Below are 57,671 nucleotides of genomic sequence, written 5' to 3' on the forward strand. Positions count from 1 at the left end.
GATGTGCGCGCCGATCTCGGAACCCTTCTCGAGCACGCACACACCGATCTCGGTGCCTTTCTCGGCGGCCAGCTGCTTGAGCCGGATCGCCGCAGACAGCCCGGCGGGGCCGCCGCCGACGATCACGACGTCGTATTCCATCGATTCGCGCGGGCCGTATTGCTCGATGAGGCTTGCGGGGGTCATTGGCGTTCCTCTAACCGTTAGAATGCTTTTATTCGGGACCGTATTGTCTGCGAAACGAAACGCTTGCCGCAACAGCATGCGAATAGATTAGCACGATCGTTCTATTTTTTATGCTAGGGTTATGCTGCACGGGACAGGGCGTCCGTCGTGGCGAAATGACATCGAAAGGGGATGTGCAATGGGTCGATCGATCAATCTGGAAGGCAAGGTCGCGCTGGTCACGGGTGCATCGAGCGGCCTCGGGCAACGCTTCGCACAGGTGCTGTCGCAGGCCGGCGCAAAGGTCGTGCTCGCGAGCCGCCGTGTCGAGCGTCTGAAGGAACTGCGTGCGGAGATCGAGGCGGCGGGCGGCGCCGCGCATGTCGTGTCGCTCGACGTCACCGACGTGCAGAGCATCAAGGCGGCCGTCGCGCATGCGGAGACGGAAGCCGGCACGATCGACATCCTCGTGAACAATTCGGGCGTGTCGACGATGCAGAAGCTCGTCGACGTGACGCCGGCCGATTTCGAGTTCGTGTTCGATACGAACACGCGCGGCGCATTCTTCGTCGCGCAGGAAGTCGCGAAGCGGATGATCATGCGCTCGAACGGCACCGGCAAGCCGCCGTACCGGATCATCAACATCGCGTCGGTGGCCGGCCTGCGCGCGTTTCCGCAGATCGGGCTGTATGCGATGAGCAAGGCCGCGGTGGTGCAGATGACGCGCGCGATGGCACTCGAATGGGGCCGCCACGGGATCAACGTCAACGCGATCTGCCCGGGTTATATCGATACCGAAATCAATCACTACCTGTGGGAAACCGAGCAGGGCCAGAAGCTGCAGTCGATGCTGCCGCGCCGGCGCGTCGGCAAGCCGCAGGATCTCGACGGGCTGTTGTTGCTGCTCGCGGCCGACGAGTCGCAGTTCATCAATGGCTCGATTATCTCCGCCGACGACGGCTTCGGCGTCGCGTGAGCGGATGACATTCAGCAACAAAGAAGGCAGCAATGAGCGATTACTCCCCCGTTTTTGAAATGTCGATGCCGATTCGCTGGGGCGACATGGACGCGTTCGGCCACGTGAACAACACGGTCTATTTTCGCTACATGGAGCAGGCCCGGATCTCGTGGTTCGAGGAGCTCGGCATCGCGGGCGGCAACGGCGAGGGGCAGGGGCCTGTCATCGTCACCGCGTCGATGGAGTTCCTGAAGCAACTGCATTATCCGGGCAACGTGATCGCGAGGATGTCGGCCGCGAAGCCCGGCCGCAGCAGCTTCGACACGGGTTTCGAGCTCACGCGTGCGGACAATCCGCACCACGTCTATGCGCGCGGGAACGCGCGCTGCGTGTGGGTCGACTACGCGCTCGGCAAGTCGGTACCGCTGCCGCAACTGCTGCGCGACACGATCGAGCGCGCGCTGGCGACGAAGGTCGACTGAGCGCGGCAGCGATGCACCCGGTGCCGGCGTGCCGGTGTGTCGTCATGTCTGGATGATCCCCGAATCGGCCGCGTCATGCGGCCGATTGTCATTGCGGCCGCGCTTTCATTGGCCGAGCAGGCGCTGCAGCAGTTCCGGCGTATTGTTCGTTCCGTATTTGCGCATCAGCCGCGCGCGGTAGATGTCGACGGTGCGCGAGCTGATATCGAGCACGCGGCCGATCTGCTTGCTCGTCTTGCCGGTGGCGAGCTGCGCGGCGATCTCGCGTTCGCGCGGCGTCAGTTCGACGGCGACCCGGCGCGTCGCGCTCAGATCCTCGAAGGTCCACACGCCGGCCGCGAGCGGCGCGGTGCGGTCGAGCGCGCGGCCCGTCACGTGGCACCAGAACAGCTCGCCGTCCGCCCGTTTCATGATTCTGTCATCGGAGTAGATGCCGTTCGCGATCATCACGCGCGAGATGCGCTCGCCGATCCGCTGGAATTCGTCCGGCGACGGATAGAGCACTTCGTAGGATTTTCCGATCAGATCGGCCCGCGCGCAGCGGAAGATCGACGCGAGCGCGTCGTTGCAGTCCTCGATCACGCGGTCGCGCGACAGCACGAGGCCGAGCGGCGCGAGGTGGAAGGCAGTCTGGTAATCGAGAGCGGGCATGGCGCAGGCAAGCGGAGGCAAACGCTTATGTATTTTTGCGTATTGTGCCGCATCCGCGCCGCATCGTACCCTTTCAGGCGTCTCGCGGCGGTTTGCCGCGATATAAAAACAGCGCGCTTCGACGCACGCATCGCGACGCATGCATAGAATGATGCGGCAGGCTTGCGGGCCGTGTAGGCGCGCGAACCGGTTTTGCTGGTTTCCATAGAGGAAGGGACATACAGATGAACAAAGTCTATCCCAGCGCGGCTGCCGCGCTGGAAGGGATCGTCCGCGACGGACAGACCTTCGCGGTGGGCGGCTTCGGCCTGTGCGGGATTCCCGAGGCGCTGATCGCCGCGCTGCGCGATTCCGCCGTCAAGGGCATCACCTGCATCAGCAACAATGCGGGTGTCGACGGCTTCGGTCTCGGCCTGTTGCTGGAAACGCGCCAGATCAAGAAGATGATCTCGTCGTACGTCGGCGAGAACAAGGAGTTCGAACGCCAGTACCTGGCCGGCGAACTCGAGCTCGAATTCACGCCGCAGGGCACGCTCGCCGAGAAGCTGCGCGCCGGCGGCGCGGGCATCCCGGCGTTCTTCACGAACACGGGCTACGGCACCGTGATCGCGGAAGGCAAGGAAACGCGCCAGTTCGGCGATCGCCACTACGTGCTCGAGCCGTCGCTGACGGCCGACGTCGCGCTTGTGAAGGCATGGAAGGCCGACAAGTCCGGCAACCTGATCTATCGCCGTACCGCGCGCAACTTCAACCCGATGTGCGCGATGGCGGGCAAGATCACCGTGGTTGAAGTCGAGGAGATCGTCGAGAACGGCGCACTCGATCCGGACCAGGTCCATACGCCGGGGATCTTCGTGCAGCGCATCGTGCTGAACGCGACGCCTGAAAAACGCATCGAACAACGCGTCGTACGCGCGAAAGGAGACTGACATGGCCTGGAATCGTGACCATATGGCCGCGCGCGCGGCGAAGGAACTGCAGGACGGCTTCTACGTGAATCTCGGCATCGGCTTGCCGACGCTCGTCGCGAACCACGTGCCGGAAGGCGTCGAGGTGTGGCTGCAGTCGGAAAACGGCCTGCTCGGCATCGGCCCGTCGCCGACCGAAGACGAAGTCGACGCCGACCTGATCAATGCCGGCAAGCAGACCGTCACGACGCTGCCGGGCTCGTCGATCTTCTCGTCGGCCGATTCGTTCGCGATGATCCGCGGCGGCCACATCAACCTCGCGATCCTCGGTGCGATGCAGGTCAGCAAGAGCGGCGACCTCGCGAACTGGATGATCCCGGGCAAGATGATCAAGGGGATGGGCGGGGCGATGGACCTCGTTGCGGGCGTGAAGCGCGTCGTGGTGCTGATGGAGCATGTCGCGAAGGGCGACCAGCACAAGATTCTCGACGAATGCAACCTGCCGCTGACGGGCGTCGGCGTGGTCGACCTGATCATCACCGATCTCGGCGTGATCGAAGTGACGCCGAACGGCCTGAAGGTGCTGGAACTCGCCGACGGCGTGAGCGCCGAAGAGATTCAGACGAAGACGGGCGCGCCGCTCGACGTGAGCGCGGTCGCATAAGTTCGCCGCGCGCGAGCGCGGTCGCGACGCCCCGCATGCCGGACGACGGCATGCGGGGCGTTTGTCTTTGGCGGCGTGCGCATGCCGATGCTTCCCGCGCGTGCCGACCCGCGCAGGCGAAGCGGTTTACAATCGTCTGCATCGGGCAATGCGTGCGTTGCCCGCCGCGCCGCCCACGTTCGACAGGATGCCAACGATGCCAACGACCTCAGCGAATCCTCCGGTTCCCCGTCTGCGACGCGTGCAGTGTGCAAGCGCCGCCGGCCTTCATCATGTCGCCTATACGGAATGGGGCGACCCCGCCAATCCGCGCGTGCTGCTGTGCGTACACGGCCTGACCCGCTCGGGGCGCGATTTCGACCGGCTTGCCGCGGCGTTGTCCGACACGTATCGCGTCGTCTGTCCCGACGTCGTCGGGCGCGGCCGGTCCGACTGGCTTGCCGACCCGCGGCTTTACGCGATTCCGCAATATGCGGCCGACATGGTGACGCTGATCGCGCGGCTCGATGTCGAATCGGTCGACTGGTTCGGCACGTCGATGGGCGGGCTGATCGGCATGGCGCTCGCGGGGCTGCCCGGCTCACCGCTGCACCGGATGATCGTCAACGACGTCGGTCCGCGCATCGAGCCCGACTCGCTCGCGCGCATCGGCGAATACCTCGGCGTGCAGCCGAGCTTTTCGACCGAGCAGGAAGGCGTCGACTACCTGACGTCGCTGTCGCTGCCGTTCGGCGCGCTGAGCGGCGACGAGTGGCGCGAAATCAACGGGCCGTTGCTGCGCGAGCTGCCCGACGGCCGCTGGACGATGCGCTACGATCCGCGTATCGCCGAACCGTTCAAGGCGACGACGCCGGAGCTGGCCGCGCTCGGCGAAGCCGCGTTGTGGCGTGCGATCGAGACGACCGACGCATCGCTGCTGGTCGTGCGAGGCGAAAGCTCCGACCTGCTGTCGCGCGAGACGGCGGCCGAGATGGTGCGTCGCGGCCGGCATGTGAAGCAGGTCGAGATTGCGGGTGCCGGCCATGCGCCTGCGTTCATCAGCGCCGACCAGATTGCGCTTGCGCGCCGGTTTTTCGTCGAAGGCGACGCATAATCGCGTCATAATATGCGGTTCGGCGGCACGCGGGCCGCGTTGTCGCCGATTCTTCTTCACTCATTCAGACCGGAACATTCCATGGCAGTCATTCGTCACCACGTCGGGGCCCGTCTCTCCGAAACCGCGATCCACAACGGTACCGTGTATCTGGCCGGCCAGATCGCCGAAGACACCACGCAGGACATCCGGGGCCAGACACGCGAAGTGCTCGGCCACATCGATCGCCTGCTCGCGGAAGCGAACAGCGACAAGGCGCATCTGCTGTCGGTGCAGATCTACATTTCCGATCTCGCGAACTTCGAAGGCATGAACGCGGAGTGGGACGCGTGGGTCGCGCAGGGCAACACGCCGCCGCGAGCCACCGTCGAAGCGAAGCTCGCGGATCCCGCGCTGCTCGTCGAGATCGTCGTCGTCGCCGCGCAACGGAGCTGAGCGAAACACCGACGATGACCGCATTGCGCCAAGCCGTACGATGACCGAGTCTGCTTCCGTTTCTTCCGTCGCGACGCCGTCGTTCGACGACGTGCTCGCGTTCGTGCGCGAGCGGGCCGGCGACGCGCGTCTGTCGTCGGGCGAATTGCTTGCCGATCACTCGGCGGGCACGGCGTCGATCATGCGCACGCTGAACGTCGATCCGCACGCGATGCAGGCGGCGGCGTTGTTCGTGCTGACGCCGCATCTGAGCGATCCTGAGCGCGAGCTGACCGAACGCTTTGGCGAAGAGGTCGCGCGGCTCGTGGCCGATGTGCGCAAGCTGCTGCGGCTCGGCACCGTCAGCCTGCGCGCCGCGCAGAACGCGATGCCCGACACAGGGCGCGACGCGGCGGAAGAGCGGCGCACGCAGATCGAAGCGCTGCGCAAGATGCTGCTCGCGTTTGCGCAGGACATTCGCGTGGTGTTGATCCGGCTCGCGTCGCGCTTGCAGTCGCTGCGCTACTACGCGGCTGCGAAGATCGACCCGCCACCCGACGTCGCGCGCGAGACGCTCGAGATCTATGCGCCGCTCGCGAACCGTCTCGGCATCTGGCAGTTGAAGTGGGAGCTCGAGGATCTCGCGTTCCGCTTCGAGGATCCGGTCACCTACAAGCGTATCGCCAAGCTGCTCGACGAGAAGCGCATCGAGCGCGAAGCGTACGTCGCGCAGGCGATCGAGCGGCTGCAGCACGAACTGGCGGAAGCGCATATCCCGGCCGACGTGAGCGGGCGGCCCAAGCACATCTACAGCATCTGGCGCAAGATGCGCGGCAAGGAGCTCGATTTCTCCGAGCTGTACGACGTGCGCGCATTCCGCGTGATCGTGCCGGACATCAAGGATTGCTACGCGGTGCTCGGCATCGTGCATCACCTGTGGCAGCCGGTTCCGAAGGAATTCGACGACTATATCTCGCGGCCGAAGCCGAACGGCTACAAGTCGCTGCATACGGTCGTGATCGGCGACGATGGCCGCGCATTCGAAGTGCAGATCCGCACGCAGGACATGCACCGCTTCGCCGAGTACGGCGTCGCCGCGCACTGGCGCTACAAGGAAGCCGGCGCGCGCGGCTACGGCGGCCAGTTCTCCGCGAGCGACAAGTACGACGAGAAGATCGCGTGGCTGCGTCAGTTGCTCGCATGGAAGGACGACGTCGAGGACGGCGCCGAGGTGTCGGGCGACAAGGCGTGGGCGCAACTGCGCGAGACGTCGCTCGACGACGACCACATCTACGTGCTCACGCCGCAGGCGCGCGTGATCGCGCTGCCGCAGGGCGCGACGCCGGTCGATTTCGCGTATCACCTGCACAGCGAGCTGGGTCATCGCTGCCGCGGCGCACGCGTCGACGGCGTGATGGTGCCGCTGAATACGTCGCTTGCGAACGGCCAGACGGTCGAGATCGTCGCGGTGAAGGAGGGTGGCCCGTCGCGCGACTGGCTGAACCCGCAGCTCGGCTACCTGAAGAGCCCGCGCGCGCGCCAGAAGGTGCGTGCATGGTTCAACTCGATCGAGCAGGAAGAGAACATCGCGCACGGCCGCGCGCTCGTCGAAAAGACGCTGCAGCGCGAGGGCAAGACGTCGGTCAATCTCGACAATCTTGCCGCGAAGCTGGGCTTCAAGTCGCCCGACGAGTTGTTCTCGGTGGTCGGTAAGGAAGAGTTCAGCCTGCGCAACGTCGAGCAGGCGCTGTCCGATGCGCCGCCGCCGGAGCATGCTCCCGAGGCGCCCGCCGATTTCGAGAAGCGCAGCAGCGGGGCGAGCGTTGCGCATGGCGCGTCGACCGGCGTGCTGGTGGTCGGCGTCGATGCGCTACTGACCCAGCTTGCGCGCTGCTGTCGTCCGGCGCCGCCCGATCCGATCAGCGGTTTCGTGACGCGCGGCAAGGGGATGTCGATCCACCGCAGCGACTGCCCGACTTTCCAGCGGATGGCCGACCGCGCGCCGGAGCGCGTGCTCCAGACCACCTGGTCGGCCGACGTGCTCGGCGGGCGGGGCGCGTCCGTCTATCCGGTCGACCTGATGATCGAGGCGAGCGATCGCCAGGGATTGCTGCGCGATATTTCCGAAGTGTTCGCACGCGAGAAGATGAACGTCGTCGGCGTGAAGACGCAGAGTCGCCGCAATGCGGCATTCATGCAGTTCACGGTCGAGGTGTCGAACTCGGCGCAGGTGCAGCGCGCCTGTACGCTGCTCGGCGAAGTGCCGGGCGTCGTGCGGGCGGGGCGGAAGGCGTGACGGCCCTGTAATGGGGTTGGAACATCGTTGTTTTGCTGCGACCGCATAAAACACTTGCCAAGTTAGCGGGTGCTCCATATAATCTTAGCTTCACTAGGCTCGTAGCTCAGCTGGTTAGAGCACCACCTTGACATGGTGGGGGTCGTTGGTTCGAGTCCAATCGAGCCTACCAACGAATTGAGAATGCCCGGCTTCCGGGTGTTCGATGCAGTAATAACTCAACGCGAACAAGGCGAATACGGTTATGACACCGCGAACGTTGACCGAAACCTTTTCGGAGCGACGCTAGTCGAGGAACGTTTTCGCCCTTTCAGTCTGAGTGAAGTATCGAATGCGGCCCCTCGAAAGCGGGGCCGCATTTTTTTTGTCGCGAAATTTTGCGCGTGACTTTTATATCGCGTGCCTGGTTTGCCGCCCACTGTTGGTATCACGGAGATTGCTATGGTTTCGATACGCTTGCCTGACGGCTCAGTTCGACAATACGAGCATCCGGTGACAGTTGCCGAGGTTGCTGCCTCGATCGGTCCCGGCCTTGCGAAAGCTGCGCTTGGCGGCAAGCTCGACGGCGAGCTCGTCGACACGTCCACGGTCATCGATCGCGACGCATCGCTCGCGATCGTCACGGACAAGGATGCCGACGGTCTCGACATCATCCGTCACTCGACCGCGCACTTGCTCGCGTATGCCGTGAAGGAGCTGTATCCGGACGCGCAGGTGACGATCGGCCCGGTGATCGACAACGGTTTCTACTACGACTTCTCGTACAACCGCCCGTTTACGCCCGAAGATCTGGAAAAGATCGAAAAGCGCATGCAGGAGCTCGTGAAGAAGGACGAGCCGGTCACGCGTCGTGTCGTGTCGCGTGACGAGGCGGCCGGCTATTTCCGCAGCATCGGCGAGAAGTACAAGGCAGAGATCATCGAGTCGATTCCGCAAAGCGACGAAATCAAGCTGTACTCGCACGGCGGCTTCACCGACCTGTGTCGCGGCCCGCACGTTCCGTCGACCGGCAAGCTGAAGGTCTTCAAGCTGATGAAGGTCGCGGGCGCGTACTGGCGCGGCGACTCGAAGAACGAGCAGCTGCAGCGCATCTACGGGACGGCCTGGACCAGGAAGGAAGACCAGGATCAATACCTGCACATGCTCGAGGAAGCGGAGAAGCGCGACCACCGCAAGCTCGGCAAGCAGCTCGACCTGTTCCACATGCAGGAAGAGTCGCCGGGCATGGTGTTCTGGCATCCGAAGGGCTGGGCGCTGTGGCAGCAGGTCGAGCAGTACATGCGCCGCCGCGTGAACGATGCCGGCTACCTCGAGATCAAGACGCCGATGATCATGGATCGCTCGCTGTGGGAGGCGTCGGGCCACTGGCAGAACTACCGCGAGAACATGTTCACGACGGAGTCGGAGAAGCGCGACTACGCGATCAAGCCGATGAACTGCCCGGGTCACGTCCAGGTGTTCAAGCACGGCCTGCGCTCGTACCGTGACCTGCCGCTGCGTTACGCGGAATTCGGTTCGTGCCATCGCAACGAGGCATCGGGCGCGCTGCACGGCCTGATGCGCGTGCGCGGTTTCGTGCAGGACGATGCGCACATCTTCTGTACGGAAGAGCAGTTCATTGCCGAGTCGATCGCGTTCAATACGCTGGCGATGAGCGTGTACAAGGATTTCGGCTTCGAGCATATCGACATCAAGCTGTCGCTGCGCCCTGAGCAGCGTGCGGGCACGGACGAAACCTGGGATCGCGCCGAGCAGGGCTTGCGCGACGCGCTGACGGCGTGCGGCCTGTTGTGGGAAGAGCTGCCGGGCGAGGGTGCGTTTTACGGCCCGAAGATCGAATACCACATCAAGGATGCGCTCGGTCGCTCGTGGCAGTGCGGTACGCTGCAGCTTGACATGGTGCTGCCGGAGCGCCTCGGCGCCGAGTACGTCGCGGAAGACAACAGCCGTCGCCGGCCCGTGATGCTGCACCGTGCGATCGTCGGTTCGATGGAACGATTCCTCGGCATTCTGATCGAGCACCATGCTGGTGCGATGCCGGTCTGGCTCGCGCCGTTCCAGGCAGTTGTGCTCAATATCGCCGAAAGTCAGGCGGAATATGCACAATCTCTGGCCCAAACGTTGCAAAAACAAGGGGTTAGAGTGGCGGCCGATTTGCGCAACGAGAAGATTAGCTATAAAATACGCGAGCACACGCTGGAAAAGGTGCCTTATCTCCTCGTCGTGGGCGATAAGGAGCGTGATGCGCAAACGGTAGCCGTGCGTGCCCGTGGCGGCGTCGATCTTGGCGTTATGCCGATCGAAGCCTTCGTTGAGCGTCTGCAGGAAGACCTGCGTTCGTTCAAGTAACCGCCCTGGCAGCGCGGCTCGTTTTTTTAATTTTTAGAGGAAACGTAACATCGCTACTGATAAGTCGTCGCATCGCATCAACGGTGAAATCACTGCGCCGGAAGTGCGTCTGGTCGGGCTCGAGAACGAACCGCTCGGTATCGTAAAACTCGCTGATGCTTTCCGTAAATCGGAAGAGCTGGATGTCGATCTGGTGGAAATCGCGCCGCAAGCGGTTCCGCCGGTCTGCCGTCTGATGGACTACGGCAAGTTCAAGTATCAGGAGTCCAAGAAGCAGCACGAAGCGAAGCTGAAGCAGAAGGTCATCCAGGTGAAGGAAGTCAAATTCCGCCCGGGTACCGATGACGGGGATTACAACGTCAAGCTCCGCAATCTCGTGCGCTTCCTCGAAGAGGGCGACAAGACGAAGATCACGTTGCGTTTCCGCGGCCGTGAAATGGCTCACCAGGAGATCGGTATGCGGATGCTTGAGCGTCTGCGCACGGATCTTGAGGAAGTCGGCCAGGTTGAGCAGATGCCGAAGATGGAAGGGCGCCAGATGATCATGGTGCTCTCGCCGAAGAAAAAGAAGTAACGGGCCCGCGCGCGACGCGCGCAGGTTCGAAAGTGGTTCGGTGCGTGGCCCGGTCAGGGCGGCGCGCCAGCAATGACGGCGGCTGCGCAAGCGGTTCGCCGTACACAAGTGGACTGGGTTTCGAAGGGCGGGTCAAGGGCGCAAGCCAACCGCACACCCATCGCCATCTAATAAACTGGAGTTGTTCGTCATGCCTAAGATGAAGACCAAGAAGAGTGCTGCAAAGCGCTTCGTGGTGCGTCCGGGCGGTACCGTCAAGCGCGGTCAAGCCTTCAAGCGTCACATCCTGACCAAGAAAACCACGAAGAACAAGCGTCACCTGCGCGGCGCAACGGCAGTTCATGATTCCGATCTGAACTCCGTCCGCGCGATGCTGCCGTTCGCGTAACCCCTCAACTGATACTCTAAGGAGAGAAACATGCCTCGAGTCAAACGTGGGGTAACCGCACGGGCCCGCCACAAGAAGATCATCAACCTGGCCAAGGGTTATCGCGGCCGTCGCAATAACGTCTATCGCATCGCCAAGCAAGCGGTGATGCGCGCTGGTCAGTACGCGTACCGCGATCGCCGCAACAAGAAGCGTGTGTTCCGCGCACTGTGGATCACGCGTATCAACGCGGCAGTTCGCCAGCACGACATGACCTACAGCGTGTTCATCAACGGCCTGAAGAAGGCGTCGATCGAACTCGACCGTAAGGTCCTGGCCGACATGGCGGTGTTCGACAAGGCTGCTTTTGCTGCGATCGTCAAGCAGGTGAAAGCCGCCGTTGCAGCCTAATTGAGAAATTAGCACTGCGTGGTTAGTTGCAGCGATGTTCCGGTAGTCTCGGCCGCTGCAGCGAAAACGGGGCTCTTCCGAGCCCCTTTTTTGTTTGGCGGGGCGATTTCGCACGCCAAGATCGAATGACGTTGGAAATGATGGGATCTATGGATCTGGACCAGATTGTCGCCGACGCGCAGCAGTCCTTCGAACAGGCTGCCGACATCACCACGCTCGAAAACGAGAAAGCACGATTCCTCGGCAAGTCGGGTGCGCTGACCGAGTTGCTCAAGGGCCTCGGCAAGCTCGATCCCGAAGCACGCAAGACCGAAGGCGCACGCATCAACGTCGCGAAGCAGCAGGTTGAAGCCGCGCTGACCGCACGTCGCCAGGCGCTCGCCGACGCACTCCTGAACCAGCGCCTCGCCGCCGAGGCGATCGACGTCACGTTGCCGGGTCGCGGCGCCGGTGCAGGCAGCCTGCACCCCGTGATGCGCACGTGGGAACGCGTCGAACAGATTTTCCGCTCGATCGGCTTCGATGTGGCCGACGGTCCCGAAATCGAGACTGACTGGTACAACTTCACGTCGCTGAACAGCCCGGAGAACCATCCGGCGCGTTCGATGCAGGACACCTTCTACGTCGAAGGCAAGGATGCCGACGGCCGCCAGCTGCTGCTGCGCACGCACACGAGCCCGATGCAGGTGCGTTACGCGCGCATGAACCGTCCGCCGATCAAGGTCATCGCGCCGGGCCGCACGTATCGCGTCGACAGCGATGCGACCCACTCGCCGATGTTCAATCAGGTCGAAGGGCTGTGGATCGACGAGAACATCAGCTTCGCCGACCTCAAGGGCGTCTATACCGATTTCCTGAAGAAATTCTTCGAGCGCGACGACATCCTCGTGCGCTTCCGGCCGTCCTATTTCCCGTTCACGGAACCGTCGGCCGAGATCGACATGATGTTCGAGCACGGCAAGAATGCCGGCAAGTGGCTCGAGATCTCCGGCTCGGGGCAGGTGCATCCGACCGTGATCCGCAATATGGGCCTCGATCCCGAGCGCTACATCGGCTTCGCGTTCGGCAGCGGCCTCGAGCGCCTGACGATGCTGCGCTACGGCGTCCAGGATCTCCGGCTGTTCTTCGAGAACGACCTGCGTTTCCTGCGCCAGTTCGCATAACGCACGCGCCGTGCCGACATGTGCCCGTGCATGCCCCGCCGGACGTTTCCGCAGGGCCCGGGCGTCGATCTAACCTGTTTCGAACGTAGACATCCATGCAATTCCCTGAATCCTGGTTGAGAACCTTTGTCGACCCGCAGCTGACGACCGACGAGCTGTCGCACGCGCTGACGATGGCGGGGCTCGAAGTCGAATCGCTGAGCAAGGCTGCGCCGCCGACGTCGAAGATCGTCGTCGGCCGCGTGCTCGAAGTCGTCAAGCATCCGGATGCGGACAAGCTCAATGTCTGCCAGGTCGACGCCGGCACCGGCGCGACGCTGAACATCGTCTGCGGTGCGCCGAACGTGGCGCCCGGCATCAAGGTGCCGGTCGCGCTGGTCGGTGCGGAACTGCCGCCGGCAGAAGAGGGCGGCAAGCCGTTCGCGATCAAGCTGTCGAAGCTGCGCGGCGTGGAGAGCCAGGGGATGCTGTGCTCGGCACGCGAGCTGAAACTGTCCGAAGACCACAGCGGCCTGCTGATCCTGCCGGAAGACACGCCGGTCGGCCAGGATATCCGCGATACGCTCAATCTCGACGACACGGTCTTCGAAATCAAGCTGACGCCGAACAAGGCCGATTGCCTGTCGGTATTCGGCATCGCACGCGAGACGGCCGCGATCACGGGCGCTCCGCTGACGCCGGTCGACATCCGCCCGGTGCGCGCCGAACTCGACGAGACGCTGCCGGTGCGTATTGCCGCGCCTGATCTGTGCGGCCGTTTCTCGGGTCGCGTGATTCGTGGCGTGAATGCACGCGCGAAGACGCCGCAGTGGATGGTGGAGCGCCTCGAACGTTCGGGCCAGCGCAGCGTGTCGGCGCTCGTCGACATCTCGAACTACGTGATGTTCGAGCTTGGCCGTCCGTCGCACGTGTTCGATCTGGACAAGATCCACGGCGGCATCGAGGTGCGTTGGGGCAAGCGCGGCGAGTCGCTGAAGCTGCTGAACGGCAACACCGTCGAGCTCGATGAAACGGTCGGCGTGATCGCGGACGATCACCAGGTCGAAAGCCTCGCGGGCATCATGGGCGGCGACAGCACGGCCGTCACGCTCGATACGACCAACATCTACCTGGAAGCGGCGTTCTGGTGGCCGGACAGCATCCGCGGCCGTGCGCGCAAGTACAACTTCTCGACCGATGCGGCCCATCGCTTCGAGCGCGGCGTCGACTACGCGACGACTGTCGAGCACGTCGAGCGCATCACGCAGTTGATTCTCGAGATCTGCGGCGGCAAGGCCGGCCCGGTCGACGATCAGGCGGTGAACCTGCCGCAGCGCGCTCCGGTAAAGATGCGGGTCTCGCGCGCGAATCGCATCATCGGCGTGAAGATCGAAGCCGACGAGATCGCGAACATCTTCACGCGCCTGGGCCTGCCGTTCGAGCGCGACGATGACGCGTTCCTGGTCACGCCGCCGTCGCACCGCTTCGACATCGAGATCGAGGAAGACCTGATCGAGGAAGTGGCGCGTATCTACGGTTTCGAGAAGATCCCGGCGCGTCCGCCGGTCGCGACGAGCGAGATGCGTGCGACCAATGAGACGCAACGCTCGATCCACGATATCCGTCATGCGCTCGCGGCGCGCGACTATGCGGAAACGGTCAACTTCAGCTTCGTCGATGCGGAGTGGGAGCACGATTTCGCCGGCAACGACAACCCGATCCGCCTGCTGAACCCGATCGCGAGCCAGCTTTCGGTGATGCGCACGACCCTGTTCGGCAGCCTGATCTCGGTGCTGCGCCACAACCTGAACCGTCGCGCGGATCGCGTGCGCGTGTTCGAGGCGGGCCGCGTGTTCCTTGCCGATCCGTCGGTGAAGGCGGGCGAGCTGACGGTCGAAGGGTACACGCAACCGAAGCGTGTCGGCGCACTGGCTTACGGGCCGGCGGTCGACGAGCAATGGGGCGTGACCACTCGCGCGGTCGATTTCTTCGACGTGAAGGGCGATCTCGAGGCGCTGCTCGCGCCGGCGGCTGCGCGCTTCGTGAAGGCCGAACATCCGGCCCTCCACCCGGGCCGCAGCGCGCACATCGAAATCGATGGTCGCTTGGTCGGCTGGATCGGCGAGCTGCACCCGCGCCTGATGCAGAAGTACGAGCTGCCGCACGCGCCGGTGATGTTCGAAATCGACGCTGACGCGCTGATCGCGCGTGCGCTGCCGGCGCCGACCGACGTGTCGAAATTCCCGCCGGTTCGCCGCGATATCGCCGTAGTGGTCGACCAGGCAGTCGAGGTTCAGGCACTTTTCGACGAAATGAAGAAGGCGCTGGCCGAAGACGCCTGCCGATTCGTTCAGAAGGTTGTACTCTTCGACGAATTTCGTGCAAAATCAAATACTTCCGGTGGTCTTGCCGCGCACGAGAAGAGCCTTGCCTTTCGCGTGACGCTGCAGGACGCGGCTGGCACGCTACAGGACGAGGTCGTCGATCAGGCGATCCAGACGCTGGTCGAGCGGATGGCTCGTGCTGGTGCGCGTCTGCGCGGCTAAGGAGAGCCGCCCGTTCGTGGGTGGCTTTTCCCCATCGTGAGTTTTGGTTTAACGCGCTGTATGGCAGATATGAACGACATGACCTCGAGTGAATTCGAAGCCCTCCTGACGGCGCAACGCAGCGCCATGAACCGCGACGCTTCGGCGCCGGCGTCCACCGAGACGCCGACGCTGACGAAAGCGGAACTGGCGGAGCTGCTGTTCGACAGCGTCGGGCTGAACAAGCGTGAAGCGAAGGACATGGTCGAGGCGTTTTTCGAAGTGATCCGCGACGCGCTCGAAAACGGTGAAAGTGTCAAGCTGTCGGGGTTCGGCAACTTCCAGCTGCGCGACAAGCCGCAGCGTCCGGGCCGTAATCCGAAAACGGGCGAGGCGATTCCGATCGCGGCCCGCCGGGTGGTAACCTTCCACGCAAGCCAGAAGCTGAAGGCGCTGGTCGAAAACGGCGCGGAGTAAAGCCGCGCGCCGACGTCTCCGCGCGGCCGCCGCGCACCCTTTACCGACGGTTAACCGACGATGACCACTACGGTTGAGAAAGTCGTCTTGCCTCCGATTCCCGCGAAGCGCTACTTCACGATCGGTGAAGTCAGTGAACTATGCGGGGTCAAGCCGCACGTGCTGCGTTATTGGGAACAGGAATTCACGCAGTTGCGGCCGGTGAAGCGGCGAGGCAACCGCCGGTACTACCAGCACCACGAAGTGTTGCTGATCCGGCGGATTCGCGAGTTGCTGTACGAACAAGGGTTCACGATCAACGGGGCGCGCAACCGGCTCGACTCGCCCGGCAGCGAACGCGCTGCTGCGGCACCGGCCGCCCCTGAAGCACCGGCCGCTGACGCGCGCGCACCGGGCAAGCAGGGAACGACGGTCGACGTCATCGCATTGCGGCAGGCGCTGCTCGACGTGATCGACGGACTGAAGCACGACTGAGCGAGACGCGCGAATCAAGTAAAAAGCCCGGTTGGCGAAGCGCCACCGGGCTTTTTTGATGCATGCGAGCTGCATTCGTCAGCGCGACGCGAGCGGATTCGGCTGCCCCATGTCGACGACCAGCGTGCCGTCGGGCAGCATCCGCACCGAACCCTGCGCGACCTGGCTGCGGTAGCCGTAGAGGTCGAAACGCATCGGACCGGCCTCGGCGGAGTTCCGGATCAACGCGCGCACGTTGAGTTCGAGCACGTTGAACATCTTCATGTCGCCGCCTTCCATCCACATGTAGCTCGGCGCGTCGATCTGCGGCCGCTTCGGCGCAGGCGCGTCGGCGGCGCGCCGGAACGTGAGGCGCAGCCCGTCGCGCTCGACCGTCGCCTGACCGAGCTTGCCGTTCAGCATCGGCGGCGGAAACACGGTGTACTGGTCGAGCACGAGCGTGTCGCCGCGCAATTCGGCACCGCGGCGCTGCAGCGGCGTCAGCGACGCGAGCTCGATGCCGAGCGAGCGCAACAGCTTCGCCTGCGGGACGCCGAGCACCGACACCTGCGACGGCTTGAACGCGAGGTGGCGGTCGTCCAGTACCGACAGCGAGCCCTTCATGTCGGTCGGCAGCCACACGCCCGGCACGTGATTCCACAGCTTGATGCCGCCCTGGACGCGCAGGTTCTGGCCGTCCGCGCTCAATTGCAGGTCGTTCAGCGAGCGCGGCGAGTAGTCGAGCAGATAGTTGTTGAAGAGTGCCGACATCGCCTTCCAAGACTCGACGACCGTACCGCCGAGAATGCGGATGTCGTACTGGTTCGGATCGTCGAGGTCGACCGGTTCGCCGGGGCGTTTAGCGACGAGTTGCGCGTCGAGATCCTCGACATGGAAGCCGATGTCGCCGGACAGGTTGAAGTCGACGTTGTGCAGATGGATCGTCGGGTTGCGGTTCGATACGTGCCGTTCGTTGAACGGTGTCGTCGACGAACGCCGCATCGCGACTTTCTGCATGCCCGGCTGCGTGGCGCCGGCCGCGAGCGCAAACGCTTCCCAGTGCTCGCGCGAATCGTGCAGCGCGTTCTGTTGGGCGGCGAGGAAACTGTCGTTCAGGCGAGCGGCCGCATTGCCGAGCGGGGCGCCGCTGGCCGGGCCCGCGTACGACGGCATTCGGATCGTCATCGCGCCGTTTTCGTTGAAATTGAAATAGCCGGCCGACACCTGATCGCGATAGTGGTACAGGTCGAACACGAAGTTCTGGTTACGCCGGGTCGGATCGACAGGGCCGATCAGGATATCGGCGTTCATCGGCATCGAGCGCATGAACTTCACGTCGCCGCCGCGAATGTACATCGCCTGTTGCGGTGCGTTCGCGGGCAGCGCGAAGCCGGCACGCCTGCCGTCGTCGAGCGTCAGGTCGAGGCCGGCCGGCGTCACGCGCAGCGCGGTGATCCTGATCTTCAGCCGCGGCGGCGGCATCAGCTTGTCGACCGACATCACGAGGTCGTCGCCGGCAAGCCGAGCGATCGGCGTTTCCACCTTCAGCAGATCGGCCATCTTCACGTTGGCCGCGCGCATCACCGGCTGTGCGTTGATGCCCGACACGCGCACGCCGGTCGGGTGGAACACGAGCTGGCTGCCGTCGCGGATCGCGAGCGTGCCGGTCAGCGAGAACGGCACCCAGCCGTCGCGTTGCATCTCGCCTTGCAGGTGGATCACGCCGTCGCCGGCCGATACGACGAGCTTGCGCAGCGGTGCGTTGCGATAACCGAAGATGTACGTATTGAACAGCGCCGTCAGCTTCGCGTTGTCGAGCGTGACGGCGCCCTCATGCACGTCGATCTCGAAGCTCGTCGGATCGTCGAACACGATTGGCGCGCCGGCCTGCGTCGGTACGAGCGTTGCGGATAACTGATGGATGAAGAAGCCGAGGTTGTTGACGATGCGGAAATCGACGTCGCGCAGAAACGTCATTGCACCGCTCTGACCCGAGTCGCGCAGCGTGAACGGGCGCGGTTGCGTGAGGCTGATCGATGCGAGCGAAGGCACGGTGCGGGCGATTTGCTGCTCTTGCGCGAGACGTTCGGCTTTTGCGCGTTCGATCTTCGTCGACGCACTCGATGCGTTGCCGTCACGCTGCGCGGCAGGTTCCGCACAGCCGGCGCAGAGAAGCGTGAGCGCAAGCGCGCCGCAGCCGAGCGCACGGGGCGTGCCATATGAAATCGAAATGGCCGCGCGCCGCGGGCCGAACATCCAGTCGAAAACTGCCAAAGGCGAGCGATGGCCGTGCCGGACCGCATTCCGCATCGTCTGTCTCCATGTCTTGTCATGATCGACGAGCGCACGCGGCCGATGCACGGCGCGGACGTCGATGCCGTGCAGTGTGTCATAGCGCGCTAGAGCCGCGTTACCAAACAGCGGGAGCCGGAGCGGGACCGGCCGGCGCGCGGCAGGACAACGGACTCGCGGCGGCGGGGTGACAGGATCAAACGGTCGTTTGGTTTTTGTTTTCGGGGAGGCAACCCGTCAGGTGCCGGATCGGCGAACCCGGCGTTGGTCGGCGCCGGGTTGCGTATCGGCCGAGCCGCGCGACCGATTCGGAAATGGCAATCGGGCGATTTCGCTATCGGCGCCGGTGGAGTCGCTCAGACCAGCAGGCGCTGCCGGATCGCATTTTGCGTTGCCTGGTCGAGCTGCAGGCCGTTGTCGATGTACGACGCCATCGACCCGTACGACGTGGCGACCTGGTCGTATGCCGCTTGCAGATAGGCCGTTCGCGCGCCCTGCAATGCGGCCATCATGTCGGCCGCATCCTGTCCGCCGCTTCTCTGCGCCTGCGCGACATAGGCGGCGATTTCGGATGCGCTGTAGACGTTGGTCAGCAGGTAATCCGTGAGAATCGTCTGTTGCGGGACGCCGACGATCGTTTGCAGAATGGCTGCAGCCCAGCCGGTGCGATCCTTGCCGGCCGTGCAGTGAAAGACAAGATTGCCGCCGGACGCGGCAAATCCGGCGAACAGCGTGTGGTAACCCGTCCGCGCCGTTTCCGTCGTCACGAATGCCCGGTACATGGTCTGCATGAAGGCTGCTGCGGTCGCACCGTTGGTCGGTAGCGGACCGATGTCGGTGACGCCTAGCACGTTGAGGTTCTGCCATGTGGCGCCGGCCAGCGGCACGTCCGGCTGCGCGTGGATCTCGGACGTCGTGCGCAGGTCGCAGACCTGCGTGATGCCGAGCGTGTCGACCGTCGCAACGTCGGCAGCGGACAATGCGAGCGCCGACGACCGGTAGACCACGCCTTTTTTCATCGCTGCGCCGCTTGTCGACGCGTAGCCCGTTCCATCGGGTCCCGCGGCGTCACGAAAGTTCGCCGCCGAACCGAGTCTGGGCGTCGTGACCGGGGCGACCGAGATCGAGTCGCCACCGCACGCGGACAGTAGCGGCGTGCTTCCGAGCACGAGGCCCAAAGTGCCGGCACCCAGCCGAAGAAAATGTCGACGGGAAAATTCGTTTTTCTGGTTCATTCACTGGCCTTTGTCGGAGACTGTTACAGGAAGTCGCGATCGCGGTTGCGATCGGGATCGCTGCCGACGCTTTCCGCACGACGCGGCGAAGCGCGGATAGGCCGCGTCGATCGACATGCGGTCGGACGATTCGCCGTGCGCGCCGCGCTCGCGCCGGGTAAGCGCACGGTAGCGATCCGTGGCGAAACGGCCATCGTCCTTTTTGATTAGGCGGGGTTGGGAGAAGGGCTTCGCTGCGACACTGTGTGGGCGTCGGTCATGGGCGTACCCGTCGAAAAATTTCACGAGAACGATCACAAAATGCATATGACCCGTTCTAAACGGGACAACTGTCTGTTATAATTTTTTTCTTTCGGGGCGTAGCGCAGCCTGGTAGCGTACCTGCATGGGGTGCAGGTGGTCGGAGGTTCAAATCCTCTCGCCCCGACCAGACAAGAACCCGCGTCAGTTCAGGCTGACGCGGGTTTTTTCTTGCCCGTCGCTTTTTTGCACATCCCGGCGCGGCCCCGGTAAAATGCAAGGTTGATCCACGGAAAGCGCCGTGATTTAGCGGAAGAGGATTCCCCGAACATGACTGATCTTCGTCTTACCATGCGGTTCGCTGCAGTGCTCGCCACCGGCGCGCTCGTTGCCGGTTGCGGTACGTCGTCGCCCACGAAAGTGGACTACAAGAGCGATTCGAAATCGAAGGAAGCGTCGCTCGCAGTGCCGCCCAACATGCTCGACGAGACGGCCGATCAGCGCTCGTTGCCGCCGCAGGGTGGCGCGACTTCCCTGTCCGCGCTCCAGCAGGTTCAGCAGGCGGCGCCCGCGACGGACACCGTCGTTCCAGCCGTTTCGGGCATGCATATCCAGCGTGACGGCACCGAGAGCTGGCTCGTGATCGACGGCAAGAAGCCCGCCGACATCTGGCCGCAGGTTCGCCGTTTCTGGCAGGAGCAGGGCTTCCTGCTGGTCGTCGACCAGCGCGACAAGGGTGTGATGGAAACCGACTGGAACGAAACTCATCCGCAGATCAACGACGGCCTGATCCGTGGCGTGATTTCGAAAGCGATGGGCAACTCGTACGTGACGGCAGAGCGCAACAAGTACCGCACGCGTCTCGATTCGGCGCCCAACGGCGGCACCTACGTGTTCATCAGCCAGAAGGGCATGCGCGAGGCGCTCACCGGTGCGAACAACGATTCGAGCAAGTGGGAAGCGAAGCCGAACGATCCGGCGCTCGAGACGGAATACCTGAAGAGGTTGATGGCGGTGCTCGCGCAGAACGAGCAGCGTGCGAAGAACGGCGAGCCGCCGATCGCCAACATCAACGACAACGCGGTGTCGAAGGACAAGAAGGCTGACACGGACGCATCGAAGGCCGCCGCCGCGGCGATTGCCGCGCAGAACGTCGCGCGCGCGTCGTCGCAAGGAAACGACGTCGACTCGTCCGGCTCGGTGCCGTCCGAAGTCACGCTCGGCGAGCCGTACGACCGGTCGTGGCTGCACGTCGGCCTCGCGCTCGACCGTGCGAACTTCACGGTCGACGATCGCGATCGCACGAAGGGCCTGTATTTCGTGCGCTATGTCGATCCGAAGGATCTGAGCGCGGCCGAGCAGGGCTTCTGGAGCCAGTTGTTCCACGGCAAGAAGGAAAAGCAGGCGAAGCAATATCGCGTGAACGTGAAGGCGTTGACGCCGGATCAGACGCGTGTCGCGGTCATCGACGATTCGGGTGCGATCGATACGTCGTCGCCGGCCCGGCAGATCATGGCGCTGCTCGTGAATCAGCTGCGCTGATCGCGGCTCGCTCCCGCTCCTGAAAAAGCCCGCCATCCGGCGGGCTTTTTTATGTCCGCGCGCGTCGGTATTGGCGTGTGCGCGAGGTTCGGTCCCTCCGTGTGACGTTACGTAACATCCGTGCGTTACGACGGCGGAACGGGTGTTACATCGTCAAGGTTTTAAAAAATATCCTTATGGATCAATGGTGTGTCGGCGTATTTGAAGTTGGCACGCAACCTGCTTTATAAATCGGAATTGTTGGAACAGGGAGGACGGTGTCAGATACCGGGCGTGCGTTGCGAGCGCGCGACCGACGGTACTGGCGCCTTCAAGCGCCGGCGCAACGAGCGCCGGTACAACCGATGACGATCCGTGCCATGCGCGGGTCCCGATGGCCCCGTCGCCTATCCTCGTAGGGCGACGGTTTCGCCCGCGCTTCGTCTGAAGCGCGGGCAATTTTTTTTGCGAGACCGTCATCGAAGATGTGCCGATCCGGCCGATGCTGGATTCGCGTATTTTCGGGTCTTTCTGAATGAAGGAGCCGGGAATGGCGGAAATCGCGGTCGTCGCGCTGATCGTGGCAACGCCGGGCGCGGAAGAGAAGTTGCGCGCTGTGCTCGAGGGGATCGTCGAGCCGACCCGCTCGGAAGCGGGCGCGCTGCAGTACGACTTGCACCGGGACCTGAAGGAGCCGGCACGGTTTGTATTCGTCGAGCGCTGGGAGAGCGAGGAGGCGTTGGCCGCGCACGCGCGTTCCGCGCATATTCTGGCCTATCGGGAGGTGGCCGCGGACTGGATTGATCGTTCCGAGATCCGCGTGCTGTCGAAGCTCGCGTGAGGAGGGCGGTGCGGCCGGACGTATTGCCGGCCGCCACGGCGCGTCAGTGCGACGCGCTGGGTACGTCCAGGATCAGGATGATCGTCCAGTCGGCATCGCCATCGTGGTGATACTGGCGTTCGGCCACGATGAACGGCTGCTGCTTGGCTTGCGGGCCGAGGAAAAGCACGTCGCCTTCCATCGGCAGGCACTCGATCGGCGGCAATGCGAGGAATGCGTCCTCCGAGCCGCGCGGCATCAGTTGCTTGATCTTGCGAGTGGCGGCTTCGGTCCACTCGATGTCGAGTTGAATGTTGCTCATGCTGTCCTCCGCACCGGGGTGCGCACGGGTGGAAAATTTCGGTGCGCGACTTTAGCACAGCGCGCAGGCGCCGCAACCAAAAAAGCCGAATCCGGTTGCCCGGATTCGGCTTTTCGCTTGTGCGGTGCCGCCGAACTTACTGGCTTGCGGCGTCTGCCGGCGCGGCCTTGCCGGCCTTCTTGGCTGCCTTGTGGTGAGCAGCCTTCTTGGCGTGATGATGGTGATGCTCTTCTTCGCGCGCCGCCGGCTGTGCAGCCTCGGCTGCTTGCTGCTGTTGCAGGGCTTGTGCGCGCTGCTCGATCTCGGCGATCTTGGCCGGGTCGGTGATGGTCTGGATTTGCGTGCTCTCTTGCGCATACGCTGCGCCAGTCAGCGCCGACATCGCAACCAGGATAGCCAGGGACGTCTTCTTCATTGCTTTACCTCCGCTAAGTGGTGATGAACCCGAGTGTTGCCGTTTTGTCTGGCGACTGCAATCGAGTGCGTGTCGAGTGTAACAAAAGTGACGGATCAATGTGCACCGGATCGCCGCGCCGCGCAAGGCCCCGTTGAAGTCGCGCAACACTTCGGGCATTCCGTCACGCGGATGCCATCGCGGGCCGGGCTGCCGTTGCGCGTCCGGTGCGTGTCACCTGTCAAAACCATCCGAGCATCCGGTACACGTGAAATTGTGCGATGCCGATCAGTTCGTGCAGTGCCTGTTCGGCGTCGGACAGGTTGTGCCGGCGGGGCAGCCAACCGGTCTGCGCACGGCGGCGATTCGAGTACACGGGTTGCGGATCGAGGCCGAAACGGCGGAAATCGAGCAGCGCGCGACGCATCTGGTATGACGACGTAACGAGAATGAGCGAGTCGTCATGTTGTGAGCGTAGTATAGACGCAGTGAATTGCGCGTTTTCATAGGTCGTGCGGCTCTTCGGCTCGAGAACGAGATCCCGGGAATCGACACCCTGCGCGATGAGCTGGCGCCCGTAGACGGCCGCTTCCGTGTCGCCGTGATGTTGCGGATCTCCGCCCGACATCACGACGGTGCAGCGGGTGGCCTGTTGCCGGCACGTGCGGTAGAGCGCCGCGGTCTTGCGGATGCGTGCGTCGCCGTCGGGCGGTGGCCGTAGCCCGGAATCGGCGCGTCGGGTACCGGCGCCGATCAGGATAAGCGTGGTATTGCCGTGCATGTCGGGGTGCTCGACCGGTGTGACACCTGCTTCGCTCCATGCGATGAGCGGTGCGGCGAGCCAGCCTGTCGCGAGCAGCCAGAACAGGGCGGCAGCGACGATTGCAATGAGTCGACGCCGCTTGCGGCAGAGCATGAAACAGATGAAGAGAAGTACAAATGAATCGAACAGAATCAATTTGATTGGGGTATGGTGTCTTTTTATGGACGGCTGACGATCCGGCCCTGACGCGACGCCGAACGTCGGCTTCCAGAATCGGTGGCGGTATCGGCGGGTGGAGACCCTGCCCGGCGCACCGCTTCGCATTGTCGCTGCACTTTAAGAAAGAATCGAGATGGCCACGTATTCCAACGAAGCGGTGCTCGACGCATTGAGACGAGTGCAGTACCGCCAGGTACCGTGGGCGCGCCGCCCGGGCGTGTTCGAGTATCTTCGGTCGCTTGGGCTGATGGACACGGTCAGGCAGAAGACCGTTGCGCCCGCGCCGGGTTTTCATGCGCCGGTCGACATCGCGGTGCTCACCGACAACGGTCGAGCGGAATGTGCGCGCCTCGAGCGCGACGAGAAATTGCTGTCCTGGACCGATCGCCGCACGGACGACTACGTGCTGAGCGACGCAAGCGCCGTGGCGATCCTCGAAAGCCGCCTGTAGAGGCGAATCTTCCTGTCCTCGTGAGCGCCGTCGCCGGCGCCAAAAAAAGCCCGTATCACGAGGATACGGGCGTACCGGATACTTTTGCTGTTGCCACGCTGTGCTCATGGCAACGATGTGACTCATCGTATGCCTGGCAGTTCCCGGATCCGGGAATTTTCTTTGACGAAATCCTGGAGAAGTACCTGCGTTACGGGTGACGCGGCATGTCGGACGGCTGTGAGCCGATACGCGCGCGTGCATTGCTCGCAATGTCGCCGCGCAGGTCGCCGCGCGGCACTGTCTGTCGGTTCGGCGGCGCAACGGGCTGCTGCTGGCGGAGGGTATTTCGGTGATCCTGCTGGCGGTGAGGCGGCTTCGCGCGATCGTCTGCGTGAGCGGGGGTGGTCAGCGCCAGCGAAATGACAATGCCGCATGCGACGAGCAGTGACATTGATTTCATGGCGGGGCTCCCTTCAAGCCGTCGGTGCGGCCTGTTGATATTCCGCTAAGGTAAGCGTGGGAGTGCAGGGTTGCTGTAAATATTGGTAAATAGATGTATCGCTGCACGACAACGGTAATCGATGGCAACGCGCGTGCCGCGCAAACGCGTGGGGCCGAAAAGAAACCGGGCGGCCGAAGCCGCCCGATCGAGCATGCGTTACGCCATCTTCACAGGGGCGCGCCAGGATTCGGGGTTGGTCCAGAAGGCGCCGCGCAGCCGGTCGCGACTCGGCGGTGCGGGCGGCTTTGCCGCACTCGCGCCAATGCGTCCGCGCAGCGAAATCTGGCGGCCGCTCGTGCCGAGTCGCTTGACGATTTCGGCGAGCGTGCCGTCTGCCTGCCATTCATCGAAGCGGCGGCGGCAGGTCGGCGGGGACGGATAGCGGCCCGGCAGCTTCGACCAGCCTTCACCCGTTGACAGCACCCACAGCACTGCATTTACCACCGAACGGGCCTCCACGCGGGGACGGCCGCGCCGTTCGCTCCGTTCGGGTTCCGAGCAAAACAGACCCTCGACCAGCGCCCACTCGTTATCTCTCAAATCGTCGAACAGCATCATGTCCTCACCTCAGCGAAGCTAACTCCGGTGCGCTGCCCTGCGCCGCGCACTCTTCAAGCACTCGAGCGTCGAGTGCCGGGTGGGGGCGTCCGGTTGGCCGGCAGCGGCGTTACTGCCTTCCGTCCGACGAAACCTGCGCCCTGTGCGCCAGGTAATGCACGAAGCGTGCCACGTCGGGGGCGATTCCCTCGAGAGCCGCTTGGCAGCGAGCTAACGGCTAAGTCAGCTAGGGGCGTATAAGACGCCAAAATAACCGTGCAGCAAATCGGGACAATCACCAATCTTGTGCAATTCGCCCGCACCACGTGCGTTTGCGCGAATATTGCACCGCAGCGAAACATGTGCGGCCGGTGCCGGAATTGCGCATCGACGCCGGTATCGCGCATTAAAATCGCGCATCGGTATCTACGATTGATGAGGTAGGGTGATGAACGTTACGCTGCGCCAGCTTCGCGTATTCATCGAGGTTGCGCGGTTGAAGAGCTTCAGTCGCGCGGGCGACGAGATCGGCCTGACGCAGTCTGCGGTCAGCCGCTGCGTGCGCGAACTGGAGGCCGAACTCGGGCTGAAGCTGATCGACCGGACGACTCGCGACGTGCAACTGACCGACGTCGGTGCGAACCTGATCGCCAGCGTGTCGCGTCTGATCGACGATCTCGACGACACGCTGCGGGAGATTCGCGAAATCGGCGAGCAACGGCGCGGGCGCGTGATCGTCGCGGCGAGCCCGACGATCGCGTGCCGGCTGATGCCGCGCGTCGTCGCGTCGTGCGAGCGCCAGTTTCCGTTCGTCACGCTCGGCCTGCGCGACGACGTGCAGAGCGATGTGCTGCGCAAGGTGAAGTCGAGCGAGGTCGACTTCGGCGTCGTGATCGGGCCGCTCGCTGTCGCTGATCTGGTGTGCGAGCCGCTGATGACCGACTCGTTCTGCCTCGTCGCACGTGCCGATCATCCGCTCGCGGCACGTGCCGAGGTGCCGTGGACCGCGCTCGACGGCGAGCGCCTCGTGCTCCTCGACCATGCGTCTGGAAGCCGGCCGCTGATCGATGCAGCGCTGGCCGCCCATCGCGTGAGCGCGACGGTCATGCAGGAGCTCGGACATTCGGCGACGGTGTTCGGCCTCGTCGAGGCCGGCGTCGGCGTGAGCGTGCAGCCGTGGCTGTCGCTGCCGCTGCCGGCCGGATCGACGCTGGTCGCGCGGCCGTTGACGCCGCGCACCGAGCGTACCGTCGAGCTGGTGCGCCGCCGCGATCGGTCGTTGTCGCCGGCTGCGCAGGCGATCTGGGAACTTGCGCGCCAGATGCCGGCGCGAGCGGAAGACCTCGACTGACGGCACCGGTCTGGTGCGCGGGCCGGTACACTACGCGGATCGTGTTCCTCGGCGGTGGTTCTCGATGGCGCATTCCGCAGATTTCGACCCGGCGACGGGCGAGCCGGCCGCACGCGGCGCAGTCCGGGCGCTGCGTGCGTCGCTGATCAGGGACGTCGCGAACGCGGGCGTCGGCGTGCCCGGCGTGCTGCCGTTCTGGTTCGGCGAATCGGATCGCGTGACACCGGCGTTCATTCGTGACGCGGCCTCCGCGGCGCTGCGTGACGGCGCGACCTTCTACACGCACAATCTCGGCACTGCGCCGCTGCGCGATGTGATCGCGGCCTACGTGAGCGCGCGTCACGGCGCGACGTCGGCCGATACGGTCGCCGTCACGAGTTCGGGCGTCAGCGCACTGATGCTGGCCGCGCAGATGCTGGTCGGTCCAGGCGACCGCGTCGTCGCCGTCACGCCGCTCTGGCCGAATCTCGTCGAAATCCCGAAGATCCTCGGTGCGCATGTCGAATGCGTGCGGCTTGACTATGGCGATGCGGGCTGGCAGCTCGACGTCGATCGCTTGCTCGCGGCGCTGACGCCCGACACGCGGATGCTGCTCGTCAATTCGCCTAACAACCCGACCGGCTGGACGATGTCGCGCGACGACCAGCAGGCCGTGCTCGCGCATTGCCAGCGGCATGGAATCTGGCTGGTCGCCGATGAAGTGTACGAACGGCTTGCGTTCGGGCCGGGCGGTGCGCCGTCGTTCCTCGATATCGCATCGCGTGACGACCGGGTGGTCGTCCTGAATTCGTTTTCGAAGGCGTGGGCGATGACGGGCTGGCGGCTCGGATGGCTCGTCGCACCGGCGTCGGTCATGGGTGACCTGTCGAAGCTGGTCGAGTACAACACGTCGTGTGCGCCGGGTTTTGTGCAGGCCGCGGGCGAGGTCGCGTTGCGTGACGGCGAGCCGTTCGTGCAGTCGTTCGTCACGTCGCTGCGCGGTGCACGCGATCATCTGGTTGCCGCGCTGCGGACGTTGCCGGGCGTCGACGTGCCGCCTCCGCCGGGTGCGATGTATCTTTTCCTGCGCTTGCCGGGCGCCGATGACAGCCTTGCGTTCTGCAAGGCGCTGGTGCGTGAGGCCGGACTCGGACTGGCGCCCGGACGCGCATTCGGCTCCGAGGGAGAGGGCTTCGTGCGCTGGTGCTACGCGTGCGATCCCGCTCGGCTCGACGCGGGCGTCGAGCGCCTGCGCAACTTCCTCGCGCGCGGCGGGGCCCTGTGCTGAAGCGGGGACGGAGCGGGCGCGGCGTGCGGGCGGGGGGTGTTCGGCTTGTCTTTACGCACCGGGCAATTTTGCGTAATATGGCGCTCAGTCACGCGGTTCCGCCGTTGAGCCGTGCTGTTTCCGTCCGGTTTGGGCCTGGCCTGAAGTTGGTTCGCCGCCCCCGGTTCGTGCTCCCATCAATATGACCGATCAGAATCGGGCGAGCGCGTCTTCCGTTCCTTTCGTCTGTTTGTTGATCCGGTTCGTTTGACCACAGGGTCTGGCCTAGCTGCATGAATACCCAAGAGGCGAAGATCGTCCTCGAGACTGCTTTGATCTGCGCGCAGGAACCGCTGAAGCTTGGCGATTTGCGCAAGCTCTTTGCCGACGGCGTGTCGGCTGACACGGTCCGCACGTTGCTCGAAGATCTGAAACAGGATTGGTCCGGTCGCGGCGTCGAACTGGTGGCGCTGGCAACCGGGTGGCGTTTTCAGAGCAAGCCGGCGATGCGCCATTTTCTGGACCGCCTGCATCCCGAGAAGCCGCCGAAATATTCGCGTGCGGTGCTCGAAACGCTCGCGATCATCGCGTATCGGCAACCCGTCACGCGTGGCGACATCGAGGAGATTCGCGGCGTCACGGTCAATACGCAGGTGGTCAAGCAGCTCGAGGATCGCGGCTGGATCGAAGTAATCGGGCATCGCGACGTGCCGGGGCGCCCGGCGCTGTACGCGACGACCAAGCAGTGCCTCGACGATCTCGGCCTGAAGGCGCTCGACGACCTGCCCGCGCTCGAGGAGCCTGCCGCGAACATCGAGGCCGCGCTGCTCGCACAGCAGGCGATGGACTTCGACGGCGATGCGGCGCCGGTTGCCGACGATCTGCCGGAAGCAGGTGAAGCAGCGGCTGAGGCGCAGCTGAGCGACGCCGCGACCGATATCTCGGCGACGCAGGAAATGCCGAACCGCGATACGCTGGAAGCTGATCGCGTGCAAACGGAACAGGGCGGCGCCGAAGCAGCGCCGGCCGGCGTGCGGCCGGAGCCGCTGCGCGCGGAATGGAACGAGGAAGATCGCAAGCCGGCCGCCGACGCGGTTGCCGGAAATGGAGCGGAAGCGGCCGGCGACATGCCGGACAAGGCTGGTCAGGCCGACGCCTCGCGCTCCCGTCCCGCGGACGGCGAGATGCTGGACGATACGTCCGACAGTCTTGCCGATGCCGTACGCAGTGCCAGTGCGCCCATCGGCGCCGACGCGCTGCCGGACGACGAAGCAGAACCCGAACAGCGCCGCGCCTGATCGCGGCCGACTTCTTGCCGCGCCCCGCCGGGCGCGAGACCTGACATTTTGAGGTTGTTTTGACAGATATCCACGATATTGAATCGTCCGCGCCTGCCGTGCAGGCAGCGCGTGCCGACGATGCGCCGGAGCAGGACGCTCAGGCCGCGGGTGGTGACGAGCGTCCCCGCCGCGGTCTGCGACGCGGCCCGCGCAGCCTGATCGCACGTCGCCGCGCGGCGGCCAAGTCGAAGGGCGCCGATGGCGAGCCGCAGGGCGGCGATGGCGCGGAAGCGCAGCCGGCCGAAACCGCGGAAGCGCAACAGCCCGCCCGTGCGCCGCGCAAGGAAGGTGCGGCCCGTGGCGTGCGCAAGCCGGCCGGCAAGCGCGAAGGCGCAGCCAAGGGTGTCCAGGGTACCCAGAGTGCGCAAGGCGGCCAGGGGCGGCGCGGCGGTGCGGCGAAAGCCGAAGGCGGCGCAGCGAAGACTGACGGCGAGGCGTCGCAGGACGAGCTGTTCGCCTATGTGACGTCGCCGGCGTTCGACGCGGACAACGCGGCGGGCGGCGGCGGCGGCGTGCGCGCGCCGATGCTGCGCCGCGGCCGTAGCCAGCCGACGAGCAAGCGCGTGCTGTCGCCGGACGACGACGCGCCGAAGCTTCACAAGGTGCTCGCGGAAGCGGGCATGGGCTCGCGTCGCGAAATGGAAGAGCTGATCGTCGCCGGTCGCGTGTCGGTGAACGGTGAACCCGCGCACATTGGCCAGCGCATCATGCCGACCGATCAGGTCCGGATCAACGGCAAGCCGGTCAAGCGCAAACTGCCGAACAAGCCGCCGCGTGTACTGCTGTACCACAAGCCGACCGGCGAGATCGTCAGCCACGCGGATCCGGAAGGCCGTCCGTCGGTGTTCGACCGCCTGCCGCCGATGAAGACCGCGAAATGGCTCGCGGTCGGCCGTCTCGACTTCAATACCGAAGGTCTGTTGATGCTGACGACTTCGGGCGATCTCGCGAACCGCTTCATGCATCCGCGCTACAGCGTCGAGCGCGAATATGCGGTGCGCGTCGTCGGCGAGCTGTCCGAAGGCATGCGGCAGAAGCTGCTGCACGGCGTTGAACTTGATGACGGTCCGGCAAACTTCCTGCGCATCCGGGATGGCGGCGGCGAGGGCACGAACCACTGGTATCACGTCGCACTGGCCGAAGGCCGCAACCGCGAAGTGCGCCGGATGTTCGAGGCGGCCGGCCTGATGGTGAGCCGCCTGATTCGTACGCGCCACGGCCCGATTCCGCTGCCGCGCGGCCTGAAGCGCGGTCGCTGGGAGGAACTCGACGAGGCGCAGGTGCGCAAGCTGATGGCGACCGTCGGCTTGAAGGCGCCGACCGAGGAAAGGGGCAAGCGCGGTGCGGGTGGCCAGGCCGAGCGCCGCCAGCCGGATCCGATGCAGACGTCGATGGGCTTCATCGGCCGTGAGCCGGTGCTGACGACGCACGGTCAGCTCGATCAGCCGCGTCGCGGCGGTGGCGGCGGTCGTCGCGGTGGCCCGGGCTTGCCGGGTCTGAGCGGCTACGGCAGCTTGCCGGTTGCGCCGTCGGGTTACGGCAATCGCTCGGGCGGCGGTCGCGATGTCGACGGCAACCGCGCGTCGTATGGCGCCGGTCCGAAGCGTGAAGGCGCCGGCGGGAAGCGCGGCGGCGGCAAGGGTGGCAACCGCAATCCGAACGGCAATCGCGCCGAAGGCGCCGGTAACGGTGGTGGCGGTGCGCGCAGCGGTCAGCAGCGTCCGCAGCGCAATCGCTCGCGCGGTCGCTAAGCGCTTCTGGCGTACCGCAGCGTGAGGCTGCGGTGTGCCGACGGAATCGACGTCGTTTCGGTTTTGTCGGCACGTCGCTGACTGTATATATGTAGCGCAGCCGGATTGTTCCGCTTCGTCGGACGGTCCGGTTTCGCATTTTTGGTCGGTAAAGGCGGGCTGGGCGCCGCTTTTACCGGCTGGCTTGGCGTTTGCGCCAAAAATCGCTATAATCGCGGAGTCGCTGGGCGTACGGATTCAATGTGCGGCTCAGGTGCGACCACCAGTAAGAAGATGGGCGTTCCGCCCATTTTTTTTTGCTGAAACGGTTAGGCATCTCGGGTAGCGCTTCCTGCGCCGGCTAAGGCGCGCGCCCGCGGGTGAATCGCGAGCGGCGGGCGCGAACACCTGAGAGGACACTGTGCAACTGACGGAACTGATAGAAACCACGGTCACCGGGCTCGGCTACGAGCTGGTGGATCTTGAGCGCACCGGGCGCGGCATGCTTTGCATCTATATCGATCAGCTTGCCGGCATCTCGCTCGAAGATTGCGAAAAGGTCACGCGTCAGCTCCAGCACGTCTTGACGGTCGAAAACATCGATTACGAACGGCTTGAAGTCTCGTCCCCGGGGCTCGACCGCCCGTTGAAGAAGCTGGCCGACTTCGAGCGCTTCGCCGGCAGCGAGGCTTCCGTGACCTTGAAAAAGCCGCTGGACGGGCGCAAGACGTACCGTGGCATTCTGCACGCGCCGAATGGCGAAACGATCGGTTTGGAATTTGAGAGGGAGAAGGGCGAGGCAGCCATGCTGGATTTCACGCTGGCCGATATCGATAAAGCCCGCCTGATTCCGCAAGTTGACTTTAGGAGCCGCAAATAATGAGTCGCGAAGTGTTGATGCTGGTGGATGCGCTGGCGCGCGAGAAAAACGTCGACAAGGATGTGGTGCTGGGCGCCCTCGAGGCTGCGCTCGCGTCCGCGTCCAAGAAGCTGTTCGACGAAGGCGCCGAAATTCGCGTCCATATCGATCGCGAAAGCGGCGAGCACGAAACCTTCCGTCGCTGGCTCGTCGTACCCGACGAGGCGGGCTTGCAGGAGCCGGATCGCGAGATCCTGCTGTTCGAAGCGCGTGAGCAGAAATCCGACGTCGAAGTCGGCGAATTCATCGAGGAGCCGGTGCCGTCGATCGAGTTCGGCCGTATCGGTGCGCAGGCTGCGAAGCAGGTGATCCTGCAGAAGGTGCGCGATGCCGAGCGCGAGCAGATCCTGAACGACTACCTCGAGCGTGGCGAAAAGATCATGACGGGAACGGTGAAGCGCCTGGACAAGGGCAACTTCATCGTCGAATCGGGCCGCGTCGAAGCGCTGCTGCGCCGCGACCAGTTGATCCCGAAGGAAAACCTGCGCGTGGGCGACCGCGTGCGTGCGTACATCGCGAAGGTCGACCGTACCGCGCGCGGTCCGCAGATCGAACTGTCGCGTACGGCGCCGGAATTCCTGATGAAGCTGTTCGAGATGGAAGTGCCGGAAATCGAGCAGGGCCTGCTCGAGATCAAGGCAGCCGCTCGCGATCCGGGTGTGCGCGCGAAGATCGGCGTGATCGCCTACGACAAGCGGATCGATCCGATCGGCACCTGCGTCGGCATCCGCGGCTCGCGCGTGCAGGCCGTGCGCAACGAGCTCGGTGGCGAAAATATCGACATCGTGCTATGGTCGGAGGATCCCGCCCAGTTCGTGATCGGCGCGCTCGCGCCGGCAGCTGTCCAGTCGATCGTCGTCGATGAAGAAAAGCACTCGATGGACGTCGTCGTCGACGAGAACGAGCTGGCTGTCGCGATCGGCCGCAGCGGTCAGAACGTTCGCCTTGCCGGCGAACTGACCGGCTGGCAGATCAACATCATGACGCCGGACGAGTCCGCCCTGAAGCAGGGCGAGGAACGCGACCGCCTGCGTGCGCTGTTCATGGCGCGTCTCGATGTCGACGAAGAAGTTGCCGACATCCTGATCGACGAAGGCTTCACGAGTCTCGAAGAAATCGCTTATGTGCCGCTCAACGAAATGCTCGAAATCGAGGCATTCGACGAGGACACCGTGCATGAGCTGCGCAACCGCGCGCGCGACGCATTGCTGACGATGGCGATCGCGAATGAAGAAAAGGTCGAGAATGCAGCGCTGGATTTGAAGGGCCTCGACGGCGTCACGCCGGAGTTGCTCGCGAAGCTGGCCGAACATGGCATGCAGACGCGGGACGATCTCGCCGAGCTGGCTGTGGATGAACTGGTCGACATGACCGGGATGGAAGAGGATGCCGCTAAGGCGTTGATCATGAAAGCACGTGAACATTGGTTCCAGTGAGAAATGACCATGGCGCACTGATTTGATGGCGGCCGTATGGCCTGACCCGATGCTAACCGCAAGGAATCGGTCCTTGCACTAAGAGGAATGAATGGCGAGTAACAACGTAGCCCAATTTGCCGCGGAACTGAAAATGCCTGCTGGTGTGCTGCTCGAGCAGCTGCAGGCAGCGGGCGTCCAGAAAGCGAGTGAAGACGATGCGCTGTCCGAAGCGGACAAGGCGCGTCTGCTCGATCATTTGCGCAAGTCGCACGGCGCAACCGACGGCGACAAGCGCAAGATCACGCTGACCCGCAAGCATACGTCGGAGATCAAGCAATCTGACGCGACGGGCAAGGCTCGCACCATTCAGGTCGAGGTCCGCAAGAAGCGCACGTTCGTCAAGCGCGACGAAGTGAGCGAGGGTGCGGAACAGGGTCAGGCGCAGGTCGCCGAAGCGGACGATGACGCAGAACTGAAGCGTCGCGAGGAAGAGGCGCGCCGCGAGGCCGAACTGCTCGAGAAGCAGGCGCAGGAACTGCGCGAGCGTCAAGAGCGCCTCGAGCGTGAAGAAGCCGAGCGTCGTGCCCGCGAGGAAGCGGCTGAAGCCGAGCGTCGTCGTGCCGAGGAAGAAGCTGCGGCGAAGCGTGCTGCGGCCGAAGCCGCTGCGGCTCAGCAGGCTGCTGCCCAGCAGGCCGCCGAGGCCAAGCAGGAAGCGACAGGTACGCAGTCCGCGCAGGACGAAGCACGCGCAGCCGCAGAACGTGCGGCGCAGCGTGAAGCGGCGAAGAAGGCCGAAGACGCTGCCCGCGAGGCGGCGGATAAGGCGCGCGCCGAGCAGGAAGAGATCAGCAAGCGTCGCGCGGCGGCAGAAGCCGAAGCACGCGCGATCCGCGAAATGATGAACACGCCGCGCAAGGCAGTGGTCAAGGCGGTCGAGCCGCCGAAGCCGGTGGAACCGCCGAAGCCGGCCGAAGCGAAGGGCACGCTGCACAAGCCGGCCAAGCCGGCTGGCGCGGGCGCGCAAGCACGTCCGGCCGTGAAGAAGCCGGCAGGTACAGCGCCGGCTACGACGCAGGCTCCGGCAGGTGCGGGCGACCGCAACAAGAAGCCGGGCGGCGGCAAGGGCGGCTGGCAGGACGACGCAGCGAAGCGCCGCGGCATCAAGACGCGTGGAGATTCGAGCGGCGGTGTCGACCGCGGCTGGCGCGGCGGCCCGAAGGGTCGCGGCCGTCACCAGGACAGCGCATCGACGTTCCAGGCGCCGACCGAACCGATCGTGCGTGAAGTGCACGTGCCGGAAACCGTTTCGGTTGCCGATCTCGCGCACAAGATGTCGATCAAGGCCTCTGAAGTCATCAAGGTGATGATGAAGATGGGCCAGATGGTCACGATCAACCAGGTGCTGGATCAGGAAACGGCGATGATCGTCGTCGAGGAACTGGGCCACCGCGCAGTCGCGGCAAAGCTGGACGATCCGGAAGCGCTGCTGGTCGAAGGCGAGACCAGTACCGATGCGGAGCAGCTGCCGCGTCCGCCGGTCGTCACGGTGATGGGTCACGTCGACCACGGCAAGACCTCGCTGCTCGATCACATCCGCCGCGCGAAGGTTGCAGCGGGCGAAGCGGGCGGCATTACGCAGCACATCGGCGCTTACCACGTCGATACACCGCGCGGCGTCATCACGTTCCTCGATACGCCGGGTCACGAGGCGTTCACGGCAATGCGCGCACGCGGCGCGAAGGCGACCGACATCGTGGTGCTGGTGGTGGCTGCCGACGACGGTGTGATGCCGCAGACGAAGGAAGCCATTGCTCACGCGAAGGCGGGTGGCGTGCCGATCGTCGTGGCGATCAACAAGATCGACAAGCCGGAAGCGAACCCGGACCGCGTCAAGCAGGAACTGGTCGCCGAAGGCGTCGTGCCGGAAGAATACGGTGGCGATTCGCCGTTCGTGCCGGTGTCGGCAAAGACGGGCGCCGGTATCGACGACCTGCTCGAAAACGTGCTGCTGCAAGCCGAAGTGCTGGAACTGAAGGCGCCGATCGAAGCGCCGGCCAAGGGCATCGTGATCGAAGCGAAGCTCGACAAGGGCAAGGGCCCGGTCGCGACGATCCTGGTGCAGTCCGGTACGCTGAACCGTGGCGACATCGTGCTGGCAGGCACGGCTTATGGCCGCGTGCGTGCAATGCTCGACGAGAACGGCAAGCCGACGAAGGAAGCTGGCCCGTCGATCCCGGTCGAAATCCAGGGTCTGTCGGAAGTGCCGGGCGCAGGCGAGGAAGTGATCGTGCTGCCGGACGAGCGCAAGGCGCGCGAAATCGCGCTGTTCCGTCAGGGCAAGTTCCGCGACGTCAAGCTGGCGAAGCAGCAGGCCGCGAAGCTGGAAAGCATGCTCGAGCAGATGGGCGAAGGCGAAGTGCAGAACCTGCCGCTCATCATCAAGGCGGACGTGCAGGGCTCGCAGGAAGCACTCGTGCAGTCGCTGCTCAAGCTGTCAACCGACGAAGTGCGTGTGCAGATCGTGCACAGCGCGGTGGGCGGCATCAGCGAAAACGACGTCAACCTGGCAACGGCATCGAAGGCGGTCATCATCGGCTTCAACACGCGTGCGGATGCACAGGCGCGCAAGCTGGCCGAGTCGAACGGTATCGACATTCGCTACTACAACATCATCTATGACGCAGTGGATGAGGTGAAGGCGGCAATGTCGGGCATGCTGGCGCCGGAGAAGCGCGAAGTCATCACCGGCATGGTCGAGGTGCGCCAGGTGTTCAAGGTGCCGAAGATCGGCACGGTCGCCGGCTGTATGGTCACCGACGGTATCGTCAAGCGCTCGTCGTCGGTTCGCGTGCTGCGCAACAACGTCGTGATCTTCACGGGCGAACTCGAATCGCTGAAGCGCTTCAAGGACGACGTGAAGGAAGTCAAGCAAGGCTTCGAGTGCGGTATGTCGGTGAAGAACTTCAACGACGTCATCGAAGGCGACCAGTTCGAAGTCTTCGAAGTGACCGAAGTCGCACGTACGTTGTAATCGTCGCGTATCGGCTCATGGGGCGGGGCAGGCTTGGGCCTGTCCCGCCCATTTTCATGGTGGCGTGCCAACGGCGCGCCGCTTTATCCTGATAAACGGATCACGGATCGATCATGTCCAGGAAGCGTACTTCCCCCAATCGCAACGTTCAGATTGCCGATCAGATTCAGCGCGATCTGTCCGAACTCATCATGCGCGAGGTCAAAGACCCGCGGATCGGTATCGTGACCATCCAGAGCGTCGAGCTCACGCCGGACTACGCGCACGCGAAGGTCTATTTCACGGCGCTCACCGGCGATCCGGACAAGACGCAGGAAGCGTTGAACCATGCGTCGGGTCACCTGCACAACCTGCTGTTCAAGCGCCTGCACATTCATACCGTGCCGACGCTGCATTTCCACTACGATCAGACGATCGAGAAGGCGGTCGAAATGTCGCGCCTGATCAAGGAAGCCAACTCGACGCGCGCGAAGGACGACGACGAAGCCGACGCGCCCGCGAAGGACGACTGAGCTCGCGCGCCCTATGACGACTGCAGCAAACCAGCGTCCACGTGTGCCGCGGCGCGCACTGGACGGCGTCCTTCTGCTCGACAAGCCTGTCGGTTTGTCGAGCAACGACGCATTGATTCGCGCGAAGCGCCTGCTGCTCGCGAAGAAGGCCGGTCATACCGGCACGCTCGATCCGCTGGCCTCGGGGTTGTTGCCGCTGTGTTTCGGCGAGGCGACGAAGTTTTCGCAGGACTTGCTCGAAGCCGACAAGACCTATGAAGCGACGATGCGTCTCGGCGTGCGCACGACTACCGGCGATGCGGAAGGCGACGTGCTCGACACGCGTGCCGTCGAATGCGACCTCGCGGGAGTGGAAGCAGCGCTGGCGCGCTTTACCGGTGAGATCGTGCAGGTGCCGCCGATGTATTCGGCGCTCAAGCGCGACGGCAAGCCGCTGTATGAATACGCGCGCGCGGGCCAGACCGTCGAGCGGGAAGGCCGCAACGTGACGATTCATGTGCTCGATCTGCTCGCCTGCGAACTGCCGGACGTGACGTTTCGCGTGACCTGCAGCAAGGGCACTTACGTGCGCACGCTCGCGGAAGATATCGGCGAAGCCCTCGGCTGCGGTGCGCATCTGACGATGCTGCGCCGCACGGGTGTCGGTGCGCTGACGCTCGAGCATGCGGTGACGCTCGACACGCTGTCCGATGCCGCGGAAGCGGCACGCGACGTGTGGCTTCAGCCGGTCGATGCGCTGCTGTCGACGTTTCCGCTGGTGCGTCTCGATGACGCCTGTGCGAAGCGCTTCCTGCACGGCCAGCGCCTGCCGCTGTCGGCGCTTGATTCGATCGACGCGGCAGAAGGCGATCGGGTGCGCGTGTACGACGCACGACGCCTGCTTGGCGTGGCGCGCAAGGCCAACGGCGTGCTCGCTCCCGAACGTCTCGTCGTGACGGCTGAGTGATGTGAGGCGCGCAGGCGCCGTTGGCGGAACGAAAAAAAGCCCGGTCGAATCGACCGGGCTTTTTGTTTGGAGCGTGGCCTTGAGCGTGGTGCTCAGTGCGCGGCCGACGCAGCCGCACCCGCATCGCCACCGCCCGCGCGTTCGGGCTTCGTGATCCAGATCAGCCCGATCAGCAGCACGAAGATCGCCGCGGAAATGTAGAACAGATCGTTCACGCCGAGTTGCGCAGCCTGCTGGGTGGCCATGTTGTTGATCAGGCCATGCGCCTGCTCCGGCGTGAGCCCGAGGTTGCCCATCTGCGTGACGGCCTGGTTGAACGTCGGGTTGTAAGGATTCGCCTGCTCGACCAGTTGTGCGTGGTGGAAGTTGTTCCGATGATCCCACGCGGTCTGGAAGATCGACGTGCCGATGCCGCCGCACATGATCCGCACGAAGTTCGACAGGCCCGATGCCGCGGGAATGCGGTGGCCGGGCAGGCCGGACAGCGTGATCGACACGAGCGGGATGAAGAAGCCGGCCATCGCGATGCCCTGCACGAGCGTCGGCAGCATCAGCGACCATTCGTCGACGCCGGTCGTGTAGAGCGAGCGCATCCAGAAGCACAGCGCGAACGTCAGGAATGCGGCGGTTGCGATGTAGCGCGGGTCGGTGCGGGGCAGGAACTTGCCGGTCAGCGGCGACAGCAGGATCGCGAACAGCCCGACGGGTGCCATCACGAGGCCCGCATCGGTCGCCGTATAGCCGATCTGGGTCTGCAGCCACAGCGGCAGCAGCACGAGGTTGCCGAAGTAGAGCCCGTAGCCGACCGCCAGCGCGATCGTGCCGCCGGTGAAGTTCCGCATCCGGAACAGCGACAGGTCGACGACCGGATGTTCCGCGGTCAGCTCCCAGATCACGAAGAACGCGAACGAGATGATCGCAATCAGCGCGAGCGCGACGATCGTGGTCGACGCGAACCAGTCGAGATCCTTGCCTTTGTCGAGCATGATCTGCAGCGAGCCGACCCACAGCACGAGCAGCGCGAGGCCGACCGCATCGATCGGCGCGCGACGCACCGTCGATTCGCGCGTGCGGTAGATCGACCATGTGGCAAGCGCCGCGGCGATGCCGACGGGGATGTTCACGTAGAAGATCCACGGCCACGAATAATTGTCCGAGATCCAGCCGCCGAGGATCGGCCCTGCGACCGGCGCTATCAGTGTCGTCATCGACCACAGGGCGAGCGCCATCGGCGCTTTCGCACGGGGATAGCTCGACAGCAGCAGCGATTGCGACAGGGGGATCATAGGCCCGGCGACCGCGCCCTGGAGCACGCGCGACGCGAGCAGGAACGGCAGGCTCGGCGCCAGCCCGCACATCCACGACGAGATGACGAACAGGATGATCGATGCGAGGAACAGGCGAACCTGCCCGAAACGGTCGGTCAGCCAGCCCGTCAGCGGGACCGAGATCGCGTTCGCGACCGCGAACGACGTGATGACCCACGTACCCTGGTCGGAAGACACGCCGAGGTCGCCCGAGATGGTCGGGATCGCGACGTTCGCGATGGACGTGTCGAGCACGTTCATGAACACCGCGAGCGATACCGCGATCGTCCCGAGCACGAGTTGCCCGCCCTGCAAGGGCGGGTGGGAGACAGGAGCCTGTGCCATGTCGGTAGTTTTTCCGGAATCGAGCCGTTACATCATCTTGGCGGTGCCGTTCGACTTCGCCGCGGCCGGTGCCGCCGCGTTGCCGCCGGCGTTCGCCGCGATGATGCGAGCGATTTCGGCATCGGCTTCGTCACCGTACTTTGCGAACACGTCGGTCTCGTAGACCGTGTTCTGCGCATTTGCGAGCTGGTCGCCGCGCTCGTCCTTGATGTCGACGTCGACCTGCATCGACAGGCCGATGCGCAGCGGGTGCTTCTCGAGGTCCTTCGGATCGATTTCGATACGCACCGGCAGGCGCTGCACGACCTTGATCCAGTTGCCCGTCGCGTTTTGCGCCGGCAGCAGCGAGAACGCCGAGCCCGTGCCGGCCGAGAAGCCGACGACCTTGCCGTGGTAGACGATCGACGAGCCGTAGATGTCGGCCGTCAGTTCGACCGGCTGGCCGATGCGCATGTGCTTGAGCTGGACTTCCTTGAAGTTCGCGTCGACCCACACCGCGTTCAGCGGCACGACCGACATCAGCGGATTGCCCGGCGACACCCGCTGACCGACTTGCACCGAGCGCTTCGCGACATAGCCGGTGACCGGGGCGGGCAGCACGTTACGCGAATTCGCGAGATACGCGTCGCGAACCTTCGCGGCGGCAGCCAGCACGTTCGGATGCGATGCGATCGTCGTGTTCGCGGTCAGCGCGCGGTTCGATGCGAGCTGCTGCTGGGCCGCGTCGACCGACGCCTGCGCAGCGCGCACGGCGTCGCGTGCGTGGGAGATTTCTTCCTGCGACACGGCGCCCGTTTGCGCGACAGCCAGGCGGCGACGCAGGTCGTCCTGCGCCTTCGACAGGTCGGACTCGCGCAGTGCGACTTGCGCGCGGTACTGGTCGTCGTTGACGAACAGGCCGCGGACCTGGCGCACCGTCTGGGCGAGGTTGGCCTCTGCCTGCTGCAGGGCGACTTGCGAATCGGCCGGATCGAGCACGACCAGCGGATCGCCGGCCTTGACCGTCTGCGTATCGTCGGCCTTCACGGCGATCACGGTACCCGTGACCTGCGGCGTGATCTGCACGACGTTGCCGTTTACGTATGCGTCGTCGGTCTCTTCATGGAAGCGTGCGACGAGGAAGTAGTACAGGCCGTACGCGATGGCCGCGATCACGATGACCGCGATCAGCAGCGTCATCATCCGTTTGCGCTTCCCGTTGTTCTGCGGCTGTGCGCTGGCGGCGTTTTGTTGAGCGTCGCTCATGGCGATTTTCTCCGTCCGTTATTTCGAGTGTCTGCGTAGTGATGGCGCCGGATCAGTTGGCGGCCTGTTTTGTCTGCTTGTCCGCGTCGGGCGCGGCGAGTCGCGTGCCGGTCGCGTCAAACCCGCCGCCGAGCGCCTTGATCAGCGCGAGCTGCATGTCGCGCCGGCGCATCTTCAGGTTGGTCACGGTCTGTTCCGATGCGAGGCGGTTGCTGTCTGCGGTCAGCACCTGAAGCTGCGGCGACAGACCGGCCTTGTAGCGGATCACGGCGAGGTCGTACGCTCGCGTCGACGCGTCGAGCGCGCGCTGTGCGTCGTCCATCTGGCGATCGACCGCGCGGATCGAGGCAACTTGCGTCGCGACATCGTTCAGCGCGTTGATCAGCGTCTGGTTATAGTTCGCGACCGACAGGTCGAAGTCCGCGTAGCGGCCCTTGAGCTGCGCGCGCAGCGCGCCGGCATCGAAGATCGGCAGGTGGATCGCCGGGCCGAGCTGCGCCTGGCGGCTCGCGAAGTTCAGGAATTTGCCCCAGCCGAATGCATCGAAGCCGAAGCCGGCCGCGAGGTTCACGTCCGGGAAGAATTCCGCCTTCGCTTCCTTCACGTCATGCATCGCGGCCTCGACCTGCCAGCGCGCGGCAACGATGTCGGGGCGTCGCGACACGAGGTCGGCCGGCAGGTTGCCGGGCAGGGCCACATCGGCGCTCGGGTTCATCACAGGCTCGGCGATCTGCAACCCGCGATCCGGTCCCTTGCCGAGCAGCGCGGCGAGTTGGTAGCGCACCGTCGTGATCTGGCCGTCGAGGTCGGACAGCGATGCCTGGGTCGTCGCGATATTGCCGCGTGCGGTCTGGCGTTCCACGTTGGTGTCGAGGCCGGCCGACACCCGCCCGTCGGTGATCTTGCCGACCGTCTGGCGGTTGGTGATCTCGCGTTGCGCGATGTCGCGCAGTGCATAGAGTTGCGCGAGCGAGTTGTAGGTGCGGGCGACCGACGACGCGAGCGTGATGCGCGCCTGCTGCATGTCGGCTTCGGCGGCCTTTTCCTGCGACACGGCCGTGTGCAGGCGTTCGCGGTTCTTGCCCCACAGGTCGAGATCCCACGATGCGCTTGCGAGCGCGTTGTTCTCGCTGTACCACTGCCCCCCGTACGGCGGCGGGAACAGTGCATTCGACGAATACAGCTCGCGCGTCCACGAGTAACTGGCCTCGGCCTTCGGCATCAGGTTGGAGCGCGACGTCTCGATATACGACGACGCTTTCGCGATGCGCGCCTGCGCCTGCGCGATCGACGGGTTGCCCTGGAGCGCCTCGTCGATCAGCTTCGGCAACTGCGGATCGCCGAACTGGTTGGCCCAGTCGAGCGCCGGCCAGTGGCCGTCCTGGGCCGGCAGGCTCTGGGCGGTTTCGAATTGCGACGCGGGAGCGATCTGCTTGTCGCTCTTGATGCCGATGTAGTTCGCGCAGCCAGCCAGTGCCAGCGCGGCAACCGCGGCGGCGACGGCGGCGCGGCACGAACCGGCGCGCACGGACAACGGGGTGGATTTCATCGCGCTGATCCCTGACTCGGAATGAATAATGGACACTGCAAGGATTTCCTTACATTAATCTGTCAAAAGTAATTGTTATGGCAACTATTGCGTGACACTGCCACCTGCCGTCTCGCAATAGTTGCTGAGAATGCGGCGCAGCATGCTCTTCAGGAACCCGACTTCCTCCGGCGTAAATCCGCCCAGCAGTTCGTCGAGCACGCTGCGGAACACCGGCGGCAGCCGCTCGGCGAGCGCACGGCCTTCGTCAGTCAGTTCGAGACGCACGACCCGCCGATCCTCGATGCTGCGCACGCGGCACAGCAGGCCGCGCTTCTCGACGCGGTCGAGCAGGCGAGTGACCGCGCTCGCGTCGATTCCGTATTCCCGCGCGAGTTCGGCGGCCGTCGAGCATTTGCCGACCGCGATCATGAACAGCATGCTCGCCTGCGTGCCGGTGATGCCGAGTTCTTCCTGCGTGCGTTGCGTGACGAGGTTGGTCATGACCGACTTCACGCGCGACATCAAATAACCGACGCTATCGTTCATCTGATACGACGACAGCGGCGAAACGGGCGGTTGGGAAGGAGAATCCGACATAAAACCCTGAAGCTGCAATAGTTGACTAGGCAGCAGTATAGGCACAATTGCTTGCCGCGGCAAATGTTAATCGAACCCACCAGGGTGCGCTCCGCGGGTCAAAATCCCCTTGCGGGAGTAAGGGTTTTTGGTCGACTGGCGGCAGCTTCGAGCGGTCGATTTGGTGCGCAAGGGAAGGGGCGGAGGCGCGCTGCTTGTTGCGTTGCAGCGGGCAGCCCGGCTCTCGTCATTCGCACGTGCTATAATTTGTGGTTTCCAAGCTGCAATGCGCGCGCACGTGTCGAACGAGCGTGCGCGTTTGCGCGTTCAACGATTTCCAGGTTTCTATGACCCGCGCCCTTCGCAATATCGCCATCATCGCTCACGTCGACCACGGCAAGACTACGCTCGTCGACCAACTGCTCCGCCAGTCCGGCACCTTCCGCGAGAACCAGCAGATTGCCGAGCGCGTGATGGACTCGAACGACATCGAAAAAGAGCGCGGGATCACGATTCTCGCGAAGAACTGCGCGGTTGAATACGAAGGCACGCACATCAACATCGTCGACACGCCGGGGCACGCGGACTTCGGTGGCGAGGTGGAGCGCGTGCTGTCGATGGTCGACTCGGTGCTGCTGCTGGTCGACGCCGTCGAAGGCCCGATGCCGCAAACGCGCTTCGTTACGAAGAAGGCGCTGGCGCTCGGCCTGAAGCCGATCGTCGTCGTCAACAAGATCGACCGTCCGGGCGCGCGGATCGACTGGGTCATCAACCAGACCTTCGACCTGTTCGACAAGCTCGGCGCGACCGAAGAGCAGCTCGATTTCCCGATCGTCTACGCGTCGGGCCTGAATGGCTACGCGTCGCTCGACCCGGCCGCCCGCGAAGGCGACATGCGCCCGCTGTTCGAGGCGATCCTCGCGCACGTGCCGGTTCGCCCGGCCGACCCGGAAGCGCCGCTGCAACTCCAGATCACGTCGCTCGACTTTTCGACGTACGTCGGCCGGATCGGCGTCGGCCGTATCACGCGTGGCCGCATCAAGCCGGGTCAGCCGGTCGTGATGCGCTTCGGCCCGGAAGGCGACGTGCTGAACCGCAAGATCAACCAGGTGCTGTCGTTCAAGGGTCTCGAGCGCGTGCAGGTCGAATCGGCTGAAGCGGGCGACATCGTGCTGATCAACGGTATTGAAGACGTCGGTATCGGCGCGACGATCTGCGCAGTCGATACGCCGGAAGCGTTGCCGATGATCACCGTCGACGAGCCGACGCTGACGATGAACTTCCTCGTCAACTCGTCGCCGCTGGCCGGCCGCGAAGGCAAGTTCGTGACGAGCCGCCAGATCCGCGATCGTCTGATGAAGGAGCTGAACCACAACGTTGCGCTGCGCGTGAAGGACACGGGCGACGAAACGGTGTTCGAGGTGTCGGGCCGTGGCGAACTGCACCTGACGATTCTCGTCGAGAACATGCGCCGTGAGGGGTACGAGCTGGCCGTGTCGCGTCCGCGCGTCGTGATGCAGGAGGTTGACGGCGTGCGGCACGAGCCGTACGAGCTGCTGACCGTCGACGTCGAAGACGAGCACCAGGGTGGCGTGATGGAAGAGCTCGGTCGCCGTAAGGGCGAGATGCTCGACATGGCGTCGGACGGCCGCGGCCGCACGCGTCTGGAGTACAAGATCTCGGCGCGTGGCTTGATCGGCTTCCAGAGCGAATTCCTGACGCTCACGCGCGGTACGGGCCTGATGAGCCACATCTTCGACTCGTACGCACCGGTCAAGGACGGCTCGGTCTTCGAGCGCCGCAACGGCGTGCTGATCTCGCAGGACGACGGCGCAGCGGTCGCATACGCACTGTGGAAGCTGCAGGATCGCGGCCGCATGTTCGTGAAGCCGGGTGATGCGCTGTATGAGGGCATGATCATCGGCATCCACAGCCGCGACAACGACCTCGTCGTGAACCCGATCAAGGGCAAGCAGCTGACGAACGTGCGCGCGTCGGGTACCGACGAGGCCGTGCGTCTCGTGCCGCCGGTCCAGATGTCGCTCGAATACGCGGTCGAATTCATCGACGACGACGAACTCGTCGAAGTGACGCCGCAGTCGATCCGTCTGCGCAAGCGCTTCCTTAAGGAGCACGAGCGTCGTCGCGCGAGCCGCGAAGGTGCGGTCGACTAAGCTCGATCGCTCCCGTGCATGACAAAAAAGGCTGCCTTCGGGCGGCCTTTTTCGCATCTGCGCAATGCGCAACCGGATAGCCTGCAAAACACTGTTCCCGCGGGTCGTTGCAATCGGGCAAAACCCCGTCGCGCGGTGCTTTCAGGCACATTTCGTCGTGAACTTCGGTATCGGTTCTGTGATATGCTGCGCGCACGCAAGTTTTAGGTCCTTCCAAGCAAGACTTGATTCGCAATCCGCTAAACGGTCAGGCCGTGTCGCGGAAGGTTGAGTAACCCGCTATTTCTCGAGAAGCTCGAAGAAAGGTGAGCGTAAAATGTCAGATGTAATGAAGCAGTTTCAGCTGAACTCCTATCTGTTCGGCGGCAATGCTTCGTACGTTGAAGAACTGTACGATGCATACCTCAACAATCCGGCATCGGTGCCGGAGAACTGGCGTGAGTATTTCGACGCGTTGCAGAACGTCCCTGCAACCGACGGGTCGAACGCCAATGACGTCGCTCATTTCCCGATCGTCGAATCGTTCGCCGAGCGTGCGAAGGCCAATGCCTTCATCCCGCGCGAAAGCACCAGCAATCTGGCAACCGCGCGCAAGCAGGTTCACGTCCAGTCCCTGATCAGCGCATATCGCTTCCTCGGCTCGCAATGGGCCAATCTGGATCCGCTGAAGCGTCGCGAACGTCCCGCCATTCCCGAACTCGAACCGGCTTTCTACGACTTCTCGGAAGGCGATCTCGACCAGACGTACAGCGCGAGCAACCTGTATTTCGGTTTCGACCAGGCTTCGTTGCGCGATATCGTCAAGGGCCTGCGTGACACGTACTGCGGCACGATCGGCGCCGAGTACATGTACATCAGCGATCCGGAGCAGAAGCGCTGGTGGCAGGAGCGCCTGGAATCGACCCGCGCGACGCCGGCTTTCTCGGCCGACAAGAAGAAGCACATCCTGAATCGCCTGACGGCCGCCGAAGGCCTCGAGCGTTACCTGCACACCAAGTACGTCGGCCAGAAGCGTTTCTCGCTCGAAGGCGGCGAGAGCTTCATCGCGGCAATGGACGAAGTCGTCCAGCACGCGGGCAAGAGCGGCGTGCAGGAAATCATCATTGGCATGGCTCACCGCGGTCGCCTGAACGTGCTGGTCAACACGCTGGGCAAGATGCCGGCCGACCTGTTTGCCGAATTCGAAGGCAAGCACGTCGACGACCTGCCGGCCGGTGACGTGAAGTACCACAAGGGCTTCTCGTCGGACGTGTCGACCGAAGGCGGCCCGGTCCACCTGTCGCTTGCGTTCAACCCGTCGCACCTCGAAATCGTGAACCCGGTGGTCGAAGGTTCCGCGAAGGCGCGGATGGACCGTCGCGGCGACGAAGACGGCCTGCAAGTGCTGCCGGTGCAGATCCACGGCGACGCGGCCTTCGCTGGCCAGGGCGTCGTGATGGAAACGCTGAACCTCGCACAGACGCGCGGTTACGGCACGCACGGCACGCTGCACATCGTCATCAACAACCAGATCGGCTTCACGACGTCGGACCCGCGCGATGCGCGCTCGACGCTGTACTGTACCGACGTGGTCAAGATGATCGAAGCGCCGGTGCTGCATGTGAACGGCGACGATCCGGAAGCTGTCGTTCTCGCGATCCAGATCGCAATCGACTACCGGATGCAGTTCCACAAGGATGTCGTGATCGACATCGTCTGCTTCCGCAAGCTGGGTCACAACGAGCAGGACACGCCGGCGGTCACGCAGCCGCTGATGTACAAGAAGATCGCGCAGCACCCGGGCACCCGTGCGCTGTACGCCGAGAAGCTCGTGCAGCAGGGTGTGATCACCGCGGAAGACGCCGACAACTACGTGAAGGCGTACCGCAAGGCGATGGACGACGGCCACCACACCGTCGATCCGGTCCTGTCGAACTACAAGAGCAAATACGCGGTCGACTGGGTTCCGTTCCTGAACCGCAAGTGGACGGACGCAGCCGATACGGCCGTGCCGCTCGCCGAACTGAAGCGCCTCGGCGAACGCATCACGACGGTCCCGGAAAACTTCAAGGTTCACCCGCTCGTCGAGCGCGTGATCAACGACCGCCGCAACATGGCGCGTGGCGACCAGCCGCTCGACTGGGGCATGGGCGAACACCTCGCATTCGCGTCGCTCGTTGCATCGGGCTACTCGGTGCGCCTGACGGGCCAGGACTCGGGCCGCGGCACGTTCACGCACCGTCACGCGGTGCTGCATGACCAGAACCGCGAGCGCTGGAACGACGGCACGTACGTGCCGCTGCAGAACATCGCCGAAGGTCAGGCGAAGTTCACGGTGATCGACTCGGTGCTGTCGGAAGAAGCGGTGCTGGGCTTCGAATACGGTTACTCGACCGCCGAGCCGAACACGCTCGTGCTGTGGGAAGCGCAGTTCGGCGACTTCGTGAACGGCGCGCAGGTCGTGATCGACCAGTTCATCTCGTCGGGCGAAGTGAAGTGGGGCCGCGTGTCGGGTCTCACGATGCTGCTGCCGCACGGCTACGAAGGCCAGGGTCCGGAGCACTCGTCGACCCGTATCGAGCGTTTCCTGCAATTGTGTGCTGACCACAACATGCAGGTCGTTCAGCCGACGACCCCGGCGCAGATTTTCCACCTGCTGCGCCGCCAGATGATCCGCCTGTTCCGCAAGCCGCTGATCGTCGCTACGCCGAAGTCGCTGCTGCGCCACAAGGAAGCGGTGTCGGACCTGTCGGAACTCGCGAAGGGTTCGTTCCAGCCGGTGCTGGGCGAAACCGATGGCGGCATCGACGCGAAGAAGGTCAAGCGCGTGCTGGCTTGCTCGGGCCGCGTGTACTACGACCTCGTCGCGCACCGCCGCGAAGCGAAGGCGAACGACGTCGCGATCATCCGTATCGAGCAGCTGTATCCGTTCGCGCACAAGCAGTTCGAAGCCGAGATGAAGAAGTACGAGAACGCGACTGAAGTGGTCTGGGTGCAGGACGAGCCGCAGAACCAGGGCCCCTGGTTCTACGTCGAGCACCACCTGAAGGAAGGCATGAAGGACGGGCAGAAGCTGGCATACAGCGGCCGTCCGGCTTCGGCCTCGCCGGCGGTTGGCTACTACGCGAAGCACTACGAGCAGCAGAAGGCCCTCATCGAAGGTGCTTTCGGCCGCCTGAAGAGCGCATCGATCGCGAAATAACCGACGGAAGCGAAACGGGAAGGCGCGCTGCGCTTTCCCGTCTCTTTTGGCCCGCCGGGCGCGTTGCGCGCCGCACCGGCCGAAGGAATCGCACGAACCTCGTCATTACCCAGATTAAGCATCCAGGAAAATCACATGGCTATCGTAGAAGTCAAAGTCCCCCAGCTTTCGGAGTCGGTTTCGGAAGCCACCATGCTGCAGTGGAAGAAGAAGCCGGGCGAAGCAGTCGCGCAGGACGAAATCCTGATCGAACTCGAGACCGACAAGGTCGTGCTCGAAGTGCCGGCACCGGCAGCGGGCGTGCTCACGCAAGTGCTGCAGAACGACGGTGACACGGTCGTTGCCGACCAGATCATCGCGACGATCGACACCGAAGCGAAGGCCGGCGCGGCCGAAGCAGCGGCAGGCGCCGCCGAAGTCAAGCCGGCGGCAGCACCTGTTGCAGCCGCACCGGCAGCGCAGCCGGCTGCTGCAACGGCATCGAGCTCGGCTGCTGCATCGCCGGCCGCAGCGAAGCTGCTGGCCGAGAAGGGTCTGTCGGCAGGCGACGTCGCAGGTTCGGGCCGCGACGGCCGCGTCACGAAGGGCGACGCGCTGTCCGCAGGCAGCGCACCGAAGGCTGCTCCGGCCGCCGCGCCGGCGAAGACCGCCGCTGCGAAGCCGTCGCTGCCGGAAGTGAAGGTGCCGGCGTCGGCAACGACGTGGCTGAACGACCGTCCGGAACAGCGCGTGCCGATGTCGCGTCTGCGTGCGCGTATCGCCGAGCGTCTGCTCGAATCGCAGCAGACCAACGCGATCCTGACGACGTTCAACGAAGTCAACATGCAGCCGGTCATGGACCTGCGCTCGAAGTACAAGGACAAGTTCGAGAAGGAACATGGCGTGAAGCTCGGCTTCATGTCGTTCTTCGTGAAGGCGGCCGTGCACGCGCTGAAGAAGTTCCCGCTGGTGAACGCGTCGATCGACGGTAACGACATCGTCTACCACGGCTACTTCGACATCGGTATCGCGGTCGGTTCGCCGCGCGGTCTGGTCGTGCCGATCCTGCGCAACGCGGATCAACTGAGCCTCGCCGAAATCGAGAAGAAGATCGCCGAATTCGGCCAGAAGGCAAAGGACGGCAAGCTGTCGATCGAAGAAATGACGGGCGGTACGTTCTCGATCTCGAACGGCGGCGTGTTCGGCTCGATGCTGTCGACCCCGATCATCAACCCGCCGCAATCGGCAATCCTCGGCGTGCACGCGACGAAGGAGCGCCCGGTTGTCGAAAACGGCCAGATCGTGATCCGCCCGATCAACTACCTGGCGCTGTCGTACGACCACCGGATCATCGACGGCCGCGAAGCGGTGCTGTCGCTCGTCGCGATGAAGGATGCGCTGGAAGATCCGGCACGCCTGCTGCTCGACCTGTAAGCCGAGTCTCACCGCATTGACCCGCTCCGCACGCTCGCGCACATGCGCGAGCGTGCGGGCGCACAAGTAGAAAGGATTGTCATGTCCAAGGAATTTGACGTCGTCGTGATCGGCGCCGGCCCCGGCGGCTACATCGCCGCGATTCGCGCCGCGCAGCTCGGCAAGACGGTTGCCTGTATCGAGAAGTGGAAGAACCCGGCCGGCGCGCTGAAGCTCGGTGGCACCTGCCTGAACGTCGGTTGCATCCCGTCGAAGGCGCTGCTCGCGTCGTCGGAAGAGTTCGAGAACACGTCGCATCACCTGGCCGACCACGGCATCACCGTCGACGGCGTGAAGATCGACGTCGCGAAGATGCTCGGCCGCAAGGATGCGATCGTCGAGAAGATGACGAGTGGGATCGAGTTCCTGTTCAAGAAGAACAAGATCACCTGGCTGAAGGGCCATGGCAAGTTCACCGGCAAGACCGACGCCGGCGTGCAGATCGAAGTGAGCGGCGAAGGCGAAGCCGAAGTCGTCACCGCGAAGAACGTGATCATCGCAACGGGCTCGAAGGCGCGCCACCTGCCGAACATCCCGGTCGACAACAAGATCGTGTCGGACAACGAAGGCGCGCTGACGTTCGACTCGGTGCCGAAGAAGCTCGCCGTGATCGGCGCAGGCGTGATCGGCCTCGAGCTCGGCTCGGTGTGGCGTCGTCTGGGTGCCGAAGTGACGGTGCTCGAAGCGCTGCCGGCGTTCCTCGGCGCAGCTGACGAAGCGCTTGCGAAGGAAGCGGCCAAGCTGTTCAAGAAGCAGGGCCTCGACATCCATCTCGGCGTGAAGATCGGCGACGTGAAGACGACCGCCGACGGCGTGTCGATCGCCTACACGGACAAGGACGGTAACGCGCAGACGCTCGACGCCGACCGCCTGATCGTGTCGGTCGGCCGTGTGCCGAACACCGATAACCTCGGCCTCGAGGCAATCGGCCTGAAGGCGAACGAGCGCGGCTTCATCGACGTCGACGACCACTGCCGTACGGCGGTGCCGAACGTCTATGCGATCGGCGACGTGGTGCGTGGCCCGATGCTCGCGCACAAGGCGGAAGACGAAGGCGTGCTGGTCGCGGAAGTGATCGACGGCCAGAAGCCGCACATCGACTACAACTGCATTCCGTGGGTGATCTATACGTACCCGGAAATCGCGTGGGTCGGCAAGACGGAGCAGCAGCTGAAAGCGGAAGGCCGCGAGATCAAGACGGGCAAGTTCCCGTTCTCGATCAACGGCCGTGCGCTCGGCATGAATGCGCCGGACGGTTTCGTGAAGATGATCGCGGACGCGAAGACCGACGAACTGCTCGGCGTGCACGTGATCGCCGCGAACGCGTCGGACCTGATCGCGGAAGCCGTGGTGGCGATGGAGTTCAAGGCGGCGTCGGAAGACATCGCCCGCATCTGCCATCCGCACCCGTCGATGTCGGAAGTGATGCGCGAAGCGGCGCTCGCCGTCGACAAGCGCTCGCTGAACAGCTGAGCGCGGTATAGCGCCAGCCGGCTATCGGCTGGCGCGGCCGTCTCATGACGAAGGCGGGCGGGTTTTTCCCGCTCGCCTTTGTTTTTCCGGTTTGCCCTGATGAACGTCACCGAATACTACGCGCGCGAATTAACCACGCGCGGCTATCAGTCCGATCCCGCGCAGCGTGCGGCCGTCGATCGTCTGCAGCGCTGCTTCGACGAGTGGGTCGACTACAAGGCGCGCCGCTCGAACGCGTTCAAGAAGCTCATCAATCATCCGGACCTGCCGCGTGGCGTCTACATGTGGGGCGGTGTCGGCCGCGGCAAGAGCTTCCTGATGGACAGTTTCTATGCGGTAGTGCCCGTGCAGCGCAAGACGCGCCTGCATTTCCACGAATTCATGCGGGAAGTGCACCGCGAGCTCGAGGAATTGAAAGGGCAGGCCGATCCGCTCGACGAGCTGGCGCGGCGCATCGCGAAGCGCTACCGGCTGATCTGCTTCGACGAGTTTCACGTGTCGGACATCGCGGACGCGATGATCCTGTACCGGCTGCTCGATCGCCTGTTCAACAACGGCGTGCAGTTCGTGATGACGTCCAACTACGATCCGGACGATCTGTACCCCGACGGCCTGCATCGCGATCGCATGCTGCCGGCCATCGCGCTGATCAAGGAAAAGCTCGACGTACTGAACGTCGACGCGGGCGTCGACTATCGCCAGCGCACGCTGGCACAGGTGCAGATGTATCACACGCCGCTCGGTGCGGACGCCGATCGCGAGCTGCGCCATGCGTTCGCGAAGCTTGCCGCGGTACCGGACGAAAGCCCGATCCTGCATATCGAGAAGCGCGAGCTGAAGGCATTGCGCAAGGCCGATGGCGTCGTGTGGTTCGACTTCGCGACGCTGTGCGGCGGTCCCCGTTCGCAGAACGACTATCTCGAACTCGCCAGCCGCTTCCATGCGATCGTCCTGTCCGAAGTGCCGCAGATGTCGCCGCGAATGGCGTCCGAGGCGCGCCGCTTCACGTGGCTCATCGACGTGCTGTACGACCACAAGGTCAAGCTGCTCATGTCCGCGGCGGTGCCTGCGGAACAGCTGTACGTCGAAGGCCCGATGGCGAACGAGTTCGCACGCACGGTATCGCGGATCGTCGAGATGCAGTCGAAGGAGTACATCGAGACGCCGCGTCGCATCGTCGATACGTCGCTGACCTGATCGCAGCTTTCGGCAAGTGACGCGCTTCAAACGTCAATTCCGGTCAGATTCTGCTGATATCAGGGCATTTTCGGACTTGTCTTATATTCGTCGCTGAGGTCAGCCGATTTCGTTGTGTCATGGTTCCTAAGGCTGGAGATGTCCATGACACCGTATCGCGATCTGACCGATCATGAGTGGCGCTGCGTCGTGCCGCTTTTGCCTGAAATGCAGCCGCGCACCGAATTGCGCGGCCGGCCGCTGGCCAACACGCGTGCTGTCCTGAATGGCGTGCTCTGGGTGATATACAGCGGCGCGACATGGTCCGCCATGCCGCGTCGCTACCCGTCGTACCAGACATGCCATCGCCGCTTCAAGGTGTGGCACGACACGGGCACGCTGATGCACGTGATGCGCGAGCTGTATGGCGACGCAGGTGTGAATCTCTGCAACGCGCTATCCACACGGATGCGCAAGCACGCGCAGTCGAAAGCGGCGCAGGCGCGCAGTGCTGCAGCACCGACCTATCGTGCGCCGGACAGCTACGCGTCGAACACGTTGAAGCACGCGGCGTGATCACGGTGGACTTCATCGCCTCGCACACCAAAACAAAATCGGCCTGACGACGTCGCCGCAGGCCGATTTTTCATTGCATCGCGCGCTTTGACGCGCGCCGCGTTATTGTGCGCGAACCCAGGTTTGCGACCGGCCGAGCAGCGATACGCCGATGTAGCCGCGTACGACGAGCTTCTGGCCGCCGTCTTCAAGCGTCATCTTGCACTTGTAGACCTTGCCGTTTTCCGGATCGAGAATGTTGCCGCCGTCCCACTGGTCGCCGTCCTTCTTCATCGCCTTGATGATCGTCATGCCCTTGATGAGCTGATCCTTGCGCTCGTCGGTGCATGCGGTGCAGCGGCGATCGGGCGTGTCGCTCGGGCCGAGACCTTTGACGACCCTGCCCGACAGCGAACCGTCGCCATCGTCGGCGATCTGCACGAGTGCCTTCGGCTGATGGGTGTTGTCGTCGATCGTCTGCCACATGCCGATCGGGCTGTCGGCTTGCGCGAACGATGGAGCGGCACAGGCGAGCAGCGCGCTGGCAATTGCCAATGCGCGCAGCGGGCGGGTCACTTGAATCATTGTCTTCCTCCTTGTTTCACGTCGTGTTCGATTCGCCCGCACGACCGTCTGCATGGGGCGGTGGCATGTTGCGAGCTTTGCCAGAATACGTGAAACCGTGCGCTGCGTTTGATAGAGGGGACTCTAATCGAAACAGTCCGCAGGATGCGGACTGTTCGGTGCCCGATCAGTTGAGTTGGTACGAGAACGCGGCGTTCACGCGGGGGCTGCGCGATGCGCTTTCGACAGGCGCATCGCCGACCGGCTTCGCGATGTTCAGATCGAGGCTGTAGTACCGGCTGTCGGAAAATCTCACGCCGATGCCGACCGAGGACAGGCGGCTCGGCGACGGCGTGCCGGTATGCAGATACACACGCGCCATGTCGTACGCGATGTATGGCGTGACGGACTTCAGGTACGTCCAGCCCGGCGTGAATCCGCGGTTGACCTCCAGCGACATCCCCCAGCCCGAGTCGCCCGACGTTTCACCGGGCTGATAGCCGAGCGCGTAGCGCGTCGAGCCGAACGAGATCTGTTCCGACGTCGGCAGCGAGTCGGCGCTGTACTGGCCGGTCACCGAGACCGACGTGCCGATCTTGAACGGCCATTCGTTGGTCTGCGTGAAGGTCGCGCCGGTACGGACGAAGGTCAGCGAAGTCGGATCTGGGTACGTAAGCGGCACGCCGTTGTCCAGGCCGGTCTGCGATTTCGATGCGCCGAGAATGTTGAACGCCTTGGCGACGTTGACGCTCAGCTTGCGTACCTGCTTCGGTTCGACACTCGTGTAGTCGAGCTGCAGCTGCATCACGCGAACCTGCGAGCGATTGTCGAGCACGTTGCCATTGACCTGGTTCTGGTAGTGATCGTCGTTGTGCGCTGCATAGCCCGACACGGTGCCGAGCAGGCTGCGCTGGTTGTTCAGCAGGATCGGATAGGAAGCCGAAAGACCCAGTTTCTCGCTCTTGACGGTGCGCTGGACGGTCGACGGCAGGCCTGGGTTGTCGGTCGGCTTGCCGCGGTACGTGCTTGCATCGAGGCGCGTGACGAGACCGTTGCTGCCCACCGGCACCGAGCCGCTGAACGCGAAGTAGGTCTGCTTGTCGCGTCCGGGCGGTGCGAGTGCGGAAATGCTCAACTGCTCGCCGAACGAAGTCAGGCCGTTTTCGGTTGCGGTGATGAGGCCCTGGACCCCGGGGTGATTGAAATCGATACCGGTGCTGACGTTGAATGCCTTGCGGTCGACCGCGAGCTCGAGCGTCGTTGCGCCATCGGTTGTCTGCGGCGGCGGCACGTTGGCCTTCACCGTGACGCCGGGCAGCAGGCCGAACGTGTTCACGTAGCGTTCGAACGTTGCACGGCGCAGTGGCCGATCGGCCGTAATGTGCGCGGCGATCGCGCGAATCTTCGATTCCATCGCGCCGGGCTTGCCGGTGACCTTGACGTCCGACACGTAGCCTTCCACGACCGTCACGCGCACGACGCCGTTTTCGAACGTCTGCGCGGGAATGAACGCGAACGACAACGCATAGCCGCGCTCCTGGTACAGCTTGGTCACGCCGTTGGCGGTTTCGATCAACTCGCCGATCGTGATGTCCTTGCCGACGAGCGGTGTGAAGCGGCGCGAGATTTCGTCGAACGGTATCGACTTCACACCTTCGACCTGGAATGTCTTGGGCGTCAGATGGCGCGACAGCAATTCCTGAAGCTGTGGTGCCTGCGGCGCGACCTGGACGGTGACGCTCGGGCCTTGCTTCGGTGCGTTGATCTGGGGCAGGGAGTCGAGCGGGTTGCCTGCCGCGCGCGTCTGCGCATGTGCCGTGCCTGCCGCCGCGATGGCGAGCAGCATCATCCATCTGTCCAGTCTGGATTTCATTGTTCTTCCTCGTAGGCCTTGCTTGGCGTCTTCTTTGTAATGCGGGCGCGCGACCTCCGGGTGTCGCGCGCCGCGTGCCGCATTGCCGGTTGTGTTTGTACGGCCGTGCCTCCTGCTCCGGCTGCAAGGGCGCGACCGTCCTCCTTACTTGCCAACGCTACCCAGCGTGCCCAGCAACCCTGTTACCGGTGCCAGGAGGCCCGCCGCTCCCCCCGACGATGCCGAACCCGTCACGCTGCCTGCTGCTCCGGTGACAGTATTCAGCAAACCGGTGACGGGCGCGAGAGGGTTTGCACTGCCAGTGCCGCCCGTTGCGCCGCCGAGGGTGCCCGTGACGGTCGACACCAGGTTCGTCACCGGCGCGAGCGGGCTGCCGCCGCCCGAGCCGCCGACGCTGCCCAGTGCGCCGGTGACAGTCGACACTAGACCCGTGACCGGCGCGAGCGGGCTGCTACCGCCCGAGCCGCCGACGCTGCCCAGTGCGCCCGTGACAGTCGACACGAGGCCCGTGACCGGTGCGAGCGGGCTGCTGCCCGAACCGCCCGTTGCACCGCCGAGCGCACCCGTGAGCGAACCGAGCGGCGTCGAGCCGAGTCCGGACAGCAGGCCGCCGAGAGGGTTCGTCGAGCTGGAACCCGACGCCGTGCCGTTCTGGACGGTTGCCGTCGAGCCGCCGACGAGGCTCGTGATCAGGCCGGGGATCGGTGCTGCGCCGTTCGGGCCGTTCGGGTTCACGAGGCCGCCCGCGTTGGTCACCGTATTGCCCACTGCGGCGACGAGCTGGCCGACGTCGCCGACGAGCGGTTGATTCGATGTGCCGGCGACCTGCTTGCCTGCCGAGCTGATGGCGCCGCCGACCTGGCCGAGCAGACCCGACACCGGCTGTCCGAGGCCCGTTGTCGTGCCGACCTGCTGCGTGACCTGACCGGCGGTGATCACCAGCGGCGTGATGGCCGAGCTGAGCGGTTGCGTGACCTGCTGCACGGCGCCCGACGACAACGTCGAGCCGATCGTCGTGCCGGCGGCCGTCAGGCCGTTGGCGACCGTGTCGAGCACGGTGCCGACCGGCGTCGTGACGGGGGCCAGAGGCGAGAGCTGTCCCGTGCCCAGCGCCTTGACCGTCTGGCTCAGCCCGGACACGGTGTTGCTCGTCGCGCCGACCACATTGCCGAGGCCGGCGACCGTCGTGCCGACCGGATCCTTCGTCGTCCCGATTTGTCCCAGACCGTTGCTGACGGCATCGGCTGCCGCGCCGATGATCGTGCCGGTACTGGAAACGGTGCTGCCGACACCCTTCGTCACACCGTCGCCCAGGCCCGGCAGGCTGATGTTGCCGACCGTGCTGCCCAGATCGGTAGCCGTCTGGCCGACCGTGCTGATGACGCCTTTGGTACCCGTCGACGAGCCGCTGGTGCCGCTCGTTCCGCTGGTGCCACTCGTGCCGCTGGAGCTGCCGCCGTTGTTGCTCGTCGGCGGCGAGCTGACGCCGCCGCCGCCGCAGGCGGCCAGCAGGCAGGCTGCGGCGAAGGCGGTGAGGGGCACGCGCCATTGGCGCAGGGCGATGGTCGGGATGGAACGTTGCTGGGACATGATGTGACTCCTCGCTGTCTTTTCGATGAACGGATGTCGGATTACTTGCCGTGCGTGCCGCCGAGCAGGCCGCCGATCAGCGACGTGACGGGCGAGAGCAGATTCGAGCCCGAGCCCGAATTCGTGACGGTGCCGGTGCCGCCGCTGAGTGCCGGGACGCCGACCGTGCTGGTGACCGCGGAAACCGCGCCAGTGACGGGGGCAAGCGCGCTGCTGCCGTTCGTCGCGCCGCCGAGTGCGCCGGTGACCGTCGACACCAGGCCCGTGACGGGCGCGAGCGGGCCGCTGCTGCCGCCCGCTGCGCCGCTGAGTGCGCCGGTGACGGTCGAGACGAGGCCCGTAACCGGTGCGAGCGGACCGCCGCTGGTGCCACCTGCTACGCCGCCGAGTGCGCCGGTGACAGTGGAGACGAGGCCGGTGACCGGTGCGAGCGGGCCGCCGCTGGTGCCGCCCGTTGCGCCGCCGAGTGCGCCGGTGACAGTGGAGACGAGGCCGGTGACCGGTGCGAGCGGGCCACCGCTGGTGCCGCCTGTCGCGCCGCCGAGCGTGCCGGAGACCGTCGTGAGGAGACCCGTGAGCGGAGCGAGCGGGTTGGTTACGCCGCCGGTGCCGCCCGTGAGGAGGCCGCCGACTGCCTTCACGGTGTTGCCCGTCGACGAGACGGTGTTGCCGAGGCCGGTCGTGACCGGGTTGCCGCCCGTCGATGCGATCATCGCGCCGGCCTGGTTCAGGCCGTTGCCGATCGTGCCAAGCAGCGTGTTGACGGGGGCGCCGAGGCCCGTGGCCGTGCCGACCGTTTGCGTCGTCTGGCCGATCATCGTCGTGATCGGCGTGATGGCCGAGCTGACCGTTTGCGTGACCTGCTGGATCGGGCCCGTCGACAATGCGTTGGTCAGCGTGGTGCCGCCGCCCGATACGGCGTTCCCGAC

Annotated in this window: 49 protein-coding genes, 2 tRNA genes and 1 pseudogene (1 of these 52 running past the window's edge); 35 read left to right on the forward strand and 17 right to left on the reverse strand. The window is 64.3% G+C overall.

What is annotated here, in order from left to right:
* The coding region (locus J7024_RS07105) for an NAD(P)-binding protein (RefSeq protein WP_234744939.1) at positions 1 to 186 on the reverse strand (186 nt) is incomplete at its 3' end.
* 178 nt (positions 187 to 364) lie between these two features.
* On the opposite strand from J7024_RS07105, the gene J7024_RS07110 reads away from it, so the two are divergent.
* Together J7024_RS07110 and J7024_RS07115 are read left to right on the forward strand one after the other, a co-directional pair.
* A complete protein-coding gene (locus tag J7024_RS07110) occupies positions 365 to 1,141 on the forward strand; it encodes an SDR family oxidoreductase (RefSeq protein ID WP_096506850.1) in 777 nt (258 codons plus the stop codon).
* A 32-nt stretch (positions 1,142 to 1,173) separates the two neighbouring features.
* The gene (locus J7024_RS07115; RefSeq protein ID WP_234744944.1) at positions 1,174 to 1,605 is read left to right on the forward strand and encodes an acyl-CoA thioesterase; all 432 of its coding nucleotides are present in this window, start codon (positions 1,174 to 1,176) and stop codon (positions 1,603 to 1,605) included.
* Positions 1,606 to 1,710: 105 nt separating this feature from the next.
* Here the strand turns inward: J7024_RS07115 and J7024_RS07120 are convergent, their stop codons facing one another.
* Positions 1,711 to 2,256 carry a LuxR C-terminal-related transcriptional regulator gene (locus J7024_RS07120; RefSeq protein ID WP_098549026.1) on the reverse strand — a complete coding sequence of 182 codons (546 nt, stop codon included), beginning with the start codon at positions 2,254 to 2,256 and terminating at the stop codon, positions 1,711 to 1,713.
* Between the two features lie 224 nt (positions 2,257 to 2,480).
* Between J7024_RS07120 and J7024_RS07125 the strand changes: the two genes are divergently transcribed.
* From J7024_RS07125 to J7024_RS07190, 14 genes are all read left to right on the forward strand, one after another.
* Positions 2,481 to 3,185 carry a CoA transferase subunit A gene (locus J7024_RS07125; RefSeq protein WP_012328363.1) on the forward strand — a complete coding sequence of 235 codons (705 nt, stop codon included), beginning with the start codon at positions 2,481 to 2,483 and terminating at the stop codon, positions 3,183 to 3,185.
* 1 nt (position 3,186) lies between these two features.
* Entirely contained in the window at positions 3,187 to 3,828 is a 642-nt protein-coding gene (locus J7024_RS07130; RefSeq protein WP_175858884.1) for a CoA transferase subunit B, read from the forward strand.
* Positions 3,829 to 4,024: 196 nt separating this feature from the next.
* Positions 4,025 to 4,921 carry an alpha/beta fold hydrolase gene (locus J7024_RS07135; RefSeq protein WP_175760420.1) on the forward strand — a complete coding sequence of 299 codons (897 nt, stop codon included), beginning with the start codon at positions 4,025 to 4,027 and terminating at the stop codon, positions 4,919 to 4,921.
* A gap of 81 nt (positions 4,922 to 5,002) precedes the next feature.
* Positions 5,003 to 5,356, forward strand: coding sequence for a RidA family protein (locus J7024_RS07140; protein WP_027784253.1), 354 nt, complete (start codon positions 5,003 to 5,005; stop codon positions 5,354 to 5,356).
* A gap of 40 nt (positions 5,357 to 5,396) precedes the next feature.
* The gene (locus tag J7024_RS07145) at positions 5,397 to 7,631 is read left to right on the forward strand and encodes a RelA/SpoT family protein (protein ID WP_124825865.1); all 2,235 of its coding nucleotides are present in this window, start codon (positions 5,397 to 5,399) and stop codon (positions 7,629 to 7,631) included.
* 95 nt (positions 7,632 to 7,726) lie between these two features.
* Positions 7,727 to 7,803 (forward strand) — tRNA-Val (locus J7024_RS07150).
* Between the two features lie 269 nt (positions 7,804 to 8,072).
* Positions 8,073 to 9,980 (forward strand): threonine--tRNA ligase, encoded by a 1,908-nt coding sequence (thrS, locus tag J7024_RS07155; RefSeq protein WP_175770611.1) that lies wholly within the window; start codon positions 8,073 to 8,075, stop codon positions 9,978 to 9,980.
* A 49-nt stretch (positions 9,981 to 10,029) separates the two neighbouring features.
* Positions 10,030 to 10,554, forward strand: a complete 525-nt coding sequence (gene infC, locus J7024_RS07160) for a translation initiation factor IF-3 (protein WP_080599380.1) — start codon at positions 10,030 to 10,032, stop codon at positions 10,552 to 10,554.
* Between the two features lie 190 nt (positions 10,555 to 10,744).
* Complete coding sequence (gene rpmI / locus J7024_RS07165; protein WP_004191477.1) at positions 10,745 to 10,942, forward strand: 50S ribosomal protein L35; 198 nt, start codon at positions 10,745 to 10,747, stop codon at positions 10,940 to 10,942.
* A 30-nt stretch (positions 10,943 to 10,972) separates the two neighbouring features.
* Positions 10,973 to 11,332, forward strand: a complete 360-nt coding sequence (rplT, locus tag J7024_RS07170) for a 50S ribosomal protein L20 (RefSeq protein ID WP_004192938.1) — start codon at positions 10,973 to 10,975, stop codon at positions 11,330 to 11,332.
* 149 nt (positions 11,333 to 11,481) lie between these two features.
* Complete coding sequence (pheS, locus tag J7024_RS07175) at positions 11,482 to 12,495, forward strand: phenylalanine--tRNA ligase subunit alpha (RefSeq protein WP_006753318.1); 1,014 nt, start codon at positions 11,482 to 11,484, stop codon at positions 12,493 to 12,495.
* A 95-nt stretch (positions 12,496 to 12,590) separates the two neighbouring features.
* The gene (pheT, locus tag J7024_RS07180) at positions 12,591 to 15,020 is read left to right on the forward strand and encodes a phenylalanine--tRNA ligase subunit beta (protein ID WP_124825863.1); all 2,430 of its coding nucleotides are present in this window, start codon (positions 12,591 to 12,593) and stop codon (positions 15,018 to 15,020) included.
* 69 nt (positions 15,021 to 15,089) lie between these two features.
* Positions 15,090 to 15,476, forward strand: coding sequence for an integration host factor subunit alpha (locus tag J7024_RS07185; RefSeq protein ID WP_006486093.1), 387 nt, complete (start codon positions 15,090 to 15,092; stop codon positions 15,474 to 15,476).
* Positions 15,477 to 15,536: 60 nt separating this feature from the next.
* Entirely contained in the window at positions 15,537 to 15,950 is a 414-nt protein-coding gene (locus J7024_RS07190) for a MerR family transcriptional regulator (RefSeq protein ID WP_124825862.1), read from the forward strand.
* A gap of 78 nt (positions 15,951 to 16,028) precedes the next feature.
* On the opposite strand, the gene J7024_RS07195 is transcribed toward J7024_RS07190, so the two are convergent.
* Positions 16,029 to 18,239: a hypothetical protein gene (locus tag J7024_RS07195; RefSeq protein WP_175752611.1), complete on the reverse strand. Its 2,211-nt coding sequence runs from the start codon at positions 18,237 to 18,239 to the stop codon at positions 16,029 to 16,031.
* Positions 18,240 to 18,577: 338 nt separating this feature from the next.
* Positions 18,578 to 19,390, reverse strand: a complete 813-nt coding sequence (locus J7024_RS07200; RefSeq protein WP_233409972.1) for a tyrosine-protein phosphatase — start codon at positions 19,388 to 19,390, stop codon at positions 18,578 to 18,580.
* A 419-nt stretch (positions 19,391 to 19,809) separates the two neighbouring features.
* Between J7024_RS07200 and J7024_RS07205 the strand changes: the two genes are divergently transcribed.
* From J7024_RS07205 to J7024_RS07215, 3 genes are all read left to right on the forward strand, one after another.
* Positions 19,810 to 19,886: transfer RNA gene (locus J7024_RS07205), tRNA-Pro, on the forward strand.
* A 140-nt stretch (positions 19,887 to 20,026) separates the two neighbouring features.
* Entirely contained in the window at positions 20,027 to 21,238 is a 1,212-nt protein-coding gene (gene bamC, locus J7024_RS07210) for an outer membrane protein assembly factor BamC (RefSeq protein ID WP_199568714.1), read from the forward strand.
* Between the two features lie 529 nt (positions 21,239 to 21,767).
* Positions 21,768 to 22,058 carry a putative quinol monooxygenase gene (locus J7024_RS07215; RefSeq protein WP_124825858.1) on the forward strand — a complete coding sequence of 97 codons (291 nt, stop codon included), beginning with the start codon at positions 21,768 to 21,770 and terminating at the stop codon, positions 22,056 to 22,058.
* A gap of 43 nt (positions 22,059 to 22,101) precedes the next feature.
* On the opposite strand, the gene J7024_RS07220 is transcribed toward J7024_RS07215, so the two are convergent.
* From J7024_RS07220 to J7024_RS07230, 3 genes are all read right to left on the reverse strand, one after another.
* On the reverse strand, positions 22,102 to 22,359 hold the full coding sequence (locus tag J7024_RS07220) for a DNA-binding protein (RefSeq protein ID WP_234744946.1): 258 nt from the start codon (positions 22,357 to 22,359) through the stop codon (positions 22,102 to 22,104).
* Between the two features lie 136 nt (positions 22,360 to 22,495).
* Positions 22,496 to 22,774: a hypothetical protein gene (locus tag J7024_RS07225; RefSeq protein WP_124825857.1), complete on the reverse strand. Its 279-nt coding sequence runs from the start codon at positions 22,772 to 22,774 to the stop codon at positions 22,496 to 22,498.
* A 220-nt stretch (positions 22,775 to 22,994) separates the two neighbouring features.
* Positions 22,995 to 23,711, reverse strand: a complete 717-nt coding sequence (locus J7024_RS07230) for a YdcF family protein (RefSeq protein WP_124825985.1) — start codon at positions 23,709 to 23,711, stop codon at positions 22,995 to 22,997.
* Positions 23,712 to 23,868: 157 nt separating this feature from the next.
* On the opposite strand from J7024_RS07230, the gene J7024_RS07235 reads away from it, so the two are divergent.
* Entirely contained in the window at positions 23,869 to 24,186 is a 318-nt protein-coding gene (locus tag J7024_RS07235) for a hypothetical protein (protein WP_096506834.1), read from the forward strand.
* 190 nt (positions 24,187 to 24,376) lie between these two features.
* Here the strand turns inward: J7024_RS07235 and J7024_RS07240 are convergent, their stop codons facing one another.
* On the reverse strand, positions 24,377 to 24,628 hold the full coding sequence (locus tag J7024_RS07240) for a hypothetical protein (protein ID WP_124825856.1): 252 nt from the start codon (positions 24,626 to 24,628) through the stop codon (positions 24,377 to 24,379).
* A gap of 201 nt (positions 24,629 to 24,829) precedes the next feature.
* Positions 24,830 to 25,225, reverse strand: a pseudogene (locus J7024_RS07245) (transposase); the annotation flags it as partial.
* 430 nt (positions 25,226 to 25,655) lie between these two features.
* Here J7024_RS07245 and J7024_RS07250 point away from each other — a divergent pair.
* The 9 genes from J7024_RS07250 to truB all read left to right on the forward strand — a co-directional run bounded on the left by J7024_RS07250 (position 25,656) and on the right by truB (position 37,700).
* On the forward strand, positions 25,656 to 26,558 hold the full coding sequence (locus J7024_RS07250; protein ID WP_124825855.1) for a LysR family transcriptional regulator: 903 nt from the start codon (positions 25,656 to 25,658) through the stop codon (positions 26,556 to 26,558).
* Between the two features lie 64 nt (positions 26,559 to 26,622).
* Positions 26,623 to 27,825: a pyridoxal phosphate-dependent aminotransferase gene (locus J7024_RS07255; RefSeq protein ID WP_124825854.1), complete on the forward strand. Its 1,203-nt coding sequence runs from the start codon at positions 26,623 to 26,625 to the stop codon at positions 27,823 to 27,825.
* A gap of 272 nt (positions 27,826 to 28,097) precedes the next feature.
* Complete coding sequence (scpB, locus tag J7024_RS07260; RefSeq protein ID WP_234744950.1) at positions 28,098 to 29,102, forward strand: SMC-Scp complex subunit ScpB; 1,005 nt, start codon at positions 28,098 to 28,100, stop codon at positions 29,100 to 29,102.
* Between the two features lie 59 nt (positions 29,103 to 29,161).
* Complete coding sequence (rluB, locus tag J7024_RS07265; protein WP_175752604.1) at positions 29,162 to 30,895, forward strand: 23S rRNA pseudouridine(2605) synthase RluB; 1,734 nt, start codon at positions 29,162 to 29,164, stop codon at positions 30,893 to 30,895.
* A 400-nt stretch (positions 30,896 to 31,295) separates the two neighbouring features.
* Positions 31,296 to 31,754: a ribosome maturation factor RimP gene (gene rimP, locus J7024_RS07270; RefSeq protein ID WP_096506827.1), complete on the forward strand. Its 459-nt coding sequence runs from the start codon at positions 31,296 to 31,298 to the stop codon at positions 31,752 to 31,754.
* The gene (gene nusA / locus J7024_RS07275) at positions 31,754 to 33,229 is read left to right on the forward strand and encodes a transcription termination factor NusA (RefSeq protein ID WP_096506826.1); all 1,476 of its coding nucleotides are present in this window, start codon (positions 31,754 to 31,756) and stop codon (positions 33,227 to 33,229) included. The genes rimP and nusA overlap by 1 nt, the downstream gene beginning before the upstream one ends.
* A 91-nt stretch (positions 33,230 to 33,320) precedes the next feature.
* Complete coding sequence (infB, locus tag J7024_RS07280; RefSeq protein WP_175752602.1) at positions 33,321 to 36,242, forward strand: translation initiation factor IF-2; 2,922 nt, start codon at positions 33,321 to 33,323, stop codon at positions 36,240 to 36,242.
* Positions 36,243 to 36,355: 113 nt separating this feature from the next.
* Positions 36,356 to 36,754 carry a 30S ribosome-binding factor RbfA gene (gene rbfA / locus J7024_RS07285; RefSeq protein WP_006495346.1) on the forward strand — a complete coding sequence of 133 codons (399 nt, stop codon included), beginning with the start codon at positions 36,356 to 36,358 and terminating at the stop codon, positions 36,752 to 36,754.
* A 13-nt stretch (positions 36,755 to 36,767) separates the two neighbouring features.
* Entirely contained in the window at positions 36,768 to 37,700 is a 933-nt protein-coding gene (truB, locus tag J7024_RS07290; protein ID WP_124825850.1) for a tRNA pseudouridine(55) synthase TruB, read from the forward strand.
* 92 nt (positions 37,701 to 37,792) lie between these two features.
* Here the strand turns inward: truB and J7024_RS07295 are convergent, their stop codons facing one another.
* The 4 genes from J7024_RS07295 to J7024_RS07310 form a co-directional block, all read right to left on the reverse strand.
* Positions 37,793 to 39,352, reverse strand: coding sequence for a DHA2 family efflux MFS transporter permease subunit (locus tag J7024_RS07295; RefSeq protein ID WP_124825849.1), 1,560 nt, complete (start codon positions 39,350 to 39,352; stop codon positions 37,793 to 37,795).
* A 27-nt stretch (positions 39,353 to 39,379) separates the two neighbouring features.
* Positions 39,380 to 40,597, reverse strand: a complete 1,218-nt coding sequence (locus tag J7024_RS07300; RefSeq protein ID WP_124825848.1) for an HlyD family secretion protein — start codon at positions 40,595 to 40,597, stop codon at positions 39,380 to 39,382.
* Positions 40,598 to 40,649: 52 nt separating this feature from the next.
* A complete protein-coding gene (locus tag J7024_RS07305; protein ID WP_124825847.1) occupies positions 40,650 to 42,146 on the reverse strand; it encodes an efflux transporter outer membrane subunit in 1,497 nt (498 codons plus the stop codon).
* A gap of 84 nt (positions 42,147 to 42,230) precedes the next feature.
* Positions 42,231 to 42,725, reverse strand: coding sequence for a MarR family winged helix-turn-helix transcriptional regulator (locus J7024_RS07310; protein ID WP_124825846.1), 495 nt, complete (start codon positions 42,723 to 42,725; stop codon positions 42,231 to 42,233).
* Positions 42,726 to 43,051: 326 nt separating this feature from the next.
* On the opposite strand from J7024_RS07310, the gene typA reads away from it, so the two are divergent.
* The 6 genes from typA (at position 43,052) to J7024_RS07340 (ending at position 52,736) form a co-directional block, all read left to right on the forward strand.
* Positions 43,052 to 44,878, forward strand: a complete 1,827-nt coding sequence (gene typA, locus J7024_RS07315; RefSeq protein ID WP_124825845.1) for a translational GTPase TypA — start codon at positions 43,052 to 43,054, stop codon at positions 44,876 to 44,878.
* Between the two features lie 316 nt (positions 44,879 to 45,194).
* Positions 45,195 to 48,059, forward strand: a complete 2,865-nt coding sequence (locus J7024_RS07320; RefSeq protein ID WP_124825843.1) for a 2-oxoglutarate dehydrogenase E1 component — start codon at positions 45,195 to 45,197, stop codon at positions 48,057 to 48,059.
* A 135-nt stretch (positions 48,060 to 48,194) separates the two neighbouring features.
* Complete coding sequence (gene odhB / locus J7024_RS07325; RefSeq protein WP_124825842.1) at positions 48,195 to 49,472, forward strand: 2-oxoglutarate dehydrogenase complex dihydrolipoyllysine-residue succinyltransferase; 1,278 nt, start codon at positions 48,195 to 48,197, stop codon at positions 49,470 to 49,472.
* Positions 49,473 to 49,553: 81 nt separating this feature from the next.
* Positions 49,554 to 50,984, forward strand: coding sequence for a dihydrolipoyl dehydrogenase (lpdA, locus tag J7024_RS07330; protein ID WP_124825841.1), 1,431 nt, complete (start codon positions 49,554 to 49,556; stop codon positions 50,982 to 50,984).
* Positions 50,985 to 51,083: 99 nt separating this feature from the next.
* A complete protein-coding gene (gene zapE, locus J7024_RS07335; RefSeq protein WP_124825840.1) occupies positions 51,084 to 52,181 on the forward strand; it encodes a cell division protein ZapE in 1,098 nt (365 codons plus the stop codon).
* Positions 52,182 to 52,325: 144 nt separating this feature from the next.
* On the forward strand, positions 52,326 to 52,736 hold the full coding sequence (locus tag J7024_RS07340; protein ID WP_175750827.1) for a transposase: 411 nt from the start codon (positions 52,326 to 52,328) through the stop codon (positions 52,734 to 52,736).
* Between the two features lie 102 nt (positions 52,737 to 52,838).
* Here the strand turns inward: J7024_RS07340 and J7024_RS07345 are convergent, their stop codons facing one another.
* The 4 genes from J7024_RS07345 to J7024_RS07360 form a co-directional block, all read right to left on the reverse strand.
* Positions 52,839 to 53,300 carry a DUF2147 domain-containing protein gene (locus J7024_RS07345; protein WP_124825838.1) on the reverse strand — a complete coding sequence of 154 codons (462 nt, stop codon included), beginning with the start codon at positions 53,298 to 53,300 and terminating at the stop codon, positions 52,839 to 52,841.
* 166 nt (positions 53,301 to 53,466) lie between these two features.
* Positions 53,467 to 55,152, reverse strand: coding sequence for a ShlB/FhaC/HecB family hemolysin secretion/activation protein (locus J7024_RS07350; protein ID WP_124825837.1), 1,686 nt, complete (start codon positions 55,150 to 55,152; stop codon positions 53,467 to 53,469).
* Positions 55,153 to 55,296: 144 nt separating this feature from the next.
* Complete coding sequence (locus J7024_RS07355; protein WP_124825836.1) at positions 55,297 to 56,742, reverse strand: collagen-like triple helix repeat-containing protein; 1,446 nt, start codon at positions 56,740 to 56,742, stop codon at positions 55,297 to 55,299.
* 41 nt (positions 56,743 to 56,783) lie between these two features.
* Positions 56,784 to 57,671, reverse strand: the 3' portion of a protein-coding gene (locus tag J7024_RS07360) for a collagen-like triple helix repeat-containing protein (protein ID WP_124825835.1). The gene runs 702 nt beyond the window's last position; the window shows 888 of its 1,590 coding nt (coding positions 703-1,590); its start codon lies beyond the right edge, outside the window — the gene reads right to left on this strand; the stop codon is at positions 56,784 to 56,786.

It is taken from the genome of Burkholderia sp. WTPI3 (genome assembly GCF_021483755.1).
Classification (GTDB): domain Bacteria; phylum Pseudomonadota; class Gammaproteobacteria; order Burkholderiales; family Burkholderiaceae; genus Burkholderia.

Coding starts and splice junctions, on each gene's coding strand:
- J7024_RS07320 (WP_124825843.1), top strand. CDS start 45,195: ATGTCAGATGTAATGAAGCAGTTTCAGCTGAACTCCTATCTGTTCGGC.
- J7024_RS07215 (WP_124825858.1), top strand. CDS start 21,768: ATGGCGGAAATCGCGGTCGTCGCGCTGATCGTGGCAACGCCGGGCGCG.
- J7024_RS07115 (WP_234744944.1), top strand. CDS start 1,174: ATGAGCGATTACTCCCCCGTTTTTGAAATGTCGATGCCGATTCGCTGG.
- pheS (WP_006753318.1), top strand. CDS start 11,482: ATGGATCTGGACCAGATTGTCGCCGACGCGCAGCAGTCCTTCGAACAG.
- J7024_RS07135 (WP_175760420.1), top strand. CDS start 4,025: ATGCCAACGACCTCAGCGAATCCTCCGGTTCCCCGTCTGCGACGCGTG.
- bamC (WP_199568714.1), top strand. CDS start 20,027: ATGACTGATCTTCGTCTTACCATGCGGTTCGCTGCAGTGCTCGCCACC.
- rpmI (WP_004191477.1), top strand. CDS start 10,745: ATGCCTAAGATGAAGACCAAGAAGAGTGCTGCAAAGCGCTTCGTGGTG.
- J7024_RS07225 (WP_124825857.1), bottom strand. CDS start 22,774: ATGAAGAAGACGTCCCTGGCTATCCTGGTTGCGATGTCGGCGCTGACT.
- odhB (WP_124825842.1), top strand. CDS start 48,195: ATGGCTATCGTAGAAGTCAAAGTCCCCCAGCTTTCGGAGTCGGTTTCG.
- J7024_RS07355 (WP_124825836.1), bottom strand. CDS start 56,742: ATGTCCCAGCAACGTTCCATCCCGACCATCGCCCTGCGCCAATGGCGC.
- rbfA (WP_006495346.1), top strand. CDS start 36,356: ATGTCCAGGAAGCGTACTTCCCCCAATCGCAACGTTCAGATTGCCGAT.
- typA (WP_124825845.1), top strand. CDS start 43,052: ATGACCCGCGCCCTTCGCAATATCGCCATCATCGCTCACGTCGACCAC.
- lpdA (WP_124825841.1), top strand. CDS start 49,554: ATGTCCAAGGAATTTGACGTCGTCGTGATCGGCGCCGGCCCCGGCGGC.
- J7024_RS07185 (WP_006486093.1), top strand. CDS start 15,090: ATGAACGACATGACCTCGAGTGAATTCGAAGCCCTCCTGACGGCGCAA.
- J7024_RS07295 (WP_124825849.1), bottom strand. CDS start 39,352: ATGGCACAGGCTCCTGTCTCCCACCCGCCCTTGCAGGGCGGGCAACTC.
- J7024_RS07240 (WP_124825856.1), bottom strand. CDS start 24,628: ATGAAATCAATGTCACTGCTCGTCGCATGCGGCATTGTCATTTCGCTG.
- rplT (WP_004192938.1), top strand. CDS start 10,973: ATGCCTCGAGTCAAACGTGGGGTAACCGCACGGGCCCGCCACAAGAAG.
- J7024_RS07300 (WP_124825848.1), bottom strand. CDS start 40,597: ATGAGCGACGCTCAACAAAACGCCGCCAGCGCACAGCCGCAGAACAAC.
- J7024_RS07120 (WP_098549026.1), bottom strand. CDS start 2,256: ATGCCCGCTCTCGATTACCAGACTGCCTTCCACCTCGCGCCGCTCGGC.
- J7024_RS07255 (WP_124825854.1), top strand. CDS start 26,623: ATGGCGCATTCCGCAGATTTCGACCCGGCGACGGGCGAGCCGGCCGCA.
- J7024_RS07250 (WP_124825855.1), top strand. CDS start 25,656: ATGAACGTTACGCTGCGCCAGCTTCGCGTATTCATCGAGGTTGCGCGG.
- J7024_RS07305 (WP_124825847.1), bottom strand. CDS start 42,146: ATGAAATCCACCCCGTTGTCCGTGCGCGCCGGTTCGTGCCGCGCCGCC.
- J7024_RS07145 (WP_124825865.1), top strand. CDS start 5,397: ATGACCGAGTCTGCTTCCGTTTCTTCCGTCGCGACGCCGTCGTTCGAC.
- scpB (WP_234744950.1), top strand. CDS start 28,098: ATGAATACCCAAGAGGCGAAGATCGTCCTCGAGACTGCTTTGATCTGC.
- thrS (WP_175770611.1), top strand. CDS start 8,073: ATGGTTTCGATACGCTTGCCTGACGGCTCAGTTCGACAATACGAGCAT.
- J7024_RS07235 (WP_096506834.1), top strand. CDS start 23,869: ATGGCCACGTATTCCAACGAAGCGGTGCTCGACGCATTGAGACGAGTG.
- nusA (WP_096506826.1), top strand. CDS start 31,754: ATGAGTCGCGAAGTGTTGATGCTGGTGGATGCGCTGGCGCGCGAGAAA.
- J7024_RS07195 (WP_175752611.1), bottom strand. CDS start 18,239: ATGCGGAATGCGGTCCGGCACGGCCATCGCTCGCCTTTGGCAGTTTTC.
- J7024_RS07190 (WP_124825862.1), top strand. CDS start 15,537: ATGACCACTACGGTTGAGAAAGTCGTCTTGCCTCCGATTCCCGCGAAG.
- J7024_RS07310 (WP_124825846.1), bottom strand. CDS start 42,725: ATGTCGGATTCTCCTTCCCAACCGCCCGTTTCGCCGCTGTCGTCGTAT.
- truB (WP_124825850.1), top strand. CDS start 36,768: ATGACGACTGCAGCAAACCAGCGTCCACGTGTGCCGCGGCGCGCACTG.
- J7024_RS07220 (WP_234744946.1), bottom strand. CDS start 22,359: ATGAGCAACATTCAACTCGACATCGAGTGGACCGAAGCCGCCACTCGC.
- J7024_RS07125 (WP_012328363.1), top strand. CDS start 2,481: ATGAACAAAGTCTATCCCAGCGCGGCTGCCGCGCTGGAAGGGATCGTC.
- J7024_RS07350 (WP_124825837.1), bottom strand. CDS start 55,152: ATGAAATCCAGACTGGACAGATGGATGATGCTGCTCGCCATCGCGGCG.
- J7024_RS07140 (WP_027784253.1), top strand. CDS start 5,003: ATGGCAGTCATTCGTCACCACGTCGGGGCCCGTCTCTCCGAAACCGCG.
- zapE (WP_124825840.1), top strand. CDS start 51,084: ATGAACGTCACCGAATACTACGCGCGCGAATTAACCACGCGCGGCTAT.
- pheT (WP_124825863.1), top strand. CDS start 12,591: ATGCAATTCCCTGAATCCTGGTTGAGAACCTTTGTCGACCCGCAGCTG.
- infB (WP_175752602.1), top strand. CDS start 33,321: ATGGCGAGTAACAACGTAGCCCAATTTGCCGCGGAACTGAAAATGCCT.
- J7024_RS07110 (WP_096506850.1), top strand. CDS start 365: ATGGGTCGATCGATCAATCTGGAAGGCAAGGTCGCGCTGGTCACGGGT.
- J7024_RS07340 (WP_175750827.1), top strand. CDS start 52,326: ATGACACCGTATCGCGATCTGACCGATCATGAGTGGCGCTGCGTCGTG.
- J7024_RS07345 (WP_124825838.1), bottom strand. CDS start 53,300: ATGATTCAAGTGACCCGCCCGCTGCGCGCATTGGCAATTGCCAGCGCG.
- J7024_RS07130 (WP_175858884.1), top strand. CDS start 3,187: ATGGCCTGGAATCGTGACCATATGGCCGCGCGCGCGGCGAAGGAACTG.